The 57671-nt window shown below is 40.1% G+C and carries 54 protein-coding genes and 1 pseudogene (2 of these 55 cut by a window edge); 39 read left to right on the top strand and 16 right to left on the bottom strand.

Going from position 1 to position 57671, the window contains the following annotated elements; all coding sequences use genetic code 11:
* From IF202_RS07290 to IF202_RS07260, 7 genes are all read left to right on the top strand, one after another.
* Nucleotides 1–57 carry the 3' end of a DMT family transporter gene (locus IF202_RS07290; protein ID WP_191594225.1) on the top strand. The gene continues 873 nt to the left of window position 1, outside the view, so only the last 57 of its 930 coding nucleotides appear in the window; the start codon falls outside the window, past its left edge; its stop codon occupies nucleotides 55–57.
* A gap of 6 nt (nucleotides 58–63) precedes the next feature.
* Nucleotides 64–342, top strand: a complete 279-nt coding sequence (locus IF202_RS07285; protein ID WP_191594224.1) for a putative quinol monooxygenase — start codon at nucleotides 64–66, stop codon at nucleotides 340–342.
* 310 nt (nucleotides 343–652) lie between these two features.
* On the top strand, nucleotides 653–2269 hold the full coding sequence (locus tag IF202_RS07280) for a methyl-accepting chemotaxis protein (RefSeq protein ID WP_191594223.1): 1617 nt from the start codon (nucleotides 653–655) through the stop codon (nucleotides 2267–2269).
* 218 nt (nucleotides 2270–2487) lie between these two features.
* A complete protein-coding gene (locus IF202_RS07275; protein ID WP_191594222.1) occupies nucleotides 2488–3099 on the top strand; it encodes a glutathione S-transferase family protein in 612 nt (203 codons plus the stop codon).
* Between the two features lie 289 nt (nucleotides 3100–3388).
* Nucleotides 3389–4288 (top strand): ABC transporter ATP-binding protein, encoded by a 900-nt coding sequence (locus IF202_RS07270; RefSeq protein WP_206705416.1) that lies wholly within the window; start codon nucleotides 3389–3391, stop codon nucleotides 4286–4288.
* A gap of 3 nt (nucleotides 4289–4291) precedes the next feature.
* On the top strand, nucleotides 4292–5278 hold the full coding sequence (locus IF202_RS07265; protein ID WP_191594221.1) for an ABC transporter substrate-binding protein: 987 nt from the start codon (nucleotides 4292–4294) through the stop codon (nucleotides 5276–5278).
* Nucleotides 5278–6336: a FecCD family ABC transporter permease gene (locus IF202_RS07260; RefSeq protein WP_206705415.1), complete on the top strand. Its 1059-nt coding sequence runs from the start codon at nucleotides 5278–5280 to the stop codon at nucleotides 6334–6336. The genes IF202_RS07265 and IF202_RS07260 overlap by 1 nt, the downstream gene beginning before the upstream one ends.
* Nucleotides 6337–6373: 37 nt before the next feature.
* Here the strand turns inward: IF202_RS07260 and IF202_RS07255 are convergent, their stop codons facing one another.
* The gene (locus tag IF202_RS07255; protein WP_191594220.1) at nucleotides 6374–6841 is read right to left on the bottom strand and encodes an OsmC family protein; all 468 of its coding nucleotides are present in this window, start codon (nucleotides 6839–6841) and stop codon (nucleotides 6374–6376) included.
* A 286-nt stretch (nucleotides 6842–7127) separates the two neighbouring features.
* Here IF202_RS07255 and IF202_RS07250 point away from each other — a divergent pair, with 286 nt between their 5' ends.
* The 5 genes and pseudogenes from IF202_RS07250 (at nucleotide 7128) to IF202_RS07235 (ending at nucleotide 13218) form a co-directional block, all read left to right on the top strand.
* Nucleotides 7128–10505 (top strand): MHYT domain-containing protein, encoded by a 3378-nt coding sequence (locus IF202_RS07250; protein WP_191594219.1) that lies wholly within the window; start codon nucleotides 7128–7130, stop codon nucleotides 10503–10505.
* Nucleotides 10505–11500: an HD domain-containing phosphohydrolase gene (locus tag IF202_RS07245; protein WP_191594218.1), complete on the top strand. Its 996-nt coding sequence runs from the start codon at nucleotides 10505–10507 to the stop codon at nucleotides 11498–11500. Before IF202_RS07250 ends, IF202_RS07245 begins: the two co-directional genes overlap by 1 nt.
* A 125-nt stretch (nucleotides 11501–11625) precedes the next feature.
* A pseudogene (locus tag IF202_RS17785) lies at nucleotides 11626–12396 on the top strand (PAS domain-containing protein); the annotation flags it as partial.
* Nucleotides 12379–12924: a methyl-accepting chemotaxis protein gene (locus IF202_RS17780; protein ID WP_407943813.1), complete on the top strand. Its 546-nt coding sequence runs from the start codon at nucleotides 12379–12381 to the stop codon at nucleotides 12922–12924. The pseudogene IF202_RS17785 and the gene IF202_RS17780, both read left to right, overlap by 18 nt.
* Nucleotides 12925–13059: 135 nt before the next feature.
* The gene (locus IF202_RS07235) at nucleotides 13060–13218 is read left to right on the top strand and encodes a hypothetical protein (RefSeq protein WP_191594216.1); all 159 of its coding nucleotides are present in this window, start codon (nucleotides 13060–13062) and stop codon (nucleotides 13216–13218) included.
* Between the two features lie 47 nt (nucleotides 13219–13265).
* On the opposite strand, the gene IF202_RS07230 is transcribed toward IF202_RS07235, so the two are convergent.
* Nucleotides 13266–13403, bottom strand: a complete 138-nt coding sequence (locus tag IF202_RS07230) for a hypothetical protein (protein ID WP_191594215.1) — start codon at nucleotides 13401–13403, stop codon at nucleotides 13266–13268.
* 83 nt (nucleotides 13404–13486) lie between these two features.
* Here IF202_RS07230 and IF202_RS07225 point away from each other — a divergent pair, with 83 nt between their 5' ends.
* Nucleotides 13487–14545: a DUF21 domain-containing protein gene (locus IF202_RS07225; protein WP_191594214.1), complete on the top strand. Its 1059-nt coding sequence runs from the start codon at nucleotides 13487–13489 to the stop codon at nucleotides 14543–14545.
* Between the two features lie 100 nt (nucleotides 14546–14645).
* Here IF202_RS07225 and IF202_RS07220 read toward each other — a convergent pair whose 3' ends face one another.
* From IF202_RS07220 to IF202_RS07200, 5 genes are all read right to left on the bottom strand, one after another.
* Nucleotides 14646–15155, bottom strand: a complete 510-nt coding sequence (locus IF202_RS07220; RefSeq protein ID WP_191594213.1) for a DUF7482 domain-containing protein — start codon at nucleotides 15153–15155, stop codon at nucleotides 14646–14648.
* A 253-nt stretch (nucleotides 15156–15408) separates the two neighbouring features.
* On the bottom strand, nucleotides 15409–16215 hold the full coding sequence (locus IF202_RS07215; RefSeq protein WP_191594212.1) for a helix-turn-helix domain-containing protein: 807 nt from the start codon (nucleotides 16213–16215) through the stop codon (nucleotides 15409–15411).
* 185 nt (nucleotides 16216–16400) lie between these two features.
* Nucleotides 16401–17651, bottom strand: a complete 1251-nt coding sequence (locus IF202_RS07210) for a D-arabinono-1,4-lactone oxidase (protein ID WP_191594211.1) — start codon at nucleotides 17649–17651, stop codon at nucleotides 16401–16403.
* 17 nt (nucleotides 17652–17668) lie between these two features.
* Entirely contained in the window at nucleotides 17669–18433 is a 765-nt protein-coding gene (locus IF202_RS07205; RefSeq protein WP_191594210.1) for an SDR family NAD(P)-dependent oxidoreductase, read from the bottom strand.
* A gap of 323 nt (nucleotides 18434–18756) precedes the next feature.
* A complete protein-coding gene (locus IF202_RS07200) occupies nucleotides 18757–19650 on the bottom strand; it encodes a LysR family transcriptional regulator (RefSeq protein ID WP_191594209.1) in 894 nt (297 codons plus the stop codon).
* A gap of 166 nt (nucleotides 19651–19816) precedes the next feature.
* Here IF202_RS07200 and IF202_RS07195 point away from each other — a divergent pair, with 166 nt between their 5' ends.
* Both IF202_RS07195 and IF202_RS07190 read left to right on the top strand, forming a co-directional pair.
* Nucleotides 19817–20557: an SDR family oxidoreductase gene (locus tag IF202_RS07195; RefSeq protein WP_191594208.1), complete on the top strand. Its 741-nt coding sequence runs from the start codon at nucleotides 19817–19819 to the stop codon at nucleotides 20555–20557.
* Between the two features lie 98 nt (nucleotides 20558–20655).
* The gene (locus tag IF202_RS07190; RefSeq protein ID WP_206705414.1) at nucleotides 20656–21051 is read left to right on the top strand and encodes a hypothetical protein; all 396 of its coding nucleotides are present in this window, start codon (nucleotides 20656–20658) and stop codon (nucleotides 21049–21051) included.
* Here IF202_RS07190 and IF202_RS07185 read toward each other — a convergent pair whose 3' ends face one another.
* Both IF202_RS07185 and IF202_RS07180 read right to left on the bottom strand, forming a co-directional pair.
* A complete protein-coding gene (locus tag IF202_RS07185) occupies nucleotides 21052–22482 on the bottom strand; it encodes an EAL domain-containing protein (RefSeq protein WP_191594206.1) in 1431 nt (476 codons plus the stop codon). It lies immediately after the preceding gene.
* A 95-nt stretch (nucleotides 22483–22577) separates the two neighbouring features.
* Entirely contained in the window at nucleotides 22578–24539 is a 1962-nt protein-coding gene (locus IF202_RS07180; protein ID WP_191594205.1) for a sigma-54-dependent Fis family transcriptional regulator, read from the bottom strand.
* Nucleotides 24540–24917: 378 nt separating this feature from the next.
* Here IF202_RS07180 and IF202_RS07175 point away from each other — a divergent pair, with 378 nt between their 5' ends.
* The 12 genes from IF202_RS07175 to IF202_RS07120 all read left to right on the top strand — a co-directional run bounded on the left by IF202_RS07175 (nucleotide 24918) and on the right by IF202_RS07120 (nucleotide 37789).
* Nucleotides 24918–26006, top strand: coding sequence for an ABC transporter ATP-binding protein (locus IF202_RS07175; protein ID WP_191594204.1), 1089 nt, complete (start codon nucleotides 24918–24920; stop codon nucleotides 26004–26006).
* Between the two features lie 2 nt (nucleotides 26007–26008).
* Nucleotides 26009–27166, top strand: a complete 1158-nt coding sequence (locus IF202_RS07170; protein ID WP_191594203.1) for an ABC transporter ATP-binding protein — start codon at nucleotides 26009–26011, stop codon at nucleotides 27164–27166.
* Nucleotides 27156–28025, top strand: a complete 870-nt coding sequence (locus tag IF202_RS07165) for a carbohydrate ABC transporter permease (protein ID WP_191594202.1) — start codon at nucleotides 27156–27158, stop codon at nucleotides 28023–28025. Before IF202_RS07170 ends, IF202_RS07165 begins: the two co-directional genes overlap by 11 nt.
* A gap of 9 nt (nucleotides 28026–28034) precedes the next feature.
* Nucleotides 28035–28961 (top strand): carbohydrate ABC transporter permease, encoded by a 927-nt coding sequence (locus IF202_RS07160; protein WP_407943810.1) that lies wholly within the window; start codon nucleotides 28035–28037, stop codon nucleotides 28959–28961.
* A gap of 11 nt (nucleotides 28962–28972) precedes the next feature.
* Entirely contained in the window at nucleotides 28973–29245 is a 273-nt protein-coding gene (locus tag IF202_RS07155) for a DUF2160 domain-containing protein (RefSeq protein ID WP_191594201.1), read from the top strand.
* Nucleotides 29246–29326: 81 nt separating this feature from the next.
* Entirely contained in the window at nucleotides 29327–31048 is a 1722-nt protein-coding gene (locus IF202_RS07150; protein ID WP_191594200.1) for an ABC transporter substrate-binding protein, read from the top strand.
* Nucleotides 31049–31281: 233 nt separating this feature from the next.
* Nucleotides 31282–31989: a UTRA domain-containing protein gene (locus IF202_RS07145; protein ID WP_191594199.1), complete on the top strand. Its 708-nt coding sequence runs from the start codon at nucleotides 31282–31284 to the stop codon at nucleotides 31987–31989.
* A gap of 195 nt (nucleotides 31990–32184) precedes the next feature.
* Nucleotides 32185–33213, top strand: a complete 1029-nt coding sequence (locus tag IF202_RS07140; RefSeq protein ID WP_191594198.1) for a putative 2-aminoethylphosphonate ABC transporter substrate-binding protein — start codon at nucleotides 32185–32187, stop codon at nucleotides 33211–33213.
* 139 nt (nucleotides 33214–33352) lie between these two features.
* A complete protein-coding gene (locus tag IF202_RS07135; protein ID WP_191594197.1) occupies nucleotides 33353–34429 on the top strand; it encodes a putative 2-aminoethylphosphonate ABC transporter ATP-binding protein in 1077 nt (358 codons plus the stop codon).
* Nucleotides 34426–36144, top strand: a complete 1719-nt coding sequence (locus tag IF202_RS07130; protein WP_191594196.1) for a putative 2-aminoethylphosphonate ABC transporter permease subunit — start codon at nucleotides 34426–34428, stop codon at nucleotides 36142–36144. The genes IF202_RS07135 and IF202_RS07130 overlap by 4 nt, the downstream gene beginning before the upstream one ends.
* 12 nt (nucleotides 36145–36156) lie before the next feature.
* Nucleotides 36157–37077, top strand: a complete 921-nt coding sequence (locus IF202_RS07125) for an EamA family transporter (RefSeq protein WP_191594195.1) — start codon at nucleotides 36157–36159, stop codon at nucleotides 37075–37077.
* 58 nt (nucleotides 37078–37135) lie between these two features.
* Nucleotides 37136–37789, top strand: coding sequence for an HAD family hydrolase (locus tag IF202_RS07120; protein ID WP_191594194.1), 654 nt, complete (start codon nucleotides 37136–37138; stop codon nucleotides 37787–37789).
* Between the two features lie 84 nt (nucleotides 37790–37873).
* On the opposite strand, the gene IF202_RS07115 is transcribed toward IF202_RS07120, so the two are convergent.
* Complete coding sequence (locus IF202_RS07115) at nucleotides 37874–38602, bottom strand: SDR family oxidoreductase (protein WP_206705413.1); 729 nt, start codon at nucleotides 38600–38602, stop codon at nucleotides 37874–37876.
* A gap of 175 nt (nucleotides 38603–38777) precedes the next feature.
* Between IF202_RS07115 and IF202_RS07110 the strand changes: the two genes are divergently transcribed.
* Complete coding sequence (locus IF202_RS07110) at nucleotides 38778–39704, top strand: LysR family transcriptional regulator (protein ID WP_191594192.1); 927 nt, start codon at nucleotides 38778–38780, stop codon at nucleotides 39702–39704.
* A gap of 35 nt (nucleotides 39705–39739) precedes the next feature.
* Here the strand turns inward: IF202_RS07110 and IF202_RS07105 are convergent, their stop codons facing one another.
* On the bottom strand, nucleotides 39740–40624 hold the full coding sequence (locus tag IF202_RS07105; protein WP_191594191.1) for a LysR family transcriptional regulator: 885 nt from the start codon (nucleotides 40622–40624) through the stop codon (nucleotides 39740–39742).
* Between the two features lie 133 nt (nucleotides 40625–40757).
* Here IF202_RS07105 and IF202_RS07100 point away from each other — a divergent pair, with 133 nt between their 5' ends.
* Nucleotides 40758–41411: a glutathione S-transferase family protein gene (locus IF202_RS07100; protein WP_191594190.1), complete on the top strand. Its 654-nt coding sequence runs from the start codon at nucleotides 40758–40760 to the stop codon at nucleotides 41409–41411.
* Between the two features lie 201 nt (nucleotides 41412–41612).
* On the opposite strand, the gene IF202_RS07095 is transcribed toward IF202_RS07100, so the two are convergent.
* Nucleotides 41613–42386, bottom strand: a complete 774-nt coding sequence (locus IF202_RS07095; RefSeq protein ID WP_191594189.1) for a complement resistance protein TraT — start codon at nucleotides 42384–42386, stop codon at nucleotides 41613–41615.
* 82 nt (nucleotides 42387–42468) lie between these two features.
* Nucleotides 42469–43596, bottom strand: coding sequence for a LuxR C-terminal-related transcriptional regulator (locus IF202_RS07090; RefSeq protein WP_191594188.1), 1128 nt, complete (start codon nucleotides 43594–43596; stop codon nucleotides 42469–42471).
* Nucleotides 43597–44479: 883 nt separating this feature from the next.
* On the opposite strand from IF202_RS07090, the gene IF202_RS07085 reads away from it, so the two are divergent.
* The gene (locus tag IF202_RS07085; RefSeq protein WP_191594187.1) at nucleotides 44480–45805 is read left to right on the top strand and encodes an OmpA family protein; all 1326 of its coding nucleotides are present in this window, start codon (nucleotides 44480–44482) and stop codon (nucleotides 45803–45805) included.
* 370 nt (nucleotides 45806–46175) lie between these two features.
* A complete protein-coding gene (locus IF202_RS07080) occupies nucleotides 46176–46718 on the top strand; it encodes a porin family protein (RefSeq protein WP_191594186.1) in 543 nt (180 codons plus the stop codon).
* 87 nt (nucleotides 46719–46805) lie between these two features.
* Here the strand turns inward: IF202_RS07080 and IF202_RS07075 are convergent, their stop codons facing one another.
* A complete protein-coding gene (locus tag IF202_RS07075) occupies nucleotides 46806–48026 on the bottom strand; it encodes a TIGR03862 family flavoprotein (RefSeq protein WP_191594185.1) in 1221 nt (406 codons plus the stop codon).
* A 211-nt stretch (nucleotides 48027–48237) separates the two neighbouring features.
* On the opposite strand from IF202_RS07075, the gene IF202_RS07070 reads away from it, so the two are divergent.
* Nucleotides 48238–48807: a cytochrome b gene (locus IF202_RS07070; protein WP_191594184.1), complete on the top strand. Its 570-nt coding sequence runs from the start codon at nucleotides 48238–48240 to the stop codon at nucleotides 48805–48807.
* Nucleotides 48804–49385: a YceI family protein gene (locus tag IF202_RS07065; RefSeq protein WP_191594183.1), complete on the top strand. Its 582-nt coding sequence runs from the start codon at nucleotides 48804–48806 to the stop codon at nucleotides 49383–49385. The genes IF202_RS07070 and IF202_RS07065 overlap by 4 nt, the downstream gene beginning before the upstream one ends.
* A gap of 172 nt (nucleotides 49386–49557) precedes the next feature.
* Here IF202_RS07065 and IF202_RS07060 read toward each other — a convergent pair whose 3' ends face one another.
* Nucleotides 49558–50121, bottom strand: coding sequence for an acyltransferase (locus IF202_RS07060; RefSeq protein ID WP_191594182.1), 564 nt, complete (start codon nucleotides 50119–50121; stop codon nucleotides 49558–49560).
* Nucleotides 50122–50390: 269 nt separating this feature from the next.
* Here IF202_RS07060 and IF202_RS07055 point away from each other — a divergent pair, with 269 nt between their 5' ends.
* A complete protein-coding gene (locus IF202_RS07055; RefSeq protein ID WP_206705412.1) occupies nucleotides 50391–51428 on the top strand; it encodes a glycosyltransferase family 9 protein in 1038 nt (345 codons plus the stop codon).
* 52 nt (nucleotides 51429–51480) lie between these two features.
* Here the strand turns inward: IF202_RS07055 and IF202_RS07050 are convergent, their stop codons facing one another.
* Complete coding sequence (locus IF202_RS07050) at nucleotides 51481–52062, bottom strand: DUF502 domain-containing protein (RefSeq protein ID WP_191594181.1); 582 nt, start codon at nucleotides 52060–52062, stop codon at nucleotides 51481–51483.
* Nucleotides 52063–52454: 392 nt separating this feature from the next.
* Here IF202_RS07050 and IF202_RS07045 point away from each other — a divergent pair, with 392 nt between their 5' ends.
* The 5 genes from IF202_RS07045 to ahpF all read left to right on the top strand — a co-directional run.
* A complete protein-coding gene (locus tag IF202_RS07045) occupies nucleotides 52455–53417 on the top strand; it encodes a TRAP transporter substrate-binding protein (protein WP_191594180.1) in 963 nt (320 codons plus the stop codon).
* 117 nt (nucleotides 53418–53534) lie between these two features.
* On the top strand, nucleotides 53535–54053 hold the full coding sequence (locus IF202_RS07040; protein ID WP_191594179.1) for a TRAP transporter small permease: 519 nt from the start codon (nucleotides 53535–53537) through the stop codon (nucleotides 54051–54053).
* Nucleotides 54053–55360 (top strand): TRAP transporter large permease, encoded by a 1308-nt coding sequence (locus IF202_RS07035; RefSeq protein ID WP_191594178.1) that lies wholly within the window; start codon nucleotides 54053–54055, stop codon nucleotides 55358–55360. Before IF202_RS07040 ends, IF202_RS07035 begins: the two co-directional genes overlap by 1 nt.
* 226 nt (nucleotides 55361–55586) lie before the next feature.
* Entirely contained in the window at nucleotides 55587–56144 is a 558-nt protein-coding gene (gene ahpC, locus IF202_RS07030) for an alkyl hydroperoxide reductase subunit C (RefSeq protein ID WP_191594177.1), read from the top strand.
* A gap of 174 nt (nucleotides 56145–56318) precedes the next feature.
* Nucleotides 56319–57671, top strand: the 5' portion of a protein-coding gene (ahpF, locus tag IF202_RS07025) for an alkyl hydroperoxide reductase subunit F (protein WP_191594176.1). It continues 195 nt past the right edge of the window; 1353 of the gene's 1548 nt are visible here — the first part of the coding sequence; it begins with the start codon at nucleotides 56319–56321; its stop codon lies off the right edge, out of view.

Raw genomic sequence — 57671 nt, 5'->3', positions numbered from 1 at the left:
TGCGCGGTTAAATTCAATTGGCAGCTGCCATTAAAACCATCCAATACAAAGGAGTAAGCCATCATGGCAAAAGTAACGTTAAGTGGTTATATCGAAGTTCCTAAAGAGGATTTAGACGCCGTGCTTTTTGAGTTACCGAACCATGTTTCGCTGACTCAGCAAGAAACTGGCTGTATTACTTTTACAGTGACCCAAGACCAAGAAAAACCATGCCATTTTGATGTCTATGAAGAATTTATTGATAAGGCCACCTTTGAAAAACACCAAGCTCGAGTAAAGGCATCTGACTGGGGCAAGGTGACTCAAAACGTAAAGCGGTTTTATACCATCACTGGTCATTAAAAATGAACAAAAAAACCTTTAAATACAAACTATCAATGTCACAAATCATGATAATTTCAATTTTTTCTTGCTTGAAAATTAATCCATTAAATTCTTCTACTAAATAATGACCATTTAAAAAATCGAATAAAAACAGATACAAAAGATTACAAAACAGTCATGTGAGCTTCATATTCAACTGCCATGTTTAAAGTTATCGCTATTGTCTGAGTCAAGTAATTCTAAAAATAAAAAGCAAATATAAAAACAGATGTATAGCAAGGAAGCGCCCCATTTATGGGTGGGAAATATTAAACAGTAGGATCATCTAATGAGTATATTTCAAACTATAAGAGGTCGATACACTCTAGTCTTTGGCGGCTTAGCCATTGTTTTCTTAATCGTGGTCGTGTGTGCTGAGGCCTTAGTAAGCTATTTACAAAATAATCTAGGGAAATATGAACACGGTGAAGCAATTGTAGAGAATGGAGATCGTCATTTATATCAATCAAGATCGGCACTGGCGACTTTAATTCTTGTTCAAGAGACTAAAGATGGCAGTACACTTGAGACAGAAATTTTGTCTCATGCACAACTCGCTCATGACCGTATGCAAACCTTTCGTAAGCTAATTGTAGACATTCCTGAAATAAATGATTATCTAGCTAACTTTGATACGGTATATAAAACTTGGGAAGCCAGTAATCTCAATATCCTCACGCTAACAAAAAAAGATTATCATGATGGAATGAACCTCTTCGTCGGCCAAAATCAAACTGACTTTACCGCCTTAAGAAACCTATACCATCATTCAGAAGAACTCATAACGAAATACGCAGCAAAAGATAAAAAAGGTATCGATGAAATAACCGAAACCTTTAAATTGGATGTGGGTATTCTAGCAAGTTTTGTTGTGGTGCTAAGTATCGCTCTTGCTTGGTTTGCCCCTCGCAGTATTTCTAGAGCAATTAAGCTTGTTACCTCTGGCGTTCATGAGATCAGCACTGGAGATGGTGACTTGACTCGCCGTATCAACAGTCCCAAAAAAGATGAAACAGGTGATCTAAGCCGTGAATTCGATGGGTTCGTGGCAAAGCTGGGCGGCTTAATTGGACAGGTCCGTGATGGGTGTGAACACGTTCGCCAAGAGATGTTTAACTTAGGAAAATCAGCAACAGAATCTGCTGAGCTTAGTGATAGACAACACCAGTCACTTGATTTTGTTGTTTCTGCTGTAGAAGAAATGGGCGGAGCAACACGAGAAGTTGCTCAAAATGCAGCTCATACTGTAAGTGAAGTGGAGTCACTCAGTAATTCAGCAAACAATGGGGTAAAACAACTAGATAGTGCGATTGCACAGCTCGATAGTCTTTCGGATCAAATTCAATCCGCAGCAAGTGTTATTAGCGAACTATCAGAACGGTCGGACAAAATTGCTTCCGTATTAGATGTTATTTTAGGGATTTCAGAGCAAACCAATTTATTGGCATTAAATGCAGCAATAGAAGCAGCCAGAGCAGGTGAACAAGGCCGAGGTTTTGCCGTTGTTGCAGACGAAGTTCGTGGGTTAGCCAGCCAAACTCAGGCTTCTGCCGAAGATATTAAGGTCATGATTAATAACCTACAGTCTGGGGTGAGTAATGCCGTATCCGTCATAACAAAAAGCGTAGAGATGACGACTACCAGCGTAACGCTATCGCACAACACCAAAGAGTCCATTGCCGTAGTGCAGCAATCTGCAGACCGCATTTATGACTTCACAACCCAAACAGCAAGCGCAACAGAGGAACAAAGTAAGGTAACTGATGAGATAAATGAAAACTTATCAAGTCTATCCACCATGTCAAAAGAAGTACTCGAAATATCGAAACGTATAAGTCACTCGGTCAATGAGACGCTATCCAACTCAGATGAACTCGCCGGACAAGTTAAGCGCTTCACGGTGTAAGTGATTTTAAAAAAGCCTACGCTTTTTTCATAAAGCGTAGGCTCATTATCACAAACGATCTAATCACTTTTTATCTATTAGAGTGCGTTATACCTACCATCAATTAAATTCGCTTTTCTCTCTTCCTTTATTAATAGATGATAAGAAATCAACTTAACCTCTATTCATTAATATTGTTTCTCATACTGTTTTAAAAAATGTCATATAAGGAATGTATTATGGTTTTGCACGATTTTTTACCTTCGGGGAACGGTTATAAAATCCGTTTATTATGTGCCTGTTTAGGGCTTAACGTGACACTAAAAGAATACGACATTACTAAAGGCGAGACACGAACTGAGGCATTTTTAGCGCTTAGCCCTAATGGCAAAATTCCTGTTTTAGAATTAGATAATGGTGACGTATTGAGTGAGAGTAACGCCATTCTGTTATATCTTGCGGAACAACATGCATCACTATTATTGCCAACAGATCTAATAACAAAAGCCACTATTTATAAGTGGTTGTTTTGGGAACAATACAGCCATGAACCAAATATTGCGGCGGTGCGTTTTTGGTTAACACACAATGCTATGAATGAACTCAAAGAACAAATGCTTCCTGATCGTGTTCAGCAAGGCAATGCAGCTTTACAGTTGATGGACGACACATTGAAAAAGCAAACATTCCTAATAGGTGACATAATCTCACTGGCGGATATTTGTTTGTTTGCTTATACCCATGTTGCGGAAGAAGGTGGTGCTTATCAATTAAGTGACTTTCCAAATATACAGCGTTGGATTAAAACCATCGAATCACAAGATTGGTTTATTCCAATCACTCAGCGTTAACGCTTTTGTCAAAAGAACTCTATCTTTAAAAAGCGGAGCGACCCCTTGTCGCTTTTGCTTTAACTCCCTTATTAAAATCCACACCAAACATCTATACAGCTTTCCTTCATCCACCTTTATTAAATAGCTTCATTTAATCACTGCATGTAAAGATGAAAATTCTCACGATTCCGTCGCTTGTTCATGTAAAGCCAGCTACGTATAGTCTGCGGTATCGAAAACTGTGTTTGCCTTTATACCTTTAAATGTTATATTATAACATTATTAACGTTATGGAATCTGATTACTCTTGATTGACAATACGACCCACTCCAATCCGCATTCACAGCAAGATGCGTTGCCTTCCTGTTTTTCAGGTTGCCAACCCGCCGCTTTGATACTGGATAATGTGGCGTGGTCTCCTTATAAGGACAAACCTCTACTCGCACCTATTCGTTTGACAGTCAATGCTGGGGAGTTTGTTGCCGTGGTGGGTCCGAATGGTTCAGGGAAAACCAGCTTATTGCGCTGCCTTTATCGTGTAAACAAACCCACTGCTGGCCAAGTTCTAATGGATGGAAAAAACATCTGGGCGCTTTCTGCTCGCCAATGCGCGCAACGTATCGCAACCGTTTTACAAGACACTGGCGCTGAGTTTGGTTTGAGTGTTTTTGAGATGATCGAGATTGGCCTGACACCAAAATCCACCAACTGGAAACGCACAGACGAAGACGTTGATGTTATCAATGACGTTTTAACCTTGCTGGATGTGTCTCACCTTGTTAATCGCTCGTTTAGTTCATTGTCTGGCGGCGAACGTCAACGAGTGATGATTGCCCGGGCTTTAGTGCAAAACCCAGACATTTTGATTCTAGACGAACCAACCAATCATTTGGATATTCGTCATCAGCTCGAAGTACTAGAACTACTCGCAACACTTCCTTGTACCATTATTGTGTCTTTGCATGACCTGTCTCTTGCATCGGCTTACGCGGATCGCGTTTTGGTGATGAAAGAAGGCCAGATGCAAGATTATTCCACACCGAAAAGCGCTTTTACCCAAGAACAAATACGACAAGTATTTGATGTTGAAACCGTTATTGATGAACACCCAATCACACAACGGCCACGATTTTCCTTTTACTTAAACAATAAGCAGCTAAACAAAAAACACTTAAATGCAAAACAGCTCGATAAAAAGCAGGATTAGCTTATGACTCTTTCAACCCGTCAACACATCAAACATGCTTCTCTTGTCATCACAGGTTTGATGTTCTGTGTATTACAAACAAATGCATTACAAGCCGCTGAGTCTCATTACCCAGTTCAAATACAAAGTTGTGATCGTACGGTAATCTTTAATCAAGCACCGAAAGCAGCTATTCCAAACGATTCAAACTTAACCGAAATGATGCTGGCATTGCGCCTTCAAGATCACATGGTGGGCTTTACCGGCGTGTCTGGCTGGAAAACCTTAGACGCTGAGTTACGCAAAGACATTGGCGAACTGCCAGAACTTTCTCCAAAATACCCAACTAAAGAAGTCTTACTTGGCGCAAACGCTGACTTCTATTTTGCTGGTTGGAACTATGGCATGCGGGTCGGCGGTGGTGTGACACCTGATACATTAGCACCACTCGGTATTAAGGTGTATGAACTGACCGAAAGCTGCATTCATATCATGGACAAACCAAAAGTGTCTATGAACGACATGTACAACGATTTGTTGAATTTAGGTCGTATTTTTAATGTCGAAGAACGCGCGAATAACTTAGTCAATGACTATAAAAGAGAGCTCGACGCCTTCCAAGAAAACTTAGCACCACTGGCTCAACCCGTCAGTGTTTTTGTCTACGACTCAGGCGAAGAGCAACCTTTTACCGCTGGGCGACATGCGATGCCAACCGCTTTGATTGAAGCAGCTGGCGGTAAAAACATCGTCGATGATGTACGAAAAAGCTGGATTCAAATTGGTTGGGAATCTGTGATTGATCGCGCACCTGAAGTGATCCTAATCGTGAATTATGGTGAAGTGACGGCACAGCAAAAAATAGATTTCTTACGCAACAATACTGCGTTCAGTGATATTCCAGCGGTTAAAAATAATCGCTTTGTCGTTTTAGAATACGTTGAAGCAACACCTGGCCCGCGTAATATTGAAGCAATCAAACGCTTAGCTAAGGCTTTTAGAGCAGAATAATGAACGCACCCAAAAAGAAAACCATGCTCATTGCTAAAATACCTTTACGAGTTCTGTTATTGGCATTGAGCCTTTTACTCATTATTTTAATGGGCATTGCCATTGGCGTTGGTTCAGTACCGATTTCGCAATCGACCGTTTGGGGCATTATTGGTAATAAACTGTCCTTTACCAACAGTTTGCCGACTTGGTCCATGGGGCGAGAAAATATCGTCTGGGCTGTGCGTTTACCTAGAGTCATTCTGGCCGCGATTGTGGGTGCTACTCTCGCCGTTGTCGGGGCCGCATTACAATCGGTGACTCGAAATCCTTTGGCTGATCCTCATCTGTTGGGGATTTCGTCTGGTGCCGCATTGGGCGCCATTATTGCCTTGTTACATACCGGCATGATTTTAGGTGTGGTGACTGTGCCTGTATTCGCCTTTCTTGGAGCACTCCTTGCGATGTTTCTTGTATTGGGCGTTGCGAATTTTTCTATGGCACACAGCGCAGGTAGATTAATTCTTGCCGGTGTTGCGGTAGCATTTGTGCTGACGGCATTAGGGAATCTGTTTATCTTCATGGGCGATCATCGGGCATCGCACACAGTGATTTTCTGGATGCTGGGCGGATTAGGTCTCGCACAATGGGGACAACTCTGGTTTCCGTTTTTGACTTTATTATTGGGTGCAAGCTACCTTATTTACAAAGCAAGGTATCTGAATGCCATGATATTAGGTGATGAATCTGCCAGCACATTAGGCGTACCAGTCCAGCGTTTTCGTCTTATCGTGATTGTCGTGTGTGCCTTATTAACTGGAGCCGCGGTGGCATTCTCGGGCGTGATTGGCTTTGTCGGTTTGATGGTGCCGCACATTGTACGTTTATTGGTAGGCGGGGATTACCGGAAAATTCTACCTCTGTCGGCGTTATTCGGCGCGTTATTTTTGGTGTTCGCCGACATCATTGCCAGAGTCATTATTCCACCAGAAGACATGCCAATCGGCATTTTAACCGGCTTGGCTGGCGGCATCGCCTTTGTCTTCCTAATGAGACAAAGACGTAACGTGGCCTTGTAGTTCTGGTTTGTAGTTCTGGCTGCATTGTTATGAGCCACTAGACACAAAAAGCATCATCAACTCGAACGACAGTTAGTATTGAATTAGCAATGAAACAAGCTTCGTGAGATTGATGATGCAATGTCTGTAATACCTCTGGACTCGGTCTTTCACCGACAAAAGTCACATCCGGTTTTAAAACTACTTCCGTCATCATCATTTTGCCATTCGCACCAATGGCCAAGGTGCCGACAGCCTTGTCTGTGTATTGATCTACGATCAACTTTTTACGTGATGCAAAATCAAGAAAAAACAACATATGACAACTTGAGATGGATGCAACAAAGGCTTCTTCTGGGTCTACATTGTCTGCAATAGACATGGGAACAGGGACAATATGCGGTGAAGACGAAGCAGGAATCACCACGCCACCTTCAAATATCCATTCATGTGCACGGCTGTATTTTTTATCTAAGAATTTTTGAGATCCACGGGTCCATTTAATCGTTGCAAAGTAGTCTGACATTATCTTTTCCCTTATCTATGTTCTTAAATGTACATTAAGCCGATTTTATAAAATAGCACATCATTCTTAACAACATTGAGCAATTATAACAGTCATATTTCACGTAAATAGCATTAAAAAAACCTTCAAATTTACACATAATTAGTAGCCAAAAGCGTTAATAATTAGAAGTTTAGGTTAAAATATATACTTAATTAATTTATTCTAATGTGAAGTCGATTTTGAAGAATTAATTATTTCATAGCTATATCTAAATTACTTTTGTCCTAAGGTTTAAATACATTACATGAATTGGCTACACAATTTTTTTGTCACAGATACATCTCCACTACAAATAGACACGGGGATTTATGATTATTGGCTCGTTGCCTTATCTATATTAATTGCTATAGTCGCGTCGTTTTTTTCACTACATTTCGCCTCTATTGCAAAACATATTCTATTGAAAAAGTATCAAACAATTGCCTTAAGCTCTGGCTCTTTAGTTATGGCTGGCGGCATTTGGAGTATGCATTTTGTTGGTATGCTAGCTTATGATATGGGGCATGTTGTTGTTTATGAACCATGGCTAACACTATTCTCTATTATTCCAAGTATTATTGCCTCTTACATAACATTAAACATATTAATTAAGCCTAAACTCTCACTTTGCTTGCTTATTATGAGTGGCACGCTGGTTGGCCTAGGCATAGGCACCATGCATTACATGGGCATGGCTGCGATGGAGATGAACGTAGAATTACGTTACAACCCTTATTGGTTTGGTTTGTCTATTTTTGTGGCTGTAATTTTAGCTATCGTTGCACTTTCTACTCGATATTACGTCAGTTTTATTAAGAAAAAACTAAGTGAAAATCTGGTGAATGGCTTAAGTGCTACTATTATGGGTGCAGCGATTTCAGGTATGCATTATACAGGTATGACAGGCGCACGCTTTATTACATACCCTGACCATGAAACGCATCAAAAAATACAAGATATTGGCACCAGCTCTCAGAGTGACTACCTTCCTCTAGCAATTACTATATCGACACTATTAATATCCATACTCGCCACAAATATCACCTCTCAATTACGCTACCGACAGTTACTTTTAGAAAAAACCACCAATGAACTACGCCTCAAAACTACACTAGATACAGCTGTAGACGGTATTATTACGATTGATCATAAAGGTTTAATCCAGGCTTTTAATAAAGCAGCCATATCAATTTTTGGTTGGGAAGAAACTGATGTCATAGGCAAAAATATTTCCATGCTCATGCCTCAGCCCTATCAAAAAGAACACGACGGCTACCTTTTTAATTACCAAAAAACAGGAAAGAAAAAGATAATAGGCTCAGATCAAGAAGTAGTGGCTTTACATAAAAGTGGTCGTACATTCCCTATCCGCCTTGGTGTTGGCCAAGTGAAAATTGAAGGTTTTAGTCCTCTCTTTGTTGGTTTTGTTACAGACATTTCAGCTAGGCGAGAAATGGAAGAAAAAATTCGTAAAAACGAAGAGCAATACAGCTCTTTGATCAAGAACATTCCTGGTGCTTCTTTTCGTTGCAAGGTAAATAAATATCGAGACGTTCTGTTTATAAGCGATGCAATTTATGAGTTATCTGGCTGGACAGTTGAAGATTTTCACAATGAAGAAATTTCGTTAACCCATTTAGTTCATACTGATGATAGCGAACTAACCCTACAATCCGTAGAGGAAGCAAAACAAGGTAATAAAACCTATACCATTGAATACCGTCTTAAACATAAAGAGGGTCATTATGTTTGGGTGTTAGAAAATGGCTCTATCATATTTGATGAAAGCAACAGACCTCAATGGATTGACGGTGTTATTTTAGACATATCTCCTCGAATAAAAATGGAAGACGATTTACGTCAAGCCAAAATAAGAGCAGAGATATCAGCAGAAAGTAAATCTTCTTTTCTTGCCAATATGAGCCATGAGATACGCACCCCTATGAACGCCATTATTGGATTCTCTGATATTTTATTAGAATCCGATATGTCGCTAGAAAACAAAAAACACTTGAGTACCATCAGCAAATCTGGTCGTTCTTTGCTGCATTTGTTGAATGATATTTTAGACAGCGCAAAGTTAGAAAAAAACAAACTTGAATTGGACGAACAACCTTTTGACCTAATGAATATGGTTGATACCGTTATATCAACCTTATGGTTACAAGCAAAAAGTAAAAACGTGGAACTTACCTTCACCATAGAAGACGGTATCAGCAAGGCATACTTCGGGGCAGAAGGTCGAATTCATCAAGTATTAATGAACCTACTAGGCAATGCCATAAAATTCACCGAAGTGGGTAGTGTTACCTTAACCATTTCCAAGCAGGACAACGGTTTCCTACGTTTCTCTATCCAAGATACAGGCATTGGTATTCCACCTGATCGACTAAAAAGTATCTTCGAACCTTTCACACAAGCTGATGCGTCTATGAGCCGACGCTTTGGCGGAACAGGTTTAGGAACAACCATCTCCAAACAGTTAGTTGAACTGATGGGAGGCAAGATACATGCATCCAGTGAACTTAATGTTGGCAGTTGTTTCTCTGTTGATTTGCCTCTGGAAGAAAGAAGTTTTATGCCTAATTCCAAGCCAAAGACAATCATCGGTCTTGAACCTAAAAGGGTTTTAATTGCAGATGATATTGAGCAAAACATTACTCTGCTGACCATTATTCTGAAGCGTCAGGGTCATGAAGTATGCTCTGCTGAGGATGGATCTGCGGCTGTTGAGAAATTTAAAATTGTTCAACCAGATATCATTCTAATGGACATTCAAATGCCTATTATGGATGGATTAACAGCAGCCCAGATTATTCGGATTTACGAAAAAGACAACAAACTACCTCGTACTCCTATTATTGCCTTAACCGCCAACGTATTACTTGAAGACAAGTTAGAGGCGCAAAACGCCGGCATGGATGGCTTTGCTAACAAGCCTATTGATGTGAACGCGCTTACTCTGGAAATGGCGCGCGTTTTGGATATTGAAGTTATGGAGCAAGTTATTCCAGAAGAAGAGCAAGAATCCATCGAAGCGATTAACAAAAAGCAGGTTAACTTCGAAAAAGGCTTAGGTTTATGGGGCGAAGCATCTGTTTATTTAGCAGAGTTAAACCATTTCTACGAATTAAATAAAACTCTTTCAGACACGCTCGTTAGCCATGTGGAAAACGACGAATTTGACGAAGTAAGTGCGTTAGCTCATGCGACTAAAGGCTCCTCAAGCAATTTGGCATTATTAGGCATAAGCAAACAAACCGCCTTTATTGAAAGCTCTGCCAAAGCACATAAACGCGGCGACTGCCTGAGCGCGATTGAGCAATTACAGAGCTATATAATGAGTTTTAGCCAAGAATTAGAAGCTCTTAAAAACACTCATCAGCCAGAAGACACCAGCGACCAAAAAGTTACCTCTTCAAAAGCATCCAAAGAAGAGTTATTCGCGACCATTCAAGAGTTAATCGAGTTAGCTAGTGCTGGCGAGGTAGATGATGAGAAAATAGATATGTTTGTCGATAATATCGATACCAATCTAAAAGCAAAGGCCGTTGAAGTAAAAAATGACCTGTTAGATTTTGACTTCGATTCAGCACTTGCGACATTATCAGAACTGAAGAAAGTAATTAAGGAAGAGGCGTGATGATCCAAAAAAAAACATCAGCACGAATTTTACTTGTAGACGACGAGCCAACTAACCTAAGAATTTTGCGTCATATTCTACAAGATCATTACACTCTGTCATTTGCTAAATCAGGTCAAGCAGCTTTAGAGCTTGTTGAAAAAGAAGAAACCGATCTTATTTTACTCGACGTGATGATGCCGAATATGACTGGTATAGAAGTTTGCCAGAAGCTGAAACAGAACCCTGCAACAAAAGAAATACCTGTCATTTTTGTCACTGCTCTACGTGACGCAGGAGACGAAGAAAAAGGCTTTGAAATAGGCGCTGTCGATTACATTACCAAGCCGGTTGTTCCTGCTATTGTTCTTGCTCGCGTAAAAAACCACTTATCTTTAACCAGTGTTGCAAGCCTGCATCAGACTCATTTGGACCTAATCCAAAGACTAGGCCGCGCAGCAGAATACAAAGACAACGAAACGGGCATGCACGTACAGCGTATGAGTCGCTATACCCGTGAGTTAGCGATCGCTTATGGTTTTCCAGAAGATTACGCCGATGATTTAATGATGGCCGCGCCAATGCATGATATTGGTAAAATAGGTATAGCGGACAATATTTTATTGAAACCAGGCAAGCTAACGGCTGAAGAATATGAAGTAATGAAAACTCATGTTGAGATTGGTGCTGAAATTTTATCTAACCCTCGCTCACACCTTATTGAACTGGCCCGAACTATGGCGCTGACACATCATGAAAAATGGGACGGATCAGGTTATCCAAACGGATTAGCCAAAGACGATATCCCAATAGAAGGTCAATTGATTGCCGTGGCGGATGTATTTGATGCATTAACTAGCGAACGGCCTTATAAAAAAGCGTGGTCAACTGATGAAGCAATCAACTACATCTTCGAACAATCTGGAAAGCATTTTGATCCAGAGCTTCCACCTCTGTTACAAAAAACACTTCCTAAACTATTAAAAATTAAAGACGAATTTTCAGAAATTAACTAATAATCAATCTAATAGAAACGTTAATAACGTATAACCTTGAAATGATCGACTTCTAAATCTTTAAGGTGGTCGTTTTAGTTTATAGCGACACTAAATAACTTAAAATTAAATAATGGTAGTTTAACATGTTCTTTAAAAAACAAGCACGAACGGAAAACGCAGAAACTCAAATAGCAGCTATTCAAAATAGCGCATTTATTAATGCTATGAGTAAATTCTGCGCAACTATAAGCTTTCTTCCTGATGGCACTATATTAGAAGCAAATAAACACTTTTTAGGTGCCGCAGGTTATTCACTAGAAGAAGTAATAGGAAAGAAGCATGTTATTTTTTGCCCTGATGAAGTAGCCCAGAGCGCTGAATATAAAAACTTTTGGCCGCAATTAGCTTCAGGGAAAAGCCAACAAGGTACTTTTTTACGTCAACGAAAAGACGGTTCTGACTTATGGTTAGAAGCAACCTATTTTCCTGTAGAGATTGATGGCAAGGTAGTTAAAGTCGTCAAAATTGCATCAGATGTCACTACTGCGAAAGAAACATCTGATAGACAAGTTGCTACTTACAACGCCATTGACCGCTCTTCTGCAACTATAGAGTTTTATCCTGATGGCACAATAATCAGTGCAAACAACAATTTTTTATTAACTGTCGGCTATTCTCTGAATGAAATTATTGGCCAACATCACCGTAAATTTTGTACCGATGACTTTTATAAACAAAACCCAAACTTCTGGAAAGACTTAGAACGAGGCCAATTCATAACAGGCCAATTTGAGCGATTAAACAAACAAGGTAAAACTGTTTGGTTAGAAGCCAGCTACAACCCAATATTTGATGACAAAGGCCGTGTCGTAAAAATTCTAAAAGTAGCCGCAAATATTACAGAACGGATTAACGAACAAAAAGCGATTCAAGACGCTGCAGAGATCGCACATGCGACCTCTATTGAAACAGCACAAGCCTCTAAAAATGGAGCACAGATTTTACGAAAAACCGTCGAAACCTCAAATCAAATAACGGTAGAAGTTAAAGTATCTACGGACTTGATTGAGCAGTTAAATATTCAGTCGGAGAATATTGCTAAAATTGTCACCTCAATTGGTTCTATTGCGGACCAAACAAACTTACTTGCTTTAAATGCTGCAATTGAAGCTGCACGAGCAGGAGAGTATGGCAGGGGATTTGCCGTCGTTGCCGACGAAGTAAGAACGCTAGCTTCTCGAACAAGTACTTCAACAATCGAAATTGAAGACATGGTGGTCAAAAACAGTGCCCTAACTCGCCAAGCAAAATTAAGTATGGATAATGTAAATGAACGCTCTATTGAAAACGCTCAGCTAATCACTGAAGCGTCTAGTATTATCGGTCAAATACAAAAAGGCGCTGAACACGTTTCTACAACGGTAAGTAAACTGATTCACTAATACTCTATGTTCAATCCAGAGCTAAGCTCTATAATCGGGCTTAGAAAATAACACTCTGGGCTAAATAACGCATTGATTTATTGCAATAAAGCCACCAAAGAGCTGTATATAAATATAGTTAACTTGGTGGCTTTTATGTCTATTTTTATTGATAACAATCAGATTATCCAACCTATTAAAGGTCGTGGTACGGCAAACAGGATGGCAGAACGTTTTGCGATTACTTTAATCGAAGTAGATGAAAACGATTACCTTATTAGAACCCTCAACACCAAAAGTACAAGTAAGATATGAAAAAGCCAAGACTAATATCAGTCATAATAGCGCTCCCGATGTACCTTTTACTCAATCTGTAACCCCTTACAAAGGCTGCGAACACGGCTGTATTTCTTATCTAAGAAATGCGTCCATTTAATCGCTGCAAAGTAGTCTGACATAACCCCCCCTTTATATAGTTTTCCAGAGTATAATTTCTTCATAAAAACATTTCCTTAAATTTCAGCTATTAAGAAAGACTTTGCATAAAGCATTGAACATCTAAGATAAACGATCAGGTAATAACATGACAACGGATATTATCACTTGGTGCGCCATTGCACTTTGCATTTCACAGTCGGCCATTTTTTCAGGCCTTAATCTTGCTTTTTTTTCGATCAGCAGACTTCACCTAGATGTTGAGGCGAAGAAAGGAAACAAAGCAGCAAAAACTGTATTAAAACTACGTAATGACTCTAATTTTTTGTTAGCAACTATCTTATGGGGAAATGTTGGAATTAACGTTTTATTAACAATGTTATCTGATTCGGTACTGACCGGATTAGGTGCATTTCTGTTTTCAACCATTGCAATTACTGTCATCGGTGAAATTACACCTCAGGCATACTTTTCAAGAAACGCATTGAAAATGGGAAGTCTGCTATCTCCTATCATTCGTTTTTATCAAATTCTTTTTTATCCAGTTGCAAAACCGACAGCGTTAATCCTTGATGCTTGGTTAGGAAAAGAAGGTATAACTTATCTTGAAGAAAAAGAGCTTCGCAATATTATTCGTCAGCATATAACGGCTGAAGATGCCGATTTAAATGCAGTAGAAGGCATTGGTGCATTAAATTTTTTTGCACTTGATGAAATACAAGTAGCTCAAGAGGGTGAGTTGATTGATCCACAATCAATCATTTCTTTACCAACCAAATTAGACTTGCCAATTATTCCAGAGTTAACTCAAACACCCGACGATCCTTTTCTTACGTTAATCAACAAAACGAATTACAGCTGGGTAATATTAACTGACCTTAAAGGTGAGCCTTTACTTGCTTTAGATGCAGACGGCTTTTCACGTGCTGCCATATATCAAAAAGATAACTTTGACCCTTACAGCTATTGTCATCGCCCTGTGGTTATTAAAGAAGGTACCACTGCATTAAATGATGCCATGTTAAAAATGAAGCTGAACACCTCTACAGATAAGAACTTTGATGGCGATATTGAGCATGATGTTTTGCTGATTTGGGGAGAGGAAAAACGCATCATTACAGGTGGAGATATCTTTGGATTATTATTGAAAGGCATGTCATCTACAGAACAATCAACGGATAAAAAACATGTAAAAACAGTTATGTAAATCGCTAAATTCTGTTTACAAATGTGCTTTAGGTCTCTCCTATTATTGCACGCCAACTGGTGAATGTGTCGAGGGGACACCTCAACACATTCTAGATTACTTAGCCACTAACAGGAAAAGGTACAACAGGACAATTAATGACAATGTCGGTACGCTCAATGGTTATTAGCCCTTCACCTTCTGCAACGAATATTGCTTCCTCAGAAGTCAACTCCTGTGCTTGATTTGGATCAACCCACTTCACTATGTACATAATCCAAAGTGGTGAATAACGTCTATCTTCACTTAAGTAGCCGGCTGGTGACGGTGCAGATGCAAAGACATTGTTTTTTTGCTCTTTGTTCGGAAAACCATAAACACGCTCTAAAACGGTTTTTACTTGCGGTGGTTTTGGGTAACGCGGCACAGCATCACGCAAACGCGGTGCGTAGTTGGCATTCATCTCTTTAGCGGCATCTTGATGAGAAACATCCGTTATGATGTAACCAACTTTCCCCCCTTCATACCATGCGTGATACAAAGTAAAGCTGACTTGCTGAGGTTTCGATACCGTACTGCAAGCCGATAATAATAAGGTCAATACAACCGCAAATATACTTTTAAATAACATGATGACTCTCCATTTACTCTCCCCTCATTGTTCAGTATTCACTATCGAAAAGAAAGACAATTTAAACACTCTAAGCCTTAGAATGGTAAATGTACGCTTCGGTTTAGTTTGAGTGTATGAGAGTGTGTCTGTTTGAAGCTCAATCGTTTTTCTTCCAAATTCAGAAGTTGGCTTTTTCTACAACTCTTTTGTAGTGTCGGACTTATTATCTGAATTTAGGCTACCACAAGAATAGATCGGTTTGAGTTCGGAATTAGCTTATTTTTTTAGATAAAAAGTCGATGAACATTCTGAATAAATCTGCTTGATTTAAAATGTCGAGTCGATTATAAATATTTGATTTATGTAATTTTACTGTACTTTCTTTTATTTTTAAAAGGTAGGCTATCGATTTAACACTATGCCCTCTTAATATCAGCTTAGCAATTTGACTTTGAGTAGGTGTTATTTTTTTATTAAAAAAATCTATGAATTGATCTTCAATATCGTCTTCTATTTTTAAATTTAAAGATTTTTTTGATGACAAAATAAGATCGACATGCCGTTTAATCAAACTGTTTATAATTGAAAAAATCTCATTAATCCTCCCAATTTCAGAGGAATGAAAAGCTTCACTTCCCTGAGTCCTCATCATTGAAAAAACGATAGACGCTTCTGTTGTTATTGGGCTTATAAGGCCGATCTCTTCAACTAAAAGATTGTTTTCACAAGAGACACAAGGATGAATATCTTTAGATACTATAAATTCAGATGAAAAAAAGCTGTCTGGTGCTAAATCTTCCATTCTCCAAACACCCGGAGGGTGGTTTGAAGAGCAAGCAACATAAAAAGGGTCTAAGAGATAACCACCCTTTAAATAGGAACTTAAAGCCTTTCGTGAAATACTTTCTGAGTAACCATCAAATAGCATTACGGGAGGGGAGTTGTATTTGAAGAAAAACATACAACTCATCTCATAGGATATAACACTTTGCATTAATTTATTTAAGTTCTCTCCAAAGGAATCTAATCCTAGGCTATCAATTAGTGCAGCTACATAAGTAATACTTTTATTATTCATACGATACGGCTTAAGAAGAGACCTTCTTAACCTTTAGTAATTAGACCATTACAAGCAGAGCATAATTAAATAAATCATGCACTTACTATTTGAATCCAAGCAATGGTCTAATAATTCTGGAAGGTTCTATGTCGTCCTCTTGTTTATTATTATGAGAAAGATAGGCCGATTAAATCGGCCTATCTTTATTTTATAAGTCCAGCTAAATGATCATTTAAGAACATTCCACGAGGGTCTAAATCACGACGAAGTTTTCTAAATTCATTTGCTTTTGGATATAATTCCGTAACATCATCATAAGTTAAAAAGTGCAGTTTGCCCCAGTGTGGCCTAGCTTTGTAGGTTCTTAAAATTACATCTACATCTTTAAGAAAGCCCCAATAATCTGTACCGGGTTCACCTGATACAGATATAGTAACGCTATCTTGTTCAAAAAACGGACTTAGCCATGCGTCATCTCCAGCAGTAAATCTATATTCTAAAGGGTATTCGCAATGTGGGTATTTATTCAGAATTAAATCTCGAACTTCACGAAAAGCATCTTTTGCACTTTTAACCGGGACGGCATATTCCAGTTCATGAAAGTTTGGAATGTATTCAATTGGATATATTTCTGAACTGTATGCAATTTTTTCAAATTCTTTCGTTATAGGTAATTCATCCGTCTTATCCATTACTTTGATTTCACATACATCTTTAGTATTGCCTGATACTGACGTTTTAGCCGTATCTGGTAGACAATAATAATGTCGACTCTTTTCAGTTGGACACCAAAACAATCCAAAATGTCTATATTTTTCGGCAAGTTCATCATGCTTTTCCATACATGATTCAAAATCTTCCCGCCATATTGTTTCTTTTAGATTATATGAACCCTCAAGTTGTAACGTTAACTCAGATATAACACCTAAGCTTCCAATTGATACACGGGAGGCTCTTAATAAGTCAGGGGTGCTTTCATCTATATTTAAGATTTCACCATTATCTTTAACAATTTTCATTCCTTTTATGGATGAAGCCAAGTTAGCAAGCTTTGATCCAGTACCATGAGTTCCTGTCGTTAGAGCTCCAGCAATTGCTTGGGTGTCAATATCACCTTGGTTTATCATAGACAATTTATTTTCTTTTAATATCTTACCCAGCTCATTTATCGTGGTGCCGGCTTTTACAGTAACTTGTTTTTTTTCCTGATCGATATTAGTAATGCCACTGAATTTAGCTAAACTTAAGAGTAAACCACTGGTTGGTACTACAGAGGTAAAAGAGTGTCCTGACCCAGCACATCTCACCTTCATTTCCAGACGATATGCCTCATGCACCATTTCGCATAACTGAGCCTCACTTTCTGGCATACCTTTGGCACCTGAAACACAAGATTGATTACCAACCCAATTACGCCAATGACCGCCAAGATCTAGTATTTTGTTGTTTTCCATTTTTCTACTCCTTTTGGTTATATCGCAGTGTAGCCATTATCAACAAATAAATGCGTTCCATTAACAAAGCTTGATTGATCAGATGCTAAGAAAAGTGCAGCCTGAGCGACCTCTTCTGGCTGACAAAGTCGTCCCTGCATATTTTTAATGTCTTGTTCTGAGACATTGACGCCATACTTACCCAGTAATTCAATCTCTCTATTGCCATGGTCTGTGGCAATAAACCCTGGGCAAATAGCATTGCTTCTAATATTAGAATCACGGTATTCGACAGCAATAGCTCTTGAAAACATATGGCATGCGGCCTTACTTGTGCAGTATAAAACTTCCATAGGAGTGCCTGAAACGGCAGAAATTGAAGACGTGTTTATTATGTTACCGCCACCATACTTAAGCATTGTTGGAAGAACGGCCTTAGTTAAAAGAAACATACTCTTAACATTTACAGATATCACATGATCCCACTGATCTTCAGTCGTTTCTAAAAAAGGGCCAGCATGCAATGTTCCTGCGTGGTTCATTAATATATCAATTTTTTCGAACCTACTAATAATACTGCTTACCGCGTTCTTTATTTGTTCTGAGACAGATACATCCACTGGAAAAAATTCAGCCATTCCTCCTTCTTTTCGAATTTTCTCAGCGACCTCTTCTCCTTTACTTGATGGCAAATCAAGAATGGCTATGTTTGCTCCTTCATGAGCAAACAATAATGATGTAGCAAGTCCACAACCTCCTGCTCCGCCACTTATAATCGCTACCTTTCCTTCTAGTTGCTTCATACTTCACCTCTATTTTTTCTTAGAAAAAGTTGCTTCAGTATGATTAAGATAAAATGATAATTTTTAATCGTATATATATATAAAGTTATACATCGATATTTATGAAGCAAGAACAGGAGTTAACTCATAGCAGAAGTACGACAGCAGGGAACGTGCATGACTTTAATGAAACAGCTGATTTTCTTTATGGAAAAGAATGTCTTATCTCAGTCTATTCTGGTTACCTTGGTACTCAAAAAGAGAAGATGCTTCTTCATTTACTCTCTTTTCATTGCTCAGTAATCACTATCGAAAAGAAAGACTATTTAGACACCCTTGATATGTCATTTGGTATACTGGCTAAACTGCTCACTCAACCAATCGACAAAAACCCTTACCCGAGCAGAGACTTGTCGATTTTGTGGATACAATATAGACACGGGCATAACGGGGACCAAGAATTCGGAGAGTACTTGTTTGAGCCTGCCTTCTGCTAATGCTTGCTCAATCCGATAACGTGGCACTTGAATTAACCCCAAACCAGACAGCGCCGCATCCGTGTATAAATCAGCCCCCGTCACTGAAACAGTTGAATTCAATGAAAACGCCATCACTTTATTATCAAGTATAAAATCTAAACTGGTGTCTAAACCCACCACAGAAGATAAATACGCCACCGCTTTATGGTCTTTTAATGCCGCTAAGGTTTTTGGCTCACCAAATTGCTTTATATAAGCCGGACTGGCCACGGTAATTTGTTCCATATTGGCTAAAGGCTTTGCGATTAAGCTGGAATCTTGCAGATGACCCGCTCTTAAAACGCAATCGACACCCTCCTTAACCAGATCAACTAAACGATCATCCTCACCAATATGCAGGGAAATATCAGGATAACGCGAGACAAAATCTTGGATATTAGGCATAACAAAATGTTTGGCTAAGGTGCCTTGTAAATTGACTCGCAACACACCTTTTGGTGGCTTGTTTTGAAAGGAGCTATCGGCTTCTTCAAGGTCTGCCAGAATACGCAAACAGCGTCGATAGTAATTGTCACCCTCTTGCGTGGTTCTCACCTGACGAGTAGTACGCTCCAGTAAGCGGACGCCAAGCCGTTTTTCTAGTCGCTTCACCAAATTCGACACTGTAGCTCTGGGAATCTGTAAATCTTCCGCCGCCTGAGAAAAACTGCCACATTGAGCAATGCGTACAAAAACCTGCATTTCTTGAAAACGATCCATAAACACGTCCTTAGATGATGAGATCTTTGCTCTCTTTTACAAATAGACAAAAGAGTAATTATTAAAGTAAATGGAATTATATTACTAAATATAGCGTGATTATCTTTTCTTATGAACAATCTATTCTACTTCCTATGGTTTCAACTTATCAAAAAGGAAACAATATATGACAACTCAAAAGCAAAAAATTGCCCTTATCACTGGCGCCTCTCGCGGTATTGGAGCCAGCATTACCCAACATCTTGCGAGCGATGGTTTTGCGGTGGTGATCAATTATGCCTCCAATGCGGAAACAGCCAACACCCTTGTTAATGAACTCATCAAGGAAGGCAAAACAGCACTTGCCATCAAAGCCGATGTCTCTCAACCAGCGCAAGTAAAAGCCCTATTTGATGAAGTAGAAAGCAAACTTGGAACCATTGATGTTCTGATTAACAACGCGGGAATCTTAAAAACACAAGCGTTAGCCGACACCTCTGACGAGTTATTCGAGCAATATTTTTCAATCAACGTTCAAGGAGTTTTTAATACGCTACGAGAAGCGGGATCTCGTCTGAATAATGGTGGCCGCATTATCAACTTATCCAGTACAGCCTTGGCACTTAACTTACCAGGATACGCTGTTTATAACGGCACTAAAGCCGCTGTAGAAGCCTTCACAAAAGTGTTCGCCAAAGAACTTAGAGGCCGTAGTATCACGGTGAATGCTGTCGCCCCGGGTCCAGTAGCAACCGAATTATTCCTTAATGGTAAAAGCGAAGAGATGATTCAAAACTTTGCCAAGATGCCTCCGTTAGAACGCTTAGGTCAACCCGAAGACATCGCCCAAATCGTGTCTTTTTTAGCCAGTCCTGCCAGCGGCTGGATTAACGGCCAAACCTTACGTGCCAATGGCGGTTTAGCTTAAGCATGAAAACCCTCGGTTTGACGCTGTTTCTAGTATCACTGCTAATTATTAGCAGCTGTTCAAAGCAAACGATAGCCGATGCGTCAGGAAATTTCACCATGACGCCATCTGTTACTTATTTGTATTTATTACGCCATACACCCTTTTTTACTGAGCTTGATACACAGCAATTGCGTTGGGTAATTGGTCATTCAGAAGAGTGGAAAGTCCAAACAGGTGGCGTCATAACTACTAGCCAACATGAAACAGATTACTGGATTTTACTCGATGGAGGTTGGCGGCTAAGCTGCGACGATAAAAATCACCCAAGCCGACATGATGAAGCAGGAAAATGGTTTAATCCAAGTATCACAAACAAACAGTGTGAATTGACTGCCACATCACCTAGTCATGTTATGCGAATTAAAAGCCCCGTCATGCATGAGATGATAAACAGGGGTTTTACCTTTAAACATCATTTAGAGACTGGGTTTCCAATGGGGGCCGAACTATAGTTAAACTTTAAAATCTACTATATTTTCCGCACTCATTGATCGACCGTAATACCAACCTTGATGAAGATAAACGCCCATTTCACAAAGTTTTATCTTGTCTTCTGCTTTTTCCACACCTTCCGCAATGCATACCATTCCCACTTCATGAGCTAAGTTAATGACAGCCTTTAATACAGCGTTATTAATAGAAGTGTCTTCGATAAACATTTTATCCGTTTTCAGAATGTCAAAATCAAATTCTGAAATATAAGACAAACTTGAGTATTCAACACCAAAATCATCAATTGCAAAGCGGAAGCCATGGCTTTTCAGTCTTGTCATACGACTTTTCATCAAATTTTTATCTATCATTAAACTTTCGTTTTCAGTCACCTCTAGAATTAAACTCTCTCTCTGTAGTGGGTCTAATCTCAGCAACTCCTTAATAAATACAAGACTTTCTAAATGCCGGCTAGAAATATTCACCTGAAAACTATGCTGCTGTATAAAATCTCGATCGAAACTTTTCCAAATTTGATCTATCTGAAAAAGCGAATGATCAACGCATAAGTCTAAATCTTTAATATTCTCTATATTTTCTTGAATGCTTGAATTATTTTTTACTCTTAAGAAAACTTCAATAGAAAAAATCGTCTGATTTTTTGTATCTACAATGGGTTGATATTCATTATAGTAATAATGATTTTTAATCTTAAACCGAAGGATATATTTCTCTATTAACCTAACAAATTTAGGGGAGATTAGAAAAAAACAAATAATGAACATTAACAGCGAACCGGGTATAAAATATAAACTATGCTTCTGAACATTATGATTAGTAGGAATAACATAAGACAGATCAGTGATAATATTTGAGTCGCGGTATTTTTCCCCTGATGTTCCATCAGCGATTGAGACAGCGATTTCTCGACTATTCATGATGAAATTATCAACACTTTTTTGCTTGATAAGGATGTTAAATTCAAAGTTTTCTACTGTCTTTTTGATGACATAGACAGGCATTTCTAATGAATTTATCAGATGTGGTCCAGTTAATAAAATGCCATCATGCGGTGATGGTTTCCTAACGAAGATTTTATGCCCTGATTCCCCCCAAGAACTGCATGCAATAACGCCTTGATCACCTATCGTCTGCACAATACCCAATTCAATTGCTCCGGGAATATTGAAAAGTTTTTTACGCATATCAAGTATAAACGGCCGACTACACGAACCTTCAGAATACTCTTCTGAGATGAAGTTTAACGTATTTGCTACATTGCCTAGATAATGTTCCACTTTATTAAAGTAGAACTCATAGGTTCGATCTCTACTTTCCTGATTTTTTTTTGCCTGCCAATTACTTTCCAGTACATATAAAAGACTAGTACTAGCAATAATCAAAAGCAGATTAATAAAAACTGTCAAAAACATCCTTGAAGATTGAGACATGAGGTTTCACTGTATTTTTTGATGGATTACTGTATTTATAGCAAATTAAAATAGAGAAATATAAGCAAGAATTGTAAAGCTTTAATTTAGCGTATTTATTTGGCGTATTTATAAACTGTATTACGGCTCACACCTGCTTTTTTAGCAGTTTTAGAAACATTACCTTTGTATTCTATTAACAACCTTGGAATAAGTTTTTCTATCGGTTCTTCACTATTATCAACCTGATGTATTTGCATTTCATCAGAATGATGAATTACGTCTAGATCTTCAAAAAAATCATCTGGTAGATGCCAATCTTCTAATATCTCTTCGTCCGCCATGGCCATTCCGACTTTGAGTACATGAGCGAGTTGACGCATGTTGCCAGGCCAAGGATGCTTAGCAAGTAAATCCACCATATCTTCAGATAAGTCTGGTCCCGGTTCTTCTTTACGCAATCGGTTGTGCAGATATTTAATCAATTCTGCCTTGTCTTTGCGTTCACGTAGTGCAGGTAATTCTATATTTAACCCTGAAATACGATAGTACAAATCTTGTCGAAAACGGCCTTCTTTAATTTCCGTCTTTAGCGTTCGGTTGGTTGCAGAAATCAGTTTTATATCCACAGGGTAGACTTCCGTTGAACCTAGAGGAGTCACTACTCTTTCTTGTAAAACACGTAATAAGCGAGACTGCACAGCCATCGGCATTTCACCGATTTCATCGAGGAATAAAGTACCTCTGTGAGCGCGACGAATAAGACCAATTGAACCTTTATTTTGAGCACCTGTAAAAGCACCTTTTTCATACCCAAAAAGTTCAGATTCGACTAATTCAGCAGGAATTGCCGCGCAGTTTACCGCCACCAGCATCTCTTTAGAACGTGAGCTATGGTAATGAAGGCTACGAACAAAAATTTCCTTTCCAGCACCTGTCTCACCATGAATCAGAATGGGAATATCTTTCTCCATGATTTTATGAGCTTGGCGCACTAAACGCTCCACACTCTCATCACCATGTTGCAACTCTGCTAATGGAATAACGTTATCTGGTACGACTGGAGAAGGTGTTTTGATACTAGAAGTCGACTTTTCCACGGAGTTAGACACCTTATCGGCTACAGTTACAATATTTTCAACGTGAGTTTCCAACTGTGAAGGTGACACATAATCAGCACGCTGGCGGAAATCTGGGACTCTCATAATTTGTTGAACGGGAGGAATCACTTTCACATAGAACTGATAGCGCCCCATGGCGAGTAGCTTCATTGGCAAACTAGAAGGGTGGTGTTTAATTTCGCGCATTTCAATATCGAATACTTGGTTGATATTCAATAGAGCTAAATCTCGAGCCAAAACAACTTCCGCACGACGGTTAGCGGACACAATTATACCGTTTTCATCAAGTACCAAAATACCTGACCAATGACTGTCTAAACTAACCACATTAGTGTTGAAGCTGAGAATGAAATGCTCTTGTTGAAAGGCAGAAAATATCAAACGGTTTTCCACACTTAATGACATAAGCTTCACCATGCCAAAGGTGTGATCTTGTGGTAAATAAGCGTCTGATGAAATGTCTAGCACACCCACCAAATCGTTTTTCGTATTGTAGATTGGTGATGCAGAACCCACCATGAAACGATTAGCTCTCAGAAAATGTTCGTCTCGGCCTACTTGAATGGCTTCACCAGTAATCAGCGCTGTACCAATCGCGTTGGTACCTGCACCCATTTCACTCCACTGATTACCACCAATTAAACCGTGCTCTTCTGCACTGCCAAAACGAGGTTGACCCCACGTGTTCAGCACGTGACCTTGGCGGTCTGCCAAAACAATCATGCACGCAGAATTACTAAGGATATTCTCATAGTAAGGAAGCACTTCATTTTCGGTGGTCTCAAGCAAGCTACGGTGCTGATCGACTAGATCATTCAAAATGCCTTTCTGCAAAGTAGCAAAGTCTGGACGACTAGCGTGATCCAGCCCGAACTGCTCACAGCGATACCACGAATCTTGAATTCGATCTTTATGATTCTGCTTAACGTCTTGTTGTTTTTCTTTTTCGTCTTGCATATCCAGCTCCAAATCACTGGGCGAATAAACATACATAATCAACATACATTTATACGATTTTGTTCATCGACACTTGTAACAATGCAGTGAATTTAAACCTCAAACTGTGCATCAAGTGTTCATTGTTATGTTCGGACTGTAAACACTTTGAACACTTGTGAACAGCTATTTCTAGAGAAGTAAAAATCATACAAATAGTTAATAATTAAATAAAAACCTATAATTATCAGACAGATAAAAACAATAAAACTCCAAAAAATATTTTTTGGCACGGGATTTGTAATGTCTTTGGGTACCAGTGTGTGTTCACTTTTGCACTTAGACAAAAATTTTCGGTGAACACACAGGATAAAAATAACAACAAAAAAAGGTATCAACATGTCTCTGACGCTGCAGAATGTATCGCGCGTTGTTGAGGGAGAAACTTGGATCGATGACGTCAATCTGACGCTTGAGCCGGGCTCTTTCAATGTTCTACTAGGCCGAACACTGTCTGGTAAGACGACGCTGATGCGACTTATGGCTGGTCTCGACCGACCAACCACAGGCAAGATCATCATGAATGGTGTTGACGTAACCGGTGTAGCCGTTCGTGAACGTAATATTTCCATGGTGTACCAACAGTTCATCAATTATCCCAATCTCTCTGTTTACGAAAACATTGCCTCGCCACTGCGTCTTGCAAAAATGGATGAAGCCGAAGTAGACCGTCGAGTTCGTGAAACAGCTGAAATGTTACGTATAGACCCCTTTTTGGATCGCCTTCCATTACAACTTTCTGGTGGCCAACAACAGCGTACCGCTATGGCACGCGCCTTAGTAAAAGACTCACAAATCATATTGTTTGATGAGCCTTTGGTTAACCTCGATTACAAATTACGTGAAGAGTTGCGCCAAGAACTACGAGCGTTATTTAAGGCCCGTAATTGCATCGCTATTTACGCAACAACGGAGCCAAATGAAGCGCTTGCTCTCGGCGGTAATACCGCAGTATTAAACGAAGGTCGTTTGTTGCAAATGGGGCCAACGGCTGAGGTTTATCATCAGCCAAAAGACATCATTACTGCTGAAATGTTTTCTGAGCCGCCAATCAATGTGGTTCCGGGACGTGTTAATGAAGAAGAAGTTACCTTTGATGACACCGTTCATTTTCGTCTTAACAATGACTTGCGCCGCTTAACACCAGGCGAATATCAGTTTGGTGTACGTGCATCTCATATCGGCTTAGTGCCACATTCTGACGATGATCTAGAATTGCCAGTTCGTGTTGACCTTGCCGAAATTAGCGGGTCAGAAACCTTCTTGCACGTGCACAACCCCCATTTTGATTTAGTACTTCATTTATCTGGTGTTCATGCTTATCAGGTTGATGAAGAAATTAAAGTGTATTTCCCAACGCACAAACTTTATGCCTTTGATGACCAGGGCAAAATGGTGCATTCCCCAGCACGAATGAGGGAGCAATAATCATGGCTGAAATTACATTAAACGCGTTGGCTCATACCTATGCAGAAAATCCAACGCGACCTGAAGATTACGCCATTCGTGAAATGACCCACGTTTGGGAACAAGGCGGCGCGTTCGCGTTACTTGGCCCATCAGGCTGTGGTAAATCGACCCTACTTAATATTATTTCGGGATTATTAGAACCTTCCAATGGTGAAGTATTGTTTGATGGTAAACGCGTCAACGAACTGAAACCAGAAGAGCGCAACATCGCACAAGTTTTCCAGTTTCCAGTGGTATACGACACCATGACGGTGTTCGATAACCTGGCCTTCCCACTTCGTAACATTGGTGTTCCAAAACATAAGATCACTTCTAAAGTTCATGAAGTGGCAGAAATTCTAGAGCTATCTGATCAGTTACAACGAAAAGCGAAAGGCCTTTCAGCCGATCAGAAACAAAAAGTGTCCATGGGTCGTGGCTTGGTTCGTGACGATGTATCGGCAATTTTGTTTGATGAACCACTTACCGTTATTGACCCTCAATTGAAGTGGAAGCTGCGTCGTAAGCTCAAACAAATTCACGAACAGTTCAACATCACTATGGTGTATGTGACCCACGATCAGTTGGAAGCCTCGACCTTTGCTGACAAAATTGCAGTGATGTACAACGGTCAAATCGTACAATTTGGTACACCAAGAGAATTGTTCGAAAACCCTGCTCACACCTTTGTTGGCTACTTTATTGGTAGCCCAGGGATGAATTTTTTCGAAGCAGAGTTAACGGATAAACTGACCTTTGGCGGCCATACCATTGCCATTAACAAAGAGATGCTAACTCGCTTAAAAGCGATGGGAACAAACAAGGTAACACTCGGTATTCGTCCGGAGTTCGTTCATGTTTGGGACGGCAAGAATGACGACGCCTTCCCTGTCAGCGTGGACTATGTGGAAGACTTAGGCACTTATAAAATATTGTCTTTCTTATTTAACGGACAAGTGATGAAAGCACGCCTTAGCGAAGACCAAAAAGTACCGTCAGGGCAAATATACGTTAGCTTCCCAGAGCAATGGACTAAGGTTTATGTGGACGATTATCTCGTTGACTTAAATGTTCATCCTACCTCTTCAGACAAGGCCATCGATAACGAACAAGACAAGGAGACTGACCATGCAAACTAAAGTCGAAAACAACAAGGCGTGGTTCCTTGTTATGCCCGTTTTCTTGATCGTTGCCTTCTCCGCTATTATTCCTTTAATGACGGTAGTGAACTATTCGGTACAAGACATTTTTGATCCTTACACCCGTTACTTTGTTGGAACGGAATGGTTCAAACAAGTCATGTTAGACAGTCGTTTACATGAAGCCTTGCTGCGTCAGTTTATTTATTCTTTCACGATTCTTGCGATTGAAGTGCCTTTGGGCATTTGCGTTGCCTTAATGATGCCAACCAAAGGCCGAGGTGCTTCTGTAGCCCTTATCCTTGTAGCAATTCCATTATTAATACCATGGAACGTTGTCGGCACTATTTGGCAAATATTTGGTCGTGCGGATATTGGCCTATTCGGTGCCTTTATGAGTTATATCGGTGTCGATTATAACTATGCCTCTAACCCTGCGGATGCGTGGCTTACCGTTGTGTTAATGGATGTTTGGCACTGGACACCTTTGATTGCGCTTTTATGCTACTCAGGCCTTCGCGCTATCCCAGAAGTTTATTATCAAGCAGCGCGTATTGATCAAGCTTCTCGCTGGGCTGTCTTCCGCCATATTCAATTACCTAAGCTGGCGAATGTATTGGTCATCGGTATGTTGTTGCGCTTCATGGACTCTTTCATGATTTATACCGAGCCTTTTGTATTAACTGGCGGCGGCCCTGGCAGCTCAACCACATTCTTAAGCCAATCCTTGGTACAACAAGCCATTGGTCAATTTGACCTTGGTCCAGCCGCAGCATTCTCGCTGGTGTACTTCTTAATCATCTTGCTCGTGTGTTGGGTTTTCTATACCACCATCATGAACATGCAAAAAGACAAGTAGGAGCGGATCATGACTCAATCATCTACAACACCGATGACTCACGAAAAGACCTCTCAAGGAAGAGCATCACAAAATACTAAGGTCACTAAAGAGCAGGCTCCAGTTTACAGTCGAGCTGATCGTAAGGCTCGTAATGCAAATTTACGTGGTCGTTTTGGCTTAGCGCTCTATGTGGTTTTATTGCTGTTGCCAATTTACTGGTTGGTCAACATGTCATTCAAAACCAATACTGAGATTCTTAGTGGTTTGTCTTTCTTCCCTGCAGATTTCACGCTGGAAAATTACGCGAAAATTTTTAGCGACTCAACATGGTACATGGGTTACGTGAACTCAATTTTTTACGTTTCCATGAATATGGTCATTAGCTTATTGGTTGCCTTACCTGCAGCCTACGCTTTTAGTCGTTATAAGTTCATTGGTGATAAACACATGTTTTTCTGGTTGCTGTCTAACCGTATGGCACCACCAGCCGTGTTTTTACTGCCTTTCTTCCAGCTCTACTCTTCTGTGGGTTTATTTGATACTCACATTGCAGTAGCCCTTGCACACTGTATTTTCACCGTGCCATTAGCTGTTTGGATATTGGAAGGTTTTATGAGCGGCGTACCTCGCGAAATTGACGAAACTGCGTATATCGATGGTTACAGTTTCCCTAAATTTTTCGTGCGCATATTTATTCCTTTGATTCGTTCTGGTATCGGCGTGACGGCGTTTTTCTGCTTCATGTTCTCTTGGGTAGAACTCTTGTTGGCACGTACTTTAACGTCTGTGGAAGCCAAACCAATTGCTGCCATTATGACCCGTACTGTATCTGCATCTGGAATGGATTGGGGGCTACTCGCTGCGGCTGGCGTACTCACTATTATTCCAGGAATGTTGGTCATTTATTTTGTTCGTAACCATGTGGCGAAGGGCTTTGCCCTTGGTCGAGTATAAGGAGAATCACTATGGCTTGGATGTCTTGGACATTACCGACTGCCCTATTCTTTATCGGGATTGCTGTGATCTTGGTCGGCATGACCACATGGCAAATTGTCTCACCTTGTGTGGAGCGTCGTGGATTTTTACCGCTGGCAACCACACGCGGTGATCGCTTGTTTATTGGCCTGCTTAGCAGTGCCTTTATCCATCTCGGATTCGTAGCATTCACTGATGCGAATATCGCGATGGCAACTGTCCTATGCGCAATCTGGATGATTATCCTGATGCGTTGGGGTTAGTCAGCGCTCCTTAATAAATAGGAGCGATGAAATTTCTGGCAAAAATGCCAATTTAAAAACTAGACTTTGTCGAGGTAAAACATGCACTACAATAAGAAAAAAATTGCACTGGCCGCCTTACCCCTTGCTGTTATGTTGCACTCTGCCACTTTATGGGCAGACGCATACTCTGATGCAGCAGAAAAATGGGTAGATAGCGAATTTTCTGTTTCGACGTTAACTAAACAGCAACAACTTGATGAAATGCAATGGTTCACCGATGCCGCGAAAAAATTTCGTGGTATGGAAATTAATGTCGCATCAGAAACCCTAACAACGCATAAATACGAGTCACAAGTATTAGCCAAAGCCTTCGAAGAAATTACAGGTATCAAGGTCAATCATGACTTGATCCAAGAAGGCGATGTAGTTGAAAAGCTGCAAACTCAAATGCAATCTGGCCGTAATATTTACGACGCTTACGTAAACGATTCCGATTTGATCGGTACCCATTTTCGTTACGGTAAAGTAGTTCCTATTTCTGACATGATGAAAGGTGACGGCAAATCTTACACGTCTCCGACGTTAGATCTTAACGATTTCATCGGCTTAGATTTCACTACAGGCCCAGACGGTAAACTTTACCAACTACCAACTCAGCAATTCGCAAACTTATATTGGTTCCGTGCTGATTGGTTTGCTCGTCCAGACCTGAAATCCCAGTTCAAATCTATTTACGGTTATGACTTAGGCGTACCAGTAAACTGGTCGGCTTATGAAGACATCGCTGAGTTCTTCACAGATAAAGTGAAAAACATCGACGGCGAGCGTGTTTACGGTCACATGGATTACGGTAAAAAAGATCCTTCTCTTGGCTGGCGCTTCACTGACGCTTGGTTCTCTATGGCGGGTGCTGGCGATAAAGGCATTCCAAACGGATTACCTGTTGATGAATGGGGTATTCGTGTTGAAGCCTGCCATCCAGTGGGCTCTAGTGTTTCCCGTGGTGGTGCTACCAATGGCCCAGCAGCTGTTTACGCGACAACAAAATACGTAGATTGGTTACGCAAGTACGCGCCACCAGAAGCGCAAGGCATGACTTTCTCTGAATCTGGCCCAGTACCAGCTCAAGGCGGCGTAGCTCAGCAAATTTTCTGGTACACAGCCTTTACTGCGGACATGACAACTAAAGGTCTTCCTGTTGTAAATGAAGATGGCACACCGAAATGGCGTATGGCGCCATCTCCAGTTGGGCCATACTGGGAAGAAGGTATGAAAAAAGGGTATCAAGATGTTGGCGCCTGGACTTTCATGAACTCTACTCCGGATGATCGTCGTTTAGCCGCTTGGTTGTATGCTCAGTTCACAACAGCAAAAACGGTTTCTTTGCAGAAAACATTAGTTGGCCTAACGCCAATTCGTGAATCTGATATCAATTCTCCAGAAATGGCAGCTGCGGCGCCAAAACTTGGTGGTTTGGTTGAATTCTACAAAGGACCAGCTCGTAAAGAATGGTCACCAACAGGGACTAACGTGCCAGATTATCCAAAATTGGCTCAACTTTGGTGGCAGTACATCTCGCAAGCAGCGAGCGGTGAAGCCTCACCACAAGAAGCTCTTAATGGCTTAGCAGAAGCGCAAGATAAAGTAATGAACCGTCTTGAGCGTGCAAAAGTACAAGACACTTGTGGTCCTAAGCTAAACACACCTCGTGATGAAGCTTATTGGTTGGCACAACCGGGTTCACCAAAAGCGAAACTAGCAAACGAGAAGCCTAAAGGCGTCACGATTGCTTATGACGAGTTACTTCGTTCTTGGGAATAAGTTTTTTATTCATAGAGTCTCTCAATGTTTGACCGGCTTAGGCCGGTCTTTTTTTGTCTATATTTCACACCTTATTGCTCAATTTCGTACATTCAACAAATACTTAGCCGAAATAATCACAAGCTGGCATACTCAACATCATTCATAAACAAAGTATCGGTATAATTTTTACAGAGTATTTATACCGGTACAAATACTGTTTAAATCTAGATTTTATTAGGAATAAAGTGAATATGTTAAACAGCCAATATCACCATTTACAAAGATATTTCGGTGACCTAATTCAGCAAAAAGTATTGGAAGCAGGTACAAAACTTCCCTCTGAAAGAGAGATAGGAGAACAGTTCAAGCTAACTCGCATTACGGTACGGCAAGCACTACAAAACCTAGAAGCCGAAGGTTTAATTTATCGACAAAACCGTAGAGGCTGGTTCGTTACTCCACCTCCTGTAATCTACGATCCTGCCAATTATTTAAGCTTTAATCTCTACGTAACAGAGCAAGGTTTCATACCTCATACTGAGAAACTATTGCAACAAATTGAACCAGCCAACGAAGAGCTTGCTCAATTAATGGGCATAGAAACCAACACTCCAGTCCTCTTTTTACATCGTCGTCGCTACATTGATCAACGCCCTGTGTTGATCGAAAAGATCTACATCAACTTCAAATTTTTACCTGGAATAGAGAAAGAAGAGTTAAGTCAATCTTTGGGGCAATTATTAAAGCAGAAGTACCAATTAGAATATCGAGATATGGACCTTTCATTTAAATCAACATCTTTACCTGCTCATGCTGCGAATGATCTTGGCATCTCTACAGGACATGCGGGGTTGCACATAGAAAGAATAAATTATACCAGCGATAAAAAAGTCCTAGAAGTCGATTACGAATTCTGGCGACATGATGCTATGTCGATAAGAATAGCCCTTCGTGATTAACCACTAAAAACTCTCTTTTATACTCCTTATATCCAAGCCCAATCACACCTATTTTTTTTATAAAAATAGGTGTTCTTTTAGCTCGATTTTTTTACCAAATTTATTTTTTTGTCACACAAATGTCATATCTGGCTGCTATTTTGCATATCCATCTGGTCTATACCAGTTGATAATTTGACGCATGGAGAAGTGAAGATGACACAGAAAAGCTTAATGAAACGTCTGTCTATTTTAGCAGGCATCGCAACCGTATCTATCGCAACACAAGCTGCACAAACAGAATTAACCGTATATACCGCAGTGGAAGCAGAAGACCTAAAAAAATACGCAGCCCGCTTTAACGAAGAGCATCCAGAAATCAAAATTAATTGGGTACGTGACTCCACAGGGATAGTAACGGCTAAATTACTTGCTGAAAAAAGCAACCCTCAAGCCGATGTTGTATGGGGATTAGCTGCGACAAGTCTTATGCTATTGAAAAACGAAGGAATGTTGCAAAGCTATAAACCAGAAGGTTATGACGCTCTGTCATCTAAGTTTAAAGATACTTCTGCAGACCCTGTTTGGACTGGAATGGACGCTTGGATAGCCGCTGTTTGTTATAATACGGTAGAAGCTGGAAAGCTTGGATTACCAAAACCAACGTCATGGGCAGATCTGACAAACCCTGTCTATAAAGACCACATCATTATGCCTAATCCAAATTCATCTGGTACGGGCTTCTTAGACGTTAGTAGTTGGTTACAAATTTTCGGCGAAGATAAAGGCTGGGAATACATGGACGGACTACATAACAACATCAGCCGTTACACACATTCAGGTTCTAAGCCTTGTAAGTTAGCCGCATCAGGCGAAATTCCAATCGGTATCTCTTTTGCTTTTCGTGCGGCTAAATCGAAAAAATCTGGTGCACCGTTAGACATCGTTTTCCCAACAGAAGGATTAGGATGGGATATGGAAGCAACGTCAATTATTAAGGGAACAGATAAGCTGGAAGCAGCACAAACCTTAGTTGATTGGACAGTATCGAAAAAAGCCAATGAAATGTATAACGAAGGTTATGCCGTTGTCGCTATGCCTGGCATCGCTAAGCCAGTTGAGTTCTTCCCAGAAAATGCGGAATCGTTAATGATCGATAATGACTTTGAATGGACAGCAGCGAATCGAGTAGAGATTTTGGCTAAGTGGCAAGAGCGCTACGACAGCAAAAGCGAAGCAAAATAAATCGCGAGTAAAACAAGGAATAAAGCCTCGCTTTATTCCTTGTTTTTATTTCACTCTTTTTTGTAACAGTCATTCGGATCACAGCACAGTTACCGTGACGGTCCATTGAAAAAATACTCAAATTCAAGGAGGACCGATCATGTCCAATAAAGCCTATTTAGAACTCAACAATATCGATCAAATGTTTGGTACATATCAAGCGTTAAAGAACGTATCACTCAATATTAAAGAAGGCGAATTTGTCTGTTTTTTAGGGCCATCAGGTTGCGGTAAAACAAGTTTATTGCGCATTATTGCCGGCTTAGACACACCAACGTCTGGTTCTATTTTGCAGGCAGGAAAAGACATCACTTACGCACCTGTGAATCATAGAGACTTTGGCATTGTCTTTCAGTCTTATGCCTTATTTCCTAATTTAACCGTCGCAGACAACATTGCATATGGCTTAGTTTCAAAGAAGTTTTCTGCCAATGATCGTCGCGTTCGTGTTACTGAACTACTTGCTACTGTTGGTATGTCGGGTAGCGAAGGACGTTATCCCGCTCAACTGTCTGGCGGCCAGCAACAACGAGTAGCTCTCGCTCGCGCATTGGCAACTTCTCCGGGGTTACTGCTGCTTGATGAACCACTTTCAGCCTTGGATGCACGAGTTCGAGCCCATTTAAGACAAGAAATAAAACAACTACAAGAAAAGCTTGGCGTTACCACTATCATGGTAACTCATGACCAAGAAGAAGCACTGACCATGGCAGATCAAATTGTTGTCATGAACCAAGGTGTTATCGAACAAATTGGTACACCACAGGACGTTTATGCAAAACCTAATACGCCATTCGTCGCTGAGTTTGTTGGCGAGATGAACTTCCTTAGTGCAGAAGTCAGCGGCGTAGGAGTGATGCAATCTGCAGGTTTAACGTTACGCTGCGATCAATCTTCACACTTGACCATAGGCGACCCAGCTCAGTTGGCCATTCGACCTGAAGACGTGCGTTTTCAAACGGAAGGTGAAGAAGATAACAAGATGAATGCCAAAGTACTGCACCTTGAATTTCTTGGCTCTCGTATGCGAGCTTTGTTAGAACTCGAAAATCACGAACGTCCGATTTTAGCGGATATTTCTATGAATGAAATGGCGGAACTTAACCTGATTCAAGGGCAAAGCGTTGTATGCCAATTACCTCATGATCGTTTGCATGTATTTGGAGGCAAAGCATGAGTGGTTTTTCTGTAACCAGTCGATCGTCAAGCAAGGCAGGTCAACCTTGGTATGGACGCCGAGGTTTTGATGAATGGTCACTTGGCGCAATTTTAACACTGGGAATTATCGGCCTTTTTATCTGTGTCGTTTTACCTATCTATACCTTGCTGTCGAAGAGTGTTGAAAACAAAGACGGTGATTTTATTGGCTTAGCCAACTTCGTACAATTTTTTGAAACACCTAGTTTATTTAGCTCTATCAGCAATTCATTATTTATCGCCCTACTATCTACAGTCATCGTTACCAGTTTGGCGTTTTTAACCGCCTATGGAATAAGTCGTACTCGCATACCATTTAAAGGCCTGTTCCGTATTGTTTTAGTACTTCCTATTTTAGCGCCATCTTTATTGCCAGCCATTAGCTTAGTGTATTTGTTCGGTAACCAAGGTATTTTGAAAGACGTCTTGATGGGTGCCAGTATTTACGGACCAATCGGTATCGTTATTGGTTCCTGCTTTTGGACTTTTCCTCACGCTTTAATGATTATGCTTACCGCACTTGCCAACACAGATGCACGGTTATACGAATCCGCTGAGGTGTTAGGCGCGTCGCCTATGCGTACTTTTTTCACCATCACTTTACCTGCTGCTAAATACGGTATTATCAGCGTGGCGTTTGTGGTGTTCACCTTAGTTATTACTGACTTTGGTGTACCGAAAGTCATCGGCGGTCAATTCAATGTATTAGCTACGGATATTTACAAACAGGTTATTGGTCAGCAGAATTTTGAAATGGGTGCGACAGTCAGCATGATCCTGTTATTGCCTGCGATATTAACCTTCATTACCGACCGCTGGTTACAGCGTCGTCAATCAGCTTTACTAACCTCAAGAGCCGTTCCTTGGACTCCCCCAATTCGTAAAGTCGTCGATAAAGCATTTTTCGCTTTAATGATTGTGGTTTGTGTTGTGATTTTAGGCGTCATTGCCATGGCGGTATACGCATCTTTAGTGACCTTCTGGCCTTACAATCAAACCTTATCTTTTAAGAATTATAACTTTGATTTAATGGACGGCGGCGGCTGGGACTCCTATTGGAACTCAATTCAATTGGCTACTTATACTGCCTTAATCGGTACAGGATTTATTTTTTTCCAATCTTACTTGGTCGAGAAGTTAGCTGGATTTAAACTGTTGAAATGGTTCTTCCATCTCTTTGCTATTTTGCCTTTGGCGGTACCTGGATTAGTGTTAGGTTTGGCGTATATATTTTTTTTCAATGCACCGAATAATCCCTTAAATGGAATCTATGGGACTATGACTATTTTAGTGGTTTGTACCATCAGCCACTTTTATACCGTTTGTCATCTCACCGCGACAACGGCTTTAAAACAAATTGATTCGGAATTTGAATCTGTTTCAGCATCACTAAAAGTTCCTCAAATCGTTACTTTTTGGCGAGTGTCATTACCTGTTTGTATGCCAGCTGTTTTAGATATTGCCAGTTATTTATTTGTGAATGCGATGACCACAGTATCTGCTGTTGTGTTCTTATACTCTTACAATACAAGCTTGGCGTCTGTGGCAGTATTGAATATGGATGACGCTGGAGATATTGCTCCCGCCGCCGCCATGGCCGTAATGATCATGTTGACCTGTATGGTCGCACGCCTTGTTCATTGGTTATTGGGCAACGTCATTCTGAAACATACTCAACATTGGCGTCAGCGCTAGGAGCTAAACTCGATGAGCCTCACCGCCATTGTTCTTATATTAATTTCTACCTTTATGCATGCGGGTTGGAATTTTTTTGGTAAGAAAACAAGTCCAACTTTAGGTTTTTTCTTCCTAACAATGGTAGCAGGGGCGGCGCTGTTTTCGCCTTTTGTGTTTTGGCATTGGGACTTGGTTCAGGCATTTGACCACGAAATATTGTTTCTTTTGTTGATGACTGGGCTTTTCCAATCTATTTATTTATGGGGCTTGGCTGAAGCGTATCGAGCTGGAGATATGTCTATCGCATACCCTATTGCCCGTTCATCGCCTTTAATTATTGTCTGCATATCAAGCTTTTTTCTTGGTCAACAAAATGAAGTATCTGTACAAGCCATCATAGGTATTGTGATGATTGTCTTAGGCTGTTTGTTTATTCCCTTACAAAGTTTCGGAGACTTTAAATTCGCTAACTATCACAACCGTACCACTACCTTTGCTATCGTGGCTGCGTTTGCCACTGCGGGCTATTCTTTAGTAGATAACCAAGCAACTCAACTCATGCGAGGGTTAACCGATCATTCAGGAACACCCATAGCCAGCGCAGGAGAGGTAGCCTTAGTTTATGTTTCATTACAAAGTGCTTTTGCTGTGATTTGGATGGGCTGGTTTGTATTAAGTACAACCAAACTAAGACAAAATTTTAAAACTCTATTACAGAAGCAATGGCGCATAGGATTGATTACCGCCGCACTTATGCTTGGTACTTATTCTCTGGTCATTTTGAGCATGGCGTTTGTGGATAACGTGAGCTATGTCGTGGCATTACGCCAATTCAGTATCCCACTAGGCGTTCTATTTGCCGTAATTGGGTTTGGAGAATCCTTAAAGGCACCAAAAATATTCGGAGTCATCATTACTTTTATTGGATTAATCGCTGTTGCTCTAGGATAAGTTTCAATCAATTTCCTAGGCTTATTTTTTATTTCTATTGTTCACGTAAGGAAGCTACATGGCACTCGCATTTTTTGATCTTGATAACACTTTAGTGGCTGGTGATACGGCACAAGCTTTTTCAGAATACATAGCTGCAAGTCAGCTACCGACTCCAATCGATTTTTTAGCCGTTAATCATGTGTATATGAATGAATACGATGCTGGCACCTTAGATTTAGCAGGTTATATGCGTTATACCTTATCACCTTTACTGACGTTAAAGGCAGCACAAGTTAATGACATTATTACCAATTTCATTAATGACATAATCTTTACCATGGTGCTTCCAAAAGCTCATGCATTACTAAAAAAACATAAAGATAATGGTGACGAGCTAATTATTATTTCTGCAACAGGTTCACATCTAGTATCACCTATTGCTAAATATTTAGGCGTACAGCATGCACTGGGTGTGGATGTTGAAGTTAAAAATGGACACTTAACTGGTGAAATCACTGGCACTCCAACCTTTCGCGAAGGCAAAGTCATTCGTGCAGAACAGTGGGCGAAAGAGCATGGTTTCCCAATGGATGAAACTTACTTTTATAGCGACTCACACAACGACTTACCGCTACTCGAAAAAGCACATTATCCTGTTGCCGTTGATCCTGACCCTATCTTAGAAAAAGTCGCACAAGAGAACGGTTGGCCAATTATCAGCCTGCGTTAAGTGAATCCAGGTTAAATAAGCTCGCACACTTAAAAGCAGAAAAAGAAGGTCATCTTTGACCTTCTTTTTCACCCTGATTGGTTCCTAAAGCGTAAAACCGCCATCCACATCAATCACGGCATTTCGAAGTGCGGATGAGGCCTCATCAAGCAAATACAAGATGGTGCCGACATGATCTTCTGGGTGCAGTTCTCGACCGAGTGGTGTGGACTTCAAAGAATCGTATGTTTCTTGTTGCTGCTCATCTGACATGCCTGCTTTAGAATGAATGTCTGTTGCAGTAATACCTGGACGGAAAGTATTAATTCGTACTCCTCGATCCGCTAATTCAACGTTTAATACTCGAATAGTCGATTCAAACGCCGCTTTACTCGCTGCATAAACAGAACAACCTGCAAACCCTTTGTACACGACAATGCTGGATGTAAAGACAACACTCGACGTTGCGGCCAAACTTGGTAATAACGCCTGTAAAGTAAAGAACGGTCCTTTGGTATTGATGGCAATGGTTTCATCGAAATTCTCAGGGGTGGCCGCTTCAAAAGACGTCGGATAGAAAACGCCTGCATTTAACACAACACCATCTAATACAACTCCGTCATTTTGCAAAGCTTTTCCAAGCTCAGCGATTTGAGTTAAATCTGCGCTGTCCGCCAAATAACTTTTCACACCAAGCTCTTTCGATACCTGATCTAGCTTTTCTTGATTTCGCCCAGTGATGATGACCTTGTGTCCCAGTTTAAGGCTCTGCTTTGCTGTGGCTAAACCAATACCGGATGTCGCACCTGTGATTAAGATTGTTTTTGATGACATATTTTGCACTCCAATAAATATCAATAATTAGTATGCAAACAGTTTACTGTATTCTATGGTTTCTTATTAGCCACTTAAAAACTAACAATAGGTTTCTTTTTTAGAAACAATAGATTTAAATAACGCCACCAAAACCCTTACCATTATTCTTCGTATTTACTGAAAAGAGAACGTTATGGACAAGCTTCACAATCACCTTTCCCATTTGTATTTATTCCATAATGTGGTTCGTTTAGGGAGCTTTCAGGCGGTCGCAACGAAATACAATTTACCCCGCTCATCTGTTAGTAAGAAGATCCAACAGCTTGAAGAACAAGTCGGGCAGCGCCTTATTCAAAGAAGCACACGAAAGCTCAGTTTGACCGAAGCAGGACGAGATTTGTTAGCGGCCTCTGAATCATTAAACAAGATAGTAGAAGATTCCCAGCAAGTCATAGACGCGCACGAGTCAACTCCGTCTGGCACAGTCAAAATAAGCTGCACTGTGATTATCGGCCAACAATTCATACTTCCACTTATTCATGTTTTACGACGTGATTTCCCAGCCATTTCATTGGAACTGTATTTCAGTGATGATCATGTGGATTTGCTTGAACAGGAAATCGACATTGCCATTCGAATTGGTCATTTACCAGATTCCTCTCTCATGGCAAAGCGAGTTGGCGGTAAACGTTTAGGATGGTATGCCAGCCCAGATTATCTTCAAGAACATGGAACCCCAACAACGCCAGAGGTTTTAAACGAGCATCAGTGTTTAATTTTTAAAAATCAAAGCGTTGCATTAGATCATTGGTCATTCAAAGAAAAGAATGGCGACATAAAAAAGGTGCGAGTAGCAAGTAAAATTGCCACCGATGACGGACGTATCTTGGTAGAAATGGCTCGCCTTGGATTAGGCGTCATGATGATTGATCCATTATTGATAAAAGAGGACCTTGAAAAGGATTTGTTAGTTCCTATTCTTACCGATTGGCAACACCCAGATAGCTTGCCAATTAACCTTGTTTGTTTAGGAAGAAACTATCGAAGTAGAGCTTCCACCAGCATTTGGGAAGCACTTTCTTTTCATCTACAAGGTGCGTTTTCCGAAACTGATAGATGACGCAATGACTCATCTTCCATCACTAAAGTATGGTTTTAATGTTTTTCTGCAACAAAGCGCTGACTTAAACGAGCCGCTAAATGAGAGCCAAATGAAGGGTGAGGAATCGGCGCAACCGCGAGAACAATATCGACGGATGGCAAAGCTGGTAAGCGACTTTCTTTAATAATATCCAATCCATAAGACACGCTAGACAAGGCCATGGCACTTATTCCTTGGCCTTTGCGTAATAAGCTCTTAATGGCCGTCGCACTGGAGCTGCTGCACATGATTTGATAATCACGACCTTGCTTTTCCAAACCATCAATGGCCGCGCTGTGGAACTTACAATCTGGCTCGTACAACACCAAAGACAATGGATTCGCATCTTCTACTTTTTCCGTCTTTTGTTTATTTTCTTTATCTTCTAAAAGTGCCTCTGCGCCTTTTACCCAAACGCCAGAATCGTGTTTGAGCAGATAACCCTCCTCTGCATCAGGCGCACGGGTTAATATCGCAAGGTCTACTTTTCCTTGATCTAACATCAGACGCAACTGAGTACTGCAATCACAGACAATGCGTAAGCTTTGCGTTGGCAACGCATCTCGAATCAATTCAATAATGGAAGGCAACACGGATTCAGCGTAATCGTCAGGACAACCTATGGTTAACGGTGGATGCTGAAGATGCGCCGAGAAATGCCCAAGCGCCTCATCATGCAAAGAAACAAGCCGCCTCGCATAACTCACTAGCTGCTGCCCTTGCTCGGTTAACCCTAAGTTTCGCCCTTCCTTCACAAACAAAGCATGACCCGTTTCTTCCTCTAGGCGTTTCATTTGCATACTGATCGCGCTTTGGGTACGAAACGTCTGTTTTGCGGCGCGGGTAAAACTGCCCGTATCAACAAAAGCGATAAAACTACGAAGTGCATCAGTATCCATGAAAAAGCCATCTATCAATGTTTGGAATAGGAAGCATCAAAACTATTCGTTAGTCTTTCAAAAAACAAGCTGTAACAATGATTTCCATTGAATAGAGACATTAAATAGAGATATCAAACAAAAGGAAAACATTATGAAACTCATCATAGGTAATAAAAACTACTCTTCATGGTCTTTACGACCTTGGTTGGCTTTAAAAGCGTTTAGCGTTCCTTTTGAAGAAATCGAACTTCGTCTGTTCACTGACGATTTTTATAGTGAACTGGTCAAGCACTCGCCTGTTGGCAAAGTACCCGTTTTAGTCGATGGTGACATCAACGTATGGGATTCATTAGCCATTTGTGAATACCTTAACGAAAACCATTTGGATAACCGAGGCTGGCCAGAAAATAAAAATCTACGAGCGGAAGCTCGATCTTATGTTGCCGAAATGCATTCTGGTTTATTTGCCGTACGTGGTGAAATGCCAATGAACTGCCGAGGGAAGAAAAAAATATTCTTGTCATCAGAAGCGAAAAAAGAAGTTGAATGGTTAGATAACACTTGGGCAAAACTAAGAACCCAGAATGAAATCAAAGGTGATTATTTATTTGGTGAATTCAGCTTAGCGGATGCTTTTTTTGCTCCTATCGTTTTCCGCTTTGCAACTTATGGCATTGAGGTGTCTGAGCAGTCAAAAGACTACCTGAAAACAATGCTGGCTCATCCTGCCATGCAAGAATGGTTGAAAAGCGCAGAGGCAGAAGACGCCGTGATTGACGTCGCGGAAGTAGGTGAAGCTGTTTAATCTCGCTCCGTTTATATAAACGCAGAGCTTCTATCAATGTTTTGGAAGCTCTCCAACTCACCCTTTCCTAAAGCGCTCAATATCCATAAAGACCTGCTAATACTAAATATATACGAACCATAATATAGTGTGCTCTATGTTAGGAGAACAGGCTTAAATATATGATATTAAACATACCTTAAGCCCATCATCCTGTACGGTTTAAAGCATTAATTCAGATAGGCTGTAAGCCGTTTTATCCTGTACTGCGGGGATAGCTTCATCAATTTCAAGGTTAATTTGATTAGCTGTAGTAACTATACGAAGCTCATACACGACCCAATTATAGTTTTCACCGCGTGTTACAGAGCTTTTGCTAATCGTACGATTTGTTGTACTTCCAGCTTTGAATTTTTTGGTATTAACACTTTTTTTAGAGTTCGTAATAGAATCTCCTTCCAAAGGTCTTTCTCGTAACTCAACATCCATAACGAATGTGTAGTAAACATCTTCAACAAAAGTATCTGCGAAAAAACCACCTACAGCGGTTATCGCGCCTGTTTTTAAAGTATTTAACTTTGAACTACCTGTTAATGCCGCAATGCTGCCGCCAACAAAAGCACCTTCAGCTGCGCCTTTGTACCCGCTAGAAAGTAGTTTATTCGCCTCGTCTCCTGTCGTTTTGCTGGCTGAAATAATCGTAGCGTTAAGCATTAAGTTTGCTTTTTCAGGATCTTCTGTGATGGTAAAACCTTCTTCTGTCAAATGATCAACAATTTTTCTCTGCATATCTTTGCGCATTTCATTACCACTTACATCACGCACTCTTGCATATATTATGCGCTTTGAAGGGGCTACTGGATCTAAGACAATTGAGTGACTAAGTCGAGACTCAACAATAAGATCTTGTTTTTTAGTTATTGTATCGACCGCGGAACAACCTATTAAGCTGTACACAACAGTAAAAATCATCCCTGCTTTTAGAAAGCTATTCATTTCCATTTCTTCCTTGTTTATTATGAATTCACAACGAAGTTATGGTATTGGTTTATGGTAGAAAATAAATAAGAACTAGTTATTAGTTTTCTAAGAAAATTTGATGTTTAGCGAAGATTTGTGCTCGATCCACTATTTCTAGCTTTTTTTTAATATTTCCCCAGTGAGCATGCGCTGTGCTTTTGGCTATTCCATATTCGTTTTGAAAGTCAACAACCATTCCTCCTAGCGCAAGTACTTTTACCAACTGACTTTCACGACGAGTAAGGATGGAATTCTCCCAAACAGGAATAAGTTGAGCATTCGACTTTATCGTTTTAGAGCTAATAGTGAGAAGACACAAAGCGGTGTCTTCACCGACTATGTTTTGGCCCTCACTTAATAGGGTTGCAGTACACACCCAATTATCCAGTTGTATTGCTGTATATGGTGGTTTTTTTGGATTAAATAATTTGTTCGACAATTTGGAAACTGACTCTCTTAGGTTTTTATGCTTTTCTTTATTTCTTATCAGTAGATGATTAGATATCTTCATAATCGAATTCGTTGAATCTAAAAGAATCAGATCCGCTTTCTTATTTGTATGAAAAACATTTAAATTACGATCAATTATAATAGAGGCTGAATTTTGCTGTTCTAAAAAATAAATCAAACTTTCTGGAAAAGAATTAGTGTTTCTAAATTGCAGACCAAGCCTCCAAACGTCATACATTATTTTCTGAAAATTTTGCAATAGCGCTAATGATGATTGCCTCACTTCTTCATTGTTATGATTAAAAAATAAATTAATTGATACCCAAACATCTGCAGTTCCATGTATCTCAACGGTAACTGAGTCACTTATTTCTTGAGGCTTAATCCATTCCCAAAATTTGGTTTTCTGTAACTCTTGGATTGGTAGATATTTAGACACTGCATAAGGGCGAATAGGATGATGCTCTATTGTAATCTTCCCCCATGGATCGCACTGGGAATACTCCATAACGTAAGCTTTAATCTCTTTGGTAGAAAACCCATATAGCATTGGACTTTTCAGCTCAATATAAAGCTTCTCGGAAATGAATAATTCTGCATCACGCCTCCCCCTGAGCACTATCATTCCTTTACTTGCATGAGTTATTTTACATGCATGCTTTAAGACATCCTGCCAAACATTGATATTTGTGATGGTTTCATACAGAAGCTCTGTGAACGTTTGTGTTCTGTTCATAATATTCCTGAGAATAAGAAAATTCGTCATCTACTTTGCAGACTGCTGAATTAACATCGATAACAATCAAAAAGAGCGCATTTTTTCCTCTCGCAATAAGACACAAGAAAAAAGGTTGAAGCTCTGACAAAGCCCAAAAATAGGATGATCTAAATGATTTTCTACTGTGGAATCTTAAACAGACTTAAGTGAAGGTGTTTTCGCTGCATCCTTACAGCACTGGGTCATCCTGAAAATCGACAGAGTTTCCATCCTAGATGGCATCGAAAAATCCGACGCCCTCCGCCTAGTAATAAGATTAGCGTTAGAAAATATCTTACGCAAGCTGATAAATACCATTAACACAAATGGTATTTATCAGGAGCTTACGGTGGAGGATACGAATAACAAGTTTTTATCTATACACAGAAACAAGAGTGCGTATTCACACTTTCCCTAGTCATCGAGCAATCTGTTGAACAAATAATGCCTGTCTGCTAACTCTAGTTTCTTAAAATGAAAATATCATGTAATTAATTACACCTTTTCCTCTATTTTTCCGCACATTCCCACTCCTACTGTGTATTGAATCTGGCTATTACGTAAACGCTTAGTCATGACTAAGCCATACTCCATGACACTAATCTCTTTGAGTATTTTCACGACACTTTTTGAGGGAGAAAAAAATGCTATCCTGATAATAGCAATGTGAATTTCATACTTTTACTAGGAGCTAAAGTACTTTTTAGTAACTGCTTTGTAAGCATTGAGGGATATGTTTGAATTTGTATCAATATCACCGCTTTCTTATTAACTTAGGTGATAATAAGGAACTTTAGAGCAAACAAAAAAATTTGCTCTATCATTAAGTTATCGCTGCCCACATTTATCAGGAAACTACCAAATGTCTTTTTTACGAAATAAGTGCATTCTTCTTACAAGTCTTATTGCTGCATCATCTGTCGCTCAGGCCCAACCTGAAGAAGGCTTTACTATCGCGCCAAGTATTGGTTACTACAATATGGACAATCACCGTAGTGTAGATAACTCTACGGCTTTCTCTCTTGGTTTAGGTTACCAATTCGGTAATCCATGGGCAATTGAACTTGTTTACGTTAATGCAGACAGTGAAACAACCTCAGGCAGTGATATAGATGTTGACCAGTATCGCCTTGATGGTTTGTATCATTTAGAAGGAAGCGACCTATTAACGCCTTATTTAGCTGCTGGTGTTGGTACAACGGACTTCAGTTCAGGCCCTAACAATGCATTAATCAATGTTGGTGGTGGTTTGAAATATGCGTTGAATGACTCATTAGCACTTCGTGCGGATGTCCGTCTTATTAATGACACTGAAGACCACGAATTCGATAATCTAACGACTGTAGGCTTACATTACGCCTTCGGTGTAAAAGATAAAGTACAAGACACTGACAACGATGGTGTTATCGACACAAACGATCAATGTCTAAGTACGCCAAATGGCGTTTCTGTTGATGCGAAAGGTTGCGCATTAGATGATGACAAAGATGGTGTTGCCAATCATATTGACCAATGTCTAAATACGCCAAGTGGTGTCTCTGTTGACGCAAAAGGTTGCGCATTAGATGATGACAAAGACGGTGTTGCCAATCATATTGACCAATGTCTAAATACGCCAAGTGGCGTTTCTGTTGACGCAAAAGGTTGTGCATTAGATGACGATAAAGACGGCGTTGCTAATCACGCTGATCAATGTCTAAACACCCGCCCTAACACTGCTGTCGATGCAAAAGGTTGTTCTTTAGACACAGACAATGACGGTGTTGTTAATAGCTTAGACATGTGTGCTAATTCAGCTGCAGGTTCAAAAGTTGACGCTAAAGGCTGTTATGTAGTGTTGGAAGAAGCTAAAACTATTAGCTTAGATGTTCAATTCGCTAATAACTCTGTCCTCATTGATCCAAAATACTACGCTCAAATCGAAGAAGTTGCAGATTTTCTAACAGAGTATCCAGAAGCCGATGCTGTTATTGAAGGTCATACAGATGATCGAGGCACAGAAAGCTACAACCAAGCGCTTTCTGAAAAACGCGCTCAAGCGATTACAGATGTATTAATTAATTCTTTTAGTATTTCTCAAGACCGTATCAGTGCTATTGGATACGGCGAAGAAAAACCATTAGTAAGTAATAACTCTGCTGAAAACCGAAGAATTAACCGCAGAGTGACGGCTGTTATTTCAAACTAAGACAATACAAGATAATAAAAAGCGTCTGATGGAACCATCACCATTAGGCGCTTTTTTTTGTTTTTTATACTTCACTTATTTTTATTTTCAATCCATTTGTACTTAGTCACGCCTTAATTAATAGCAGCTCATTTAAAGTGAAAATCTATTGTAATAAGTGATCTATTTTTTGCACTTTTCCGAGCTGAAATTTGATTTTGAACATTATGCATCTGCTCAAAACTGTCGCTTAAGTCAGACTTTCGTCACAATTAAGTAACCACGGTTAATGTCCTATTTATTGCGAATTTCCAGACATCTTCTCAAGTGTAATAATCCGCGTATTCTAGCTAGTGAACAACAAATATCATGTTCATTAGGAGAAATTATTATGTCTACAAATTTTACAAAACGTACTCTCTTTAGCGGTGTATTAATTGCTTCATCACTCGCAACAATGGTATACGCAGAACCACCAAAAGAAGGATTCACTGTGACGCCAAGTATCGGCCTTTACAACGCAGATGGAGACAGACAAGCTGGTGACGACAACTTTTATTCTATTGGTATTGGCTACCAAACTAATAGTCCATTAGCGGTAGAAGCAGTTGTATTACATTCAGACGCAAATAAGAGCGGTCAAAACCATAACCTTAACCAATATCGCCTTGATGCCCTATACGCATTACCTGAGTTCACTACGATAAAACTAACACCTTACGTTGCCGCTGGCGTAGGGGTAAATGATATTGGAGGCACAGACTCAAGTACCCACTTATTAGTAAATGCAGGAGGAGGTGTCCAATATGCTCTGAATCAAGATGTAAATCTTCGTGCTGATTATCGCTTAGTGAAAGACTTGAAAGATCATTACTTAGATAGCGTAATGTCGGTTGGCGTGCAATATTCTTTCGGTCTACCCGAAAATAAGTAACTTAAAACAAATGACTGAAAACACAACCGCCCGATCATGCTTAGTGTATGGTCGGGCGATTTCCGTTATAAATAGAAGGCAGATTGGCTAATTATCTAACCAATCAATGACGCCTTCCGCTACTAAATGGCCTGTTGCAAAGCATGCTGTCAATAAATACCCACCTGTTGGTGCTTCCCAATCAAGCATCTCTCCAGCGCAGAATACGCCAGGTAAATTACGAATCATCAGTTGACCATTAACGCTACTTTCGCACACGCCACCAGCACTGGATATCACCTCTTCAATGGGCTTGGTTTTATAAAAGCTGACGGGCACGGATTTCAAACAATGCGCCAATGTCTCAGGTGTTTGAAACATTTCTTTGTTGAAAACCTCATGCAGTAGAGCCGCCTTAACACCACTTATACCAAGTGTACGCTTAAGATATTTACTGAAGGATTCTTTTGGTTTGGTATTGCTCAGTTTTTTGATTAACTCGCCTTCGCTTTTCAAAGGTAAAAGGTCAATTGTTAACAACGCCATTCCACCAGCATTAATATCATCTCGTAGATACTTAGAAAACGCATAAATCAAACTGCCTTCCATGCCGTCTTTGGTGACGATACACTCACCTTTTTTTGTGATCACTTGCTCATTATTTAAAGTAAACGAAAACGCGACACCTTTTAGCGGTTCGCCAGAAAATTTAGTTTGCAGATGCTCGCTCCACTCACTGTAAAAGCCGCAGTTGGCACTTTGTAGCTCTGCAACAGCAACATCTTTAGCTTGTAACACAGAAACCCAAGCGCCATCCGAACCCAGCTTTGGCCAGCTCGCGCCACCCATTGCCAAAACAATAGCATCTACCTTCGCAATCACCTGTTCACCACTATGATCAAATGTCGCTTGATTGCGCTCTAAAGCAATCATTTTATGTCGCATATGAAACTCAACGCCGGATTCACGTAAACGCTTTAACCAATTACGTAACAAAGGTGCTGCTTTCATATCTTTAGGAAAAACACGACCAGAAGAACCTACAAAAGTCTCAATGCCTAAATCATGAATCCAATCACTCAAAGCGTTTGAGTCAAATTTAGAAACAGCTGAATTAAGCCATTCAGCTTTGTCATAATAACGCTGAATAAACTCAGGGTAGGCTTCGGAGTGAGTAATGTTCATACCACCCACCCCAGCCAACAGAAACTTACGGCAAGCACTGGGTTTTGCGTCATAAACATGAACTTGATGACCTGCGGCACAAATGCCTTCTGCTGCCATTAAGCCTGCAGGGCCTGCGCCAACAATGATTACTGTTTTCTGCATTTTCCCGTTACTCATTAATAAAAGTAGCTCATCGATAAAATAGAAATGCATAATAAAGAATATTACGCCTGACACCAATGACTTCTAGTAAAGATCCACCAACGATTCCTTCTTTAAATAAAGCATAAATTAAGGATAAACAAAAAGATGGGAACTCATTACTTAGTGATTAGTCTAAATTTTTATATAAAGCGGATTTGTTGGGTGCTCTATGAGTTTGATAAAACATTATAAAAATACAGACTCCCAATGGGGTTGGACGATTATCGTCATTCATTGGTTGCTTGTTTTACCTATCGTCGGCTTGTTTGCGCTAGGTTTGTATATGATGGATTTAGGCTACTACGATTCATTTTATACCTTGGCGCCACAAATTCATGAAGCGGTTGGTCTTATTGTATTGGCGCTCATGGTATTTCGCGTTATTTGGCGCTTAACCAATAAAACGCCAAAACCACCTAAAACGAACAGCAGTCTTATTAACACCGCTAGTCATATCGCTCACAAGTCGCTGTACTCATTGCTATTCATCATTCTATTTTCTGGTCTGCTGATCAGTTATGCCGGCGGTCAAGGCATCAATATTTTTGATTGGTTCATATTACCCGGCCCCTCAGAATTTTTTGAAAATCAGGCAACCTACGCTGGAGAAGTACATTACTTTTCAGCTTTTGCGCTTATTGGCTTAGTGGCTCTCCACTCCGCCGCCGCGTTAAAACATCACTTTATTGATAAAGACTCAACTTTGACAAAAATATTAGGAATTAAGGAGAAGCAATGAACACATTACTTAAAAGTACTCTATTTTCGCTTGCTGTTGCCACAAGCGGTTTTGCTACCGCAGCGACTTACGTGATTGATGACGTAAGGTCTGGTGCTCACTCACAACTTGATGTGAAAGTAAGCCATATCGGCATAAGTTGGGTAAAAGGCCGATTTGATGATTTTTCTGGCAGCTTTGAATACGATAAAGACAAGATAGATGACTCAAGCATCGAAGTGACTATTCAGACCTCCAGCTTTGATTCCAATCACGCTAAGCGTGATAAACACATCATGAGTTCAGACATATTAGATGTTTCAGAATACCCAACAGCGACGTTTAAAAGTACCAGCATCAAAGATATGGGCAACGGTAAAGTGGAAGTGAACGGTGACTTGAATTTGCATGGTGTAACGAAAACAATTTCATTTGATGCGGTTCTTATTGGCGAGGGTAAGTCACCTTGGGGAGATTACCGCGCGGGATTCGAAGGTTCTGCTGAGTTGAAATTTTCTGATTTTAATATCGATACCAAAAAAATTGGTACTGATAACTTCACAATAAATATGTTTTTCGAAGGTAAGGCGAGTAAGTAAGTCGCCAACAATCTAACTAAAAATAACTTTATTCAAAAAAGGGTCTCATGTCATTCAGGCATAAGGCCGTTTTTCAGTGAAACCTATAAAGTTGCCGCTTTCATATCTTTATAAAAAATACATCCAAAAGAGTATTACAAAGAAAACTTACAAAAATCTAAAGTTTTTATGTTTAGTACGTTAATTGATTCTGCCAACTTACATTCTCTATTAATACTTTGGCAGGTACGCCTGCTGCAATAACACCCTCTTCAATGCTTTTTGTGAGAGTTGAATTTATACCGACCACACAATTATTTTCAACGTGAACACCCTTTAATATCGTAACATTCTCAGCGAGCCAGACATTATCCCCAATCACTATATTTTTTGCAGGATTAATTCGAACCCCTTCTTTTAATATGTCATGCCCATCACTGGTCATAATATTTACGTTACGAGAAAACATACAATTTGAGCCGACAGTAAGTTGCGTACCTCTCTCTCGAGCAGATAAGTAACAGTTTTCACCTATAACGCAGCCCTCTCCAATAATAAGAGAACAGCCCTCTCCAATAATTTCAATATAAGCTCCTTTTAAGCTAACGTTAGAAGCAATCTTTAACGTGTTATTTTTACCCTTGATAATGATGTCACAACCTCGAATTCGAGCGTCTCTATCAATTTCTATATTATGACGCCCTTTGACCTTAAGACTATTTCTCATTAATAGAAGACATTTAGCAAATAATTTCATAAATAACCTTAGTTTTATTAGTAAGAACGACAATCAAGCCATTTAAACTACTCAATAGGATCATCAGTGGAGATACCCTATGATGTAACCGTTTTCACAAAAAACGGATACATTGAAATAATATATCTGTCTTAGGTTGTAGCGAAGATCTTAATTTACCTTACATTAGCGCTATGTTTTAATTCATATTAAGTATGAAAACTTAATAACGAACAATCGTTAACTTGTTAATTTAATAAAATTTAGTGTTCTTATATTAGGAAAAACACATGAAATACCCATGGCTTAAAAGCATGAAGAACCTTTGGTTCGAGCGAGGAGCATACGCTACAAAAAAAGCACGCGAGTATTTAACCTCAGATTTTGATCCTATTAATGTACAAAATGTAGCCATTATTCGCCATGCAGCCCTTGGGGATCAAGTAATATTACGACCTTTTCTTGTTGAAGCCAGACGCTTTTTTCCAAACGCGAAAATTACTCTTGTGGGTATTTCTGGCTACCAGTATGGCTTACCTAAAGACTTAGCAGATCATGTTCACATCATGCCAGGCAAAGAGTTGAAAGAATCTAACAACTTCAAGAGTAAATTTGCCAACATCAAAGACTTAGGTGAACAAGATATTATTTTTGACCTTGCTAGTACAAATCGCTCTTACTGGATGACATTCCTTACTAAAGCAAAAATAAAGGCTGGCTTCCCATACAAATCATTTCTGCGCGGAACTTTATATAACCTGTGCGTTTATCGATCAGACTTTCAAGCCGAAGTAGAAACGATGCTAGATATGCTAAGAATTTTAGGACACAACCCACCTATTCGCCTAGACTTTGCTTATCCAGATAATAAGCTATTATGCGAAAAAGAGGATCCTTTCATTCTTTATTTTAACGGAGCGTCTCAAGTACGTAAGGTGTTATCAAAAGAGAAAATGCGTGAAGTATTAGAGCAAAGCATTACGCAATTGCCTAATATAAAACATATTTATTTAGAAGGTAAAAATGACTTTGAAAAAGGTGGTTATTTAGAAGACCTTACAAAAAAATCACCTATTTTCACTATCCAACCCTGTCTAAGTTTAGGTGAACTGGTGACTCTAGTTGCAAAATCTTCATTGCTTGTAGCACCTGATACTGGTGTACGCAATATAGGTATATCAACCCATACACCAACAGTTGGTATTTTCTTCTCTACTGTACCTTTTCGTTATACTCCCCGCTATGAAGACCACCATATTATTATGCGTCCTGATGCACAAATACCTTCAACGGAAGATATTGTCTTGGGTATAAGAAAGGCACTATAGATCCAATGAGCGTCATATTCTGATCTACACTAACAGAATATGACGTACTTCCTTATTCTTTAGGAGAGCTCTGAACACCTGCAGTTAGCGCAAGACGCATCGCTTCCTCAACGCCAATATCCAACTCAGTTAAACGATCTCGCGAAATATAAAACGTCATACCACCGATTTGATAACTCAAAGGCACATACACCCCGACCAAGTTTTGATCACCAAACAGCCTTTGCCCTGTTTGCTCTCCTGTAATAAAACCAATTACCTGTGCGCCATCCCATTCAATCGATACAACACTTTTCATCTCCTTTTTATCCGATATGTTGAACACCATCATCATGTCTTTGAAAGCACCATAAATAGATTTAACTAACGGAATACGTTCAAAAACATTTTGACTCAGTGTCACGAAATAACGGATGCCATACATGTTAACCAAGGAACCGGCTAACACTAAAGCGCCAAGACTAGCTATCAAGCCCAGTCCTGGAAAATAAAGAATATCTGGGATCAACCATAAAACCACAGGCTGTGCGATGGCTTCGCCGGTTGCCAATAACCAATAAATCAAATAGACAGTTAAGCTAATCGGCAAAACGGCTACTAGCCCTTTCAGTAATAAAGAAATTAATTTGTTCATGTTTGAATGATCCTATCAATGTTTTCAAAGCATAGCGTAAGCAGGACGCATACCAAAGGTTCTTATTTAAGAGTTTAAATAAAAGAAGTTATAAAAATATCTATGACATTTTTTGGCTCAATATATGCTTAAGCTATTGTCGCTATCTTTTAAAAAATTAAAGAGGTCTAAGTCACTTCAAAAATCATGTACGCCAACCCTGTATATGGGGCCTATCGGCCTATTTCATACCTTTGAAGTTATTTATAAATACAGAAAAAAACACTATTCTTGCTACTTTTTAGTGCATAAAAGAATTAGAGAGATTATTGTAATCATTCAGAGCGTCAGCTGCGAATATTACATTCGATCCATTAAAATAGAATAACCACATTTATATAGGAATCATAAAAATGCTAAAACTAACCAGCGCGTTACTTCTTGGTGGACTTGCGTCTACTGCCAGCTTTGCCGAAAAATGGCACATGCCAACACCTTACGGCGATGGTAATTTACCTACTCAAATCGCTTACAACTTTGCTCAAGAAGTAAAAGATAACACCAAAGGCGAACTAGACATCACGGTTCACTCTGGTGGCTCTTTAGTGAAACATACCGAGATTCCTCGCTCAGTTAAAACTGGTCAAGTCCAAATGGGTGAAGTCTTCATGGGGATTTTAGGTAACGAAAATCCTATTTATAAACACGATAACATTCCGTTTCTAGCAACGACTTATCCAGATGCAGAAAAATTATGGAAAGCAGCAAAACCAGCTGTAGCAAAAGCACTTGATAAAGACGGCATGGTTCTTCTTTACGCAGTAGCATGGCCAGCCCAAAGCCTTTACAGTAAAGAACCAGTAAATAAATTGGCTGATCTAGAAGGCGCTAAAATGCGTGCTTACAGCCCATCTACATCACGCTTAGCTGATTTAATGGGAACAACGCCTACTACGATTCAAGTACCTGATATTCCACAGGCTTTTAGTACAGGCATCATTCAAGCAATGGTTACATCACCATCTACAGGTGTTGATAGCCAAGCATGGGATTATGTAAACCACTTCACTGAGATTAGTGCTTGGATCCCAAAAAACATTGTTGTTGTAAACAAACGTGCTTTCCGTCGTTTAGATAAAGCGTCTCAAGAAATCATTTTAGATGCAGCGGCAAATGCAGAAAGTGCTGGTTGGGCAGGCGTAGCAGCACGTGCAGCGAAAGATAAAGCGACGTTGATTGCAAATGGCATGACGGTTTCTCAACCTTCTCCAGAGTTAATTAAAGAACTAAAAGCCATTGGTAAAACAATGTCTGACGAATGGAAAGCTGAAGCACCTAAAGACGTTGCAGCTATTCTTTATAACTACGAGAAATAATACCTTTTCATTGCTATACAATCGTTTACATCTGACCAAATATAGTTGGTTTGATGTAAACGTCTTTTATCATACTACGTAAGAAACTCCGAATACTGTCTTATAAAAGTGAACTCTATGAGCCAACTAAAAGAAAAACTTTACCAGTGCTCAGGCCTATTATCAGGTCTGTGTATCGTCATTATTACCTTGTTGTTGTTGGCGCAAATTATCGGACGTTTGTTCGGTTTCATTGTACCTTCCGCAGAAGACTTTGCGGGTTACGCACTGGCTGCCTCAACCTTTTTAGGCTTGGCTTATACTTTCCGTGAAGGTGGACACATACGCGTTACTTTATTGATACAACGCTTTTCACCTGTGCCACGAAAAATCCAAGAAGGCTCTATTTTAATTCTGTCATTCTGTTTAATGTCTTATTTGTCTTACGCCTGCTCTTTTATGGTGTATGAATCCTATATTTATGAAGAAGTGTCCTACGGCTATGTGCCAGTGCCATTGTGGATTCCTCAAGTTCCTGTCGCTTTAGGTGTTATTGCTCTGACATTCGCTATCATCGATGCTCTCGTCATGCTGCTCAAAGGCAAACAACCAACATACAGTGAACAAGAAGATGCACTCGCTTTGGAGGAAATCTAATGGATATGATGTGGATTTCAATTCTTTTGGCGTTTGCCATGTTCTTTCTTTTATCAATGGGTGTTTGGGTATCTTTTACGCTTATTACGGTCGGTGGTTTAGGTTTAATATTATCTGAAAATTATCAGGTAGATTTACTCTTCGCTACTTCTAGCTGGGGAGCGAGTACTGCTTGGTCACTAACAGCCCTACCTCTGTTTATTTGGATGGGCGAAGTGTTATTTCGTACGCGTCTGTCTGAAGATTTGTTTAAAGGCTTATCACCTTGGCTCGGTGGTGTACCGGGTAAATTGCTACATGTAAATATTCTGAGTTGCGGTATTTTTGCGGCTGTTTCTGGTTCATCTGCTGCGACAGCAGCGACTATTGGACGAATGACATTACCTGAACTTCGTAAACAAGGTTACAGCGACCGTATGGCAATTGGTACATTAGCTGGGTCAGGGACGCTTGGTTTATTGATTCCACCGTCTATCATTCTGATCGTTTATGGTGTCGCAGCAGAAGTTTCTATTGCTCGTCTATTCATTGCCGGCGCATTACCAGGTTTATTATTGGTTTCCCTGTTTATGGGCTTCACCATGATTTGGGGCCATTTACACAAAGATGAATTACCTAAGACTGTCGATCACGATATAAGCTGGTCTGCTCGCATTAAAGGTTTAACTAAATTACTACCTGTAATGGGACTAATAGGCTTTGTTTTAGGCTCTATTTACGGAGGCATAACCACTCCAACAGAAGCTGCGGCAATCGGTGTTACTGGTGCTTTGATTTTAGCCGCGTTTACAGGTTCCTTAACTCGTCATAGCTTTATGGAGAGTTTATTAGGCGCCGTAAAAAGCTCAGGTATGATTGGCTTTATTCTGGTTGGAGCACACTTTCTAACACTTGCTATGGGCTTTTTAGGAATCCCTAAGGCATTAGCGGTGTGGATAGCAAGCATGTCGCTTTCACCAATGGAATTAATTTTATATCTGACCGTTTTGTTTGTAATTCTTGGTTGCTTCTTAGATGGTATTTCTGTCGTAGTACTTACCGTTGCAGTGATATTGCCTATGGTACAAGCGGCAAATATTGATCTCTTATGGTTTGGTATCTTCATTGTGTTAGTCGTAGAGATGTCACAAATAACGCCACCCGTGGGTTTCAATCTGTTTGTGATTCAAGCATTAACAGGGAAAAATATTCTGTATGTAGCAAAAGCGGCCTTGCCATTCTTTCTACTTATTGGCGTAGCCATTTTGTTAATCAGTATATTTCCAGAAATCGTCACCTATTTACCTATGACGATGTCTCAGAAATAACAACACGCTTACTGATGAATTAGAAGCTCTACTAACTTCAAGTGAACAGTTCAAAAGCCTCAATAGTTATTACACTGTTGAGGCTTTTTATTTGAAACAACATACCGATAGTTTTTAACAATCAAAATACTAGTAAATAACAATTTCATAAATTGACGTTTCTTCTCTAATATAGACTCTGTTGGTAACGCACTGAAAAAAATTTTTACTCACTAGGAGATACACAATGATCAATACTCAAATTAAACCGTTCAACGCCTCTGCTTTCAAATCTGGCGAATTCGTAGAAATTTCTGAAAAAGACGTTCTAGGCAAATGGTCTATCTTCTTTTTCTACCCAGCTGACTTCACGTTTGTTTGCCCTACTGAACTTGGTGATGTTGCAGACCACTACGCAGAGCTTCAGTCTCGCGGCGTAGAAGTATTTTCTGTTTCTACTGATACTCATTTCACTCACAAAGCGTGGCATGACAGCTCAGAAACAATCGGTAAAATCAACTATTACATGGTTGGTGATCAGTCTGGAAAAATCACAAACAATTTTGGCGTGATGCGTGAAGGTCAAGGCCTTGCAGATCGTGCAACTTTCTTAGTTGATCCAGAAGGCACAATTCAAGCAATGGAAATTACGGCAGAAGGTATCGGCCGTGACGCTGAAGACCTACTTCGCAAAGTAAAAGCAGCACAATATGTTGCTGCTCACCCAGGTGAAGTTTGTCCTGCAAAATGGAAGGAAGGCGAAGCGACACTTGCTCCTTCTCTAGATCTAGTCGGAAAAATCTAAGACGACTCTCCCAGTTGGGTGCGCCGCACCCAACTTCGGGCTTTGCCTAAATCTTGGATAAAAGCCTTAATACACATTATTTCGGAATACAGACCTCAAGCCTTATGCTTGCTAGGTATGGATTTTTATATCCGAAATTTACAGTAATCCCTCAGTTTTAACGGGTTAAACATTATGTTAGAAGCAAATATTAAGCAGCAATTGGGCGCATACCTAAAGAATATCGTTAATCCGATTGAAATTACTGTGTCCACAAATGGTACTGAGAAATCACAAGAGTTACTTAGCTTAGCTAGTGAAATCTCAGAACTTCAAAGCGATAGAATTACTTTAACTGTAGACGAAAATTCAACAGGTAGAGCGCCACAAATGGCCATTGCTCCAATAGGAAAAGCTCCTCGCGTGCGTTTTGCAGGCATTCCAATGGGCCACGAATTTACCTCTTTAGTATTGGCTCTACTGCAAGCAGGCGGTCACCCATCTAAAGCAGCACCAGAACTGTTAGAACAAATTAAAACATTAGACACTGAATTAAACTTTGAAGTGTACATTTCTCTATCTTGTCATAACTGTCCTGACATTGTGCAAGCAACAAACTTAATGGCAGCTCTGAATCCTAAAGTAACCGCGACTATGATCGACGGCGCGCTGTTCCAAGACGAAGTAAATGGCTTGAACATCATGGCCGTTCCGTCTGTTTACTTGAATGGCGAACATTTCGGTCAAGGCCGCATGACGTTAGAAGAAATTCTAAACAAAGTAGACACTGGCGCAGCCGATAAACAAGCGTCCGCATTAGCAGAAAAAGCACCATACGATGTATTAGTAGTTGGCGGTGGCCCTGCAGGTGCAGCCGCAGCTATTTATGCCGCTCGTAAAGGTATTCGTACTGGTGTGGTTGCAGAGCGATTTGGCGGTCAAGTAGCCGATACCATGGCGATTGAAAACTTCATCTCTGTAAAAGCAACAGACGGCCCGAAATTGGTTGCAGGCCTTGAACAGCATGTACTTGATTACGATGTTGATTTGATGAAAACGCAAAAAGCGGTTCGCCTAGAGAAGAAAGAATTCGTTGAAGTTGAACTAGAAAATGGTGCCGTACTAAAAAGTAAAACCGTCATCTTAGCAACAGGTGCACGCTGGAGAGAAATGAACGTTCCGGGCGAGCAAGAATACCGTGGTAAAGGCGTTGCTTACTGCCCACACTGTGACGGCCCATTGTTCAAAGGTAAGAAAACAGCGGTTATCGGTGGTGGTAACTCTGGTATTGAAGCGGCGATCGACCTTGCGGGTATTGTTGAACACGTTACCGTTTTAGAATTTGGCGACACATTACGTGCCGACGAAGTATTGGTTAGAAAAGCCGAGTCTTTAGCTAACGTTACTATCATCAAAGAAGCCATGACAACAGAAGTAATCGGCGATGGCGAACGTGTGATCGGCTTGAAATACACAGACCGCAAAAACGATGAGTCACACCTTGTTGATGTTGCTGGTATTTTTGTACAAATCGGTTTAGTACCAAAT

This window comes from Marinomonas colpomeniae (assembly GCF_014803385.1).
GTDB lineage: Bacteria > Pseudomonadota > Gammaproteobacteria > Pseudomonadales > Marinomonadaceae > Marinomonas > Marinomonas colpomeniae.
This window is presented reverse-complemented; position numbering and strand designations above follow the sequence as displayed.

What these genes read in the sequence shown, in the direction of transcription:
- IF202_RS07205 (WP_191594210.1), bottom strand. Translation starts at nt 18,433, where the DNA reads ATGAAGCAACTAGAAGGAAAGGTAGCGATTATAAGTGGCGGAGCAGGA.
- IF202_RS07140 (WP_191594198.1), top strand. Translation starts at nt 32,185, where the DNA reads ATGACACAGAAAAGCTTAATGAAACGTCTGTCTATTTTAGCAGGCATC.
- IF202_RS07110 (WP_191594192.1), top strand. Translation starts at nt 38,778, where the DNA reads ATGGACAAGCTTCACAATCACCTTTCCCATTTGTATTTATTCCATAAT.
- IF202_RS07275 (WP_191594222.1), top strand. Translation starts at nt 2,488, where the DNA reads ATGGTTTTGCACGATTTTTTACCTTCGGGGAACGGTTATAAAATCCGT.
- IF202_RS07040 (WP_191594179.1), top strand. Translation starts at nt 53,535, where the DNA reads ATGAGCCAACTAAAAGAAAAACTTTACCAGTGCTCAGGCCTATTATCA.
- IF202_RS07285 (WP_191594224.1), top strand. Translation starts at nt 64, where the DNA reads ATGGCAAAAGTAACGTTAAGTGGTTATATCGAAGTTCCTAAAGAGGAT.
- IF202_RS07070 (WP_191594184.1), top strand. Translation starts at nt 48,238, where the DNA reads ATGAGTTTGATAAAACATTATAAAAATACAGACTCCCAATGGGGTTGG.
- IF202_RS07130 (WP_191594196.1), top strand. Translation starts at nt 34,426, where the DNA reads ATGAGTGGTTTTTCTGTAACCAGTCGATCGTCAAGCAAGGCAGGTCAA.
- IF202_RS07195 (WP_191594208.1), top strand. Translation starts at nt 19,817, where the DNA reads ATGACAACTCAAAAGCAAAAAATTGCCCTTATCACTGGCGCCTCTCGC.
- IF202_RS07170 (WP_191594203.1), top strand. Translation starts at nt 26,009, where the DNA reads ATGGCTGAAATTACATTAAACGCGTTGGCTCATACCTATGCAGAAAAT.
- IF202_RS07085 (WP_191594187.1), top strand. Translation starts at nt 44,480, where the DNA reads ATGTCTTTTTTACGAAATAAGTGCATTCTTCTTACAAGTCTTATTGCT.
- IF202_RS07135 (WP_191594197.1), top strand. Translation starts at nt 33,353, where the DNA reads ATGTCCAATAAAGCCTATTTAGAACTCAACAATATCGATCAAATGTTT.
- IF202_RS07245 (WP_191594218.1), top strand. Translation starts at nt 10,505, where the DNA reads ATGATCCAAAAAAAAACATCAGCACGAATTTTACTTGTAGACGACGAG.
- IF202_RS07150 (WP_191594200.1), top strand. Translation starts at nt 29,327, where the DNA reads ATGCACTACAATAAGAAAAAAATTGCACTGGCCGCCTTACCCCTTGCT.
- IF202_RS07175 (WP_191594204.1), top strand. Translation starts at nt 24,918, where the DNA reads ATGTCTCTGACGCTGCAGAATGTATCGCGCGTTGTTGAGGGAGAAACT.
- IF202_RS07180 (WP_191594205.1), bottom strand. Translation starts at nt 24,539, where the DNA reads ATGCAAGACGAAAAAGAAAAACAACAAGACGTTAAGCAGAATCATAAA.
- IF202_RS07210 (WP_191594211.1), bottom strand. Translation starts at nt 17,651, where the DNA reads ATGGAAAACAACAAAATACTAGATCTTGGCGGTCATTGGCGTAATTGG.
- IF202_RS07220 (WP_191594213.1), bottom strand. Translation starts at nt 15,155, where the DNA reads ATGTTATTTAAAAGTATATTTGCGGTTGTATTGACCTTATTATTATCG.
- IF202_RS07080 (WP_191594186.1), top strand. Translation starts at nt 46,176, where the DNA reads ATGTCTACAAATTTTACAAAACGTACTCTCTTTAGCGGTGTATTAATT.
- IF202_RS07095 (WP_191594189.1), bottom strand. Translation starts at nt 42,386, where the DNA reads ATGAATAGCTTTCTAAAAGCAGGGATGATTTTTACTGTTGTGTACAGC.
- IF202_RS07065 (WP_191594183.1), top strand. Translation starts at nt 48,804, where the DNA reads ATGAACACATTACTTAAAAGTACTCTATTTTCGCTTGCTGTTGCCACA.
- IF202_RS07235 (WP_191594216.1), top strand. Translation starts at nt 13,060, where the DNA reads ATGTCTATTTTTATTGATAACAATCAGATTATCCAACCTATTAAAGGT.
- IF202_RS07230 (WP_191594215.1), bottom strand. Translation starts at nt 13,403, where the DNA reads ATGAAGAAATTATACTCTGGAAAACTATATAAAGGGGGGGTTATGTCA.
- IF202_RS07250 (WP_191594219.1), top strand. Translation starts at nt 7,128, where the DNA reads ATGAATTGGCTACACAATTTTTTTGTCACAGATACATCTCCACTACAA.
- ahpC (WP_191594177.1), top strand. Translation starts at nt 55,587, where the DNA reads ATGATCAATACTCAAATTAAACCGTTCAACGCCTCTGCTTTCAAATCT.
- IF202_RS07185 (WP_191594206.1), bottom strand. Translation starts at nt 22,482, where the DNA reads ATGTCTCAATCTTCAAGGATGTTTTTGACAGTTTTTATTAATCTGCTT.
- IF202_RS07280 (WP_191594223.1), top strand. Translation starts at nt 653, where the DNA reads ATGAGTATATTTCAAACTATAAGAGGTCGATACACTCTAGTCTTTGGC.
- IF202_RS07160 (WP_407943810.1), top strand. Translation starts at nt 28,035, where the DNA reads ATGACTCAATCATCTACAACACCGATGACTCACGAAAAGACCTCTCAA.
- IF202_RS07055 (WP_206705412.1), top strand. Translation starts at nt 50,391, where the DNA reads ATGAAATACCCATGGCTTAAAAGCATGAAGAACCTTTGGTTCGAGCGA.
- IF202_RS07215 (WP_191594212.1), bottom strand. Translation starts at nt 16,215, where the DNA reads ATGAATAATAAAAGTATTACTTATGTAGCTGCACTAATTGATAGCCTA.
- IF202_RS07255 (WP_191594220.1), bottom strand. Translation starts at nt 6,841, where the DNA reads ATGTCAGACTACTTTGCAACGATTAAATGGACCCGTGGATCTCAAAAA.
- IF202_RS07045 (WP_191594180.1), top strand. Translation starts at nt 52,455, where the DNA reads ATGCTAAAACTAACCAGCGCGTTACTTCTTGGTGGACTTGCGTCTACT.
- IF202_RS07050 (WP_191594181.1), bottom strand. Translation starts at nt 52,062, where the DNA reads ATGAACAAATTAATTTCTTTATTACTGAAAGGGCTAGTAGCCGTTTTG.
- IF202_RS07145 (WP_191594199.1), top strand. Translation starts at nt 31,282, where the DNA reads ATGTTAAACAGCCAATATCACCATTTACAAAGATATTTCGGTGACCTA.
- IF202_RS07190 (WP_206705414.1), top strand. Translation starts at nt 20,656, where the DNA reads ATGACGCCATCTGTTACTTATTTGTATTTATTACGCCATACACCCTTT.
- IF202_RS07100 (WP_191594190.1), top strand. Translation starts at nt 40,758, where the DNA reads ATGAAACTCATCATAGGTAATAAAAACTACTCTTCATGGTCTTTACGA.
- IF202_RS07260 (WP_206705415.1), top strand. Translation starts at nt 5,278, where the DNA reads ATGAACGCACCCAAAAAGAAAACCATGCTCATTGCTAAAATACCTTTA.
- IF202_RS07265 (WP_191594221.1), top strand. Translation starts at nt 4,292, where the DNA reads ATGACTCTTTCAACCCGTCAACACATCAAACATGCTTCTCTTGTCATC.
- IF202_RS07155 (WP_191594201.1), top strand. Translation starts at nt 28,973, where the DNA reads ATGGCTTGGATGTCTTGGACATTACCGACTGCCCTATTCTTTATCGGG.
- IF202_RS07165 (WP_191594202.1), top strand. Translation starts at nt 27,156, where the DNA reads ATGCAAACTAAAGTCGAAAACAACAAGGCGTGGTTCCTTGTTATGCCC.
- IF202_RS07125 (WP_191594195.1), top strand. Translation starts at nt 36,157, where the DNA reads ATGAGCCTCACCGCCATTGTTCTTATATTAATTTCTACCTTTATGCAT.
- IF202_RS07105 (WP_191594191.1), bottom strand. Translation starts at nt 40,624, where the DNA reads ATGGATACTGATGCACTTCGTAGTTTTATCGCTTTTGTTGATACGGGC.
- IF202_RS07075 (WP_191594185.1), bottom strand. Translation starts at nt 48,026, where the DNA reads ATGCAGAAAACAGTAATCATTGTTGGCGCAGGCCCTGCAGGCTTAATG.
- IF202_RS07225 (WP_191594214.1), top strand. Translation starts at nt 13,487, where the DNA reads ATGACAACGGATATTATCACTTGGTGCGCCATTGCACTTTGCATTTCA.
- IF202_RS07060 (WP_191594182.1), bottom strand. Translation starts at nt 50,121, where the DNA reads ATGAAATTATTTGCTAAATGTCTTCTATTAATGAGAAATAGTCTTAAG.
- IF202_RS07120 (WP_191594194.1), top strand. Translation starts at nt 37,136, where the DNA reads ATGGCACTCGCATTTTTTGATCTTGATAACACTTTAGTGGCTGGTGAT.
- IF202_RS07035 (WP_191594178.1), top strand. Translation starts at nt 54,053, where the DNA reads ATGGATATGATGTGGATTTCAATTCTTTTGGCGTTTGCCATGTTCTTT.
- IF202_RS07200 (WP_191594209.1), bottom strand. Translation starts at nt 19,650, where the DNA reads ATGGATCGTTTTCAAGAAATGCAGGTTTTTGTACGCATTGCTCAATGT.
- IF202_RS07090 (WP_191594188.1), bottom strand. Translation starts at nt 43,596, where the DNA reads ATGAACAGAACACAAACGTTCACAGAGCTTCTGTATGAAACCATCACA.
- IF202_RS07115 (WP_206705413.1), bottom strand. Translation starts at nt 38,602, where the DNA reads ATGTCATCAAAAACAATCTTAATCACAGGTGCGACATCCGGTATTGGT.